The sequence below is a fragment of the Taklimakanibacter deserti genome (genome assembly GCA_003574785.1).
Window position 1 is genome coordinate 56630 of the sequence record QORU01000018.1, and the last position, 55590, is coordinate 112219.

Genomic DNA, 55590 nt, shown 5'->3' on the forward strand with positions numbered 1-55590 from the left:
CGCGGGCGGGCGCCGGTCGCGATGATGATGTGCTTGGCCTTGTAGGTGCCGGGCCCTGCCGTGCCGCGCGGCGGGGCATGCTGCGGTTGCATCGGCGCCTTCGCAGGTGCTGAGACGATCACCTCGCCCGCCTTGCCGAGCTTTGCCTCGCCCCAGATGACCTGGACCTTGTTCTTCTTGAGAAGCCCGCCGACGCCCATATTGAGGCGCCCGGAGACGGCGCGCGAACGCTGCACCACCGCCTTGGCGTCGAAACCTACTTTCTCGGCCGAGAGGCCATAGTCCTTGGCATGCTGCATGTAGTGATAGATCTCGGCGGTACGCAGCAGCGCCTTGGTCGGGATGCAGCCCCAGTTGAGACAGATTCCGCCCAGATGCTCGCGCTCGACGATCGCCGTCTTCAAGCCGAGCTGGGCCGCGCGGATGGCCGTCACATAGCCGCCGGGGCCAGAGCCGATGATGATGACGTCGAATTCCGTATCCGCCATGGACTACTCCTTCACAAACTCAGAATGCCCCTCACCACCGGGATCAGGGCCTTGCCGATGGCGCGCGTATTGGCGGCATCGAGATGAACGCCGTCCACAGGATCGGCCTTGGCGATGCTCGCGGCATCGAAAAAATGACACTGCGTTTCGCCGGCGAGCTTCGCATATTGATAGGCGAGGTTCTTCGACTCGGCGATCGCATGCTCGAAATAGAAGGCGAAGTCCTCATCCTCGGTCTTGGCGAGATGGGGCGGTGACATGAGCAAGAGCTCAGGGATCGCGCAGCCCGGCTTGTAGACATAGGTCCTCACGATCTCGACAAGCCGCGCCATGCCCAGACGCGCGTCGATGGCGCGTTGGCGGCCTTCCCATTTGAGATCGTTCGAGCCCAGCATGATGATCACGAGATCGAGCGGCTGATGGGTCGAGAGCGCGATCGGCAGCGCCACGGCGCCGCTGCGGTTCTCGAGCACATAAGGATCGTCATGGACCGTCATGCGGCCATTCTGGCCCTCCTCGATGACGCGAACCCTGCCGTCCAATCCTGCAGCCAGAACATTCGGCCAGCGATCCTCAAGCGCGTGGCGCGTCCATTTACCCGCCTGAAAGCCCCAGGTCAGCGAGTCGCCGAATGCCAGGATGTGCTTCATCCAGTGCTCACGCCATCATCAGCGCCGGCTCTTCGATAAACGCCTTGAAGGCCTGCAGGAGCTGGGCGCCCAAGGCGCCGTCGACGGCGCGGTGATCGACCGAAAGCGTGCAGGCCATCTGCGTCCTGATCTCGATCTTGTCGTCGACCACGACGGCTTTCTTCTCGCCCGCCCCTACCGCGAGGATGGTCGCGTGCGGCGGGTTGATGACGGCGGCGAAATTCTCGATGCCATACATACCGAGATTGGAGACCGCCGTCGTGCCGCCCTGATATTCCTGCGGCGCCAGCCGGCGTTTCCTGGCGCGGGTCGCGAGATCCTTCATCTCGAGCGAGATCGCAGACAGCGTCTTGGTCTCGGCCTTGCGGATGACGGGCGTGAACAGACCGCCTTCGACCGCCACGGCGACGCCGACATCGGAATGCTTGTGCTTCAGCATGCCGCCATCGGTCCAGGTCGCATTGGCGTCGGGCACGCGCTGCAGCGAGAGCGCCAGCGCCTTGATGATGAAGTCGTTGACCGAGAGCTTCCAGACGGGGTTCTTCTCCTTGTCGCGCGGCGCATGGGCATTGAGCCTCTCGCGCACGGCGAGCAAGTTTTCCAGATCGCAGCTGATCGAGAGATAGAAATGCGGGATCGTCTGCTTGGCCTGGAGCAGCCGCTGGGCGATGATCTTGCGCATGCCGTCATGCGGCACGACCTCATAGGAGCCGGGCTCATAGAGCTTGGCAATCGCATCGTCCGCCATGGGTGCCGCGACGCCCGGAGCGGCAGCCGGCGCCTTCGCGCCGGGCTTCGCCGTCTCGACATCTTTCAGCACGATGCGGCCATGCGGGCCTGAGCCCTGCAGGGCGCCGAGATCGATGCCTTTTTCCTTGGCGATGCGGCGCGCCAGAGGCGAGGCGAAGACGCGCCCGCCGCCATGGCCGTTCGCCTTGCCGGCTGGCGCCGTGGCCGGGGCCGCTTGCGGCTTCGGTGCTTCAGCCTTGGCCGGCGCCGGGGCTTCTGCCTTTGCCGGCTCGGCCTTGGGCGCGGGTGCCGCCGCGGGCTTTGGCGCAGCGGCGGCCGGGGCCTTGATGTCGGATGCACTCTCGCCTTCGCCCAGGAGCACGGCGATCGGCGTGTTCACCGCGACCTCATCGGTGCCTTCGGCGACAAGGATCTTGCCGACGGTGCCTTCATCGACGGCTTCGACTTCCATCGTCGCCTTGTCGGTCTCGATCTCGGCGAGGATGTCGCCCGACTTGACACTATCGCCTTCCTTCTTGAGCCATTTGGCGAGCTTGCCCTTCTCCATGGTGGGCGACAGCGCGGGCATCAGGATATTGGTGGGCATCAGCGCGCTCCCTTAAACATAGAGGACGGACTTGGCCGCCTGGACGACGTCATCGACGCTCGGCAGCGCCAGCTTCTCGAGATTGTGGGCATAGGGCATCGGCACGTCCTTGCCGTTGACCCGCGCCACCGGCGCATCGAGATAGTCGAAGGCATGGGTCATCACTTGCGCCGCGATCTCGGATGAGACCGAGCATTGCGGCCAGGCCTCCTCGACGGTCACGCAGCGATTGGTCTTCTTCACGCTCTCGAGGACGGTCTCGATGTCCATCGGGCGAATGGTCCGGAGATCGATGACCTCGGCCTCGATGCCCTCACCGGCAAGCTTGTCGGCAGCGCCCAGGGCATAGGTCATGCCGATGCCGAAGGAGACGATGGTCACATGCTTGCCGGGGCGCGCGACCTTCGCCTTGCCGATCGGCACGGTCCAGTCCTCGACCTTCGGCACCTCGAAGCTCTTGCCGTAGAGGATCTCGTTTTCGAGGAAGATCACCGGATTGGGGTCGCGAATGGCCGATTTGAGGAGGCCGAGGGCGTCCGACGCCGTATAGGGCATCACCACCTTGAGGCCCGGCACGGACGAATACCAGGCGGCATAGTCCTGGCTGTGCTGGGCGGCGACGCGGGCCGCGGCACCATTTGGCCCGCGGAAGACGATCGAGCAGCCCATCTGGCCGCCCGCCATATAGAGGGTCTTGGCCGCCGAATTGATGATCTGGTCCATCGCCTGCATGGCAAAGTTGAAGGTCATGAACTCGACGATCGGCTTCAGGCCGGCGAAGCCCGCGCCGACGGCGACGCCGGTGAAGCCATGCTCGGTGATCGGCGTGTCGATGACGCGCTCGGGCCCGAATTCGTCCAGCATGCCCTGGCTGATCTTGTAGGCGCCCTGATACTGGCCGACCTCCTCGCCCATGAGGAAGACCGACTTGTCGCGGCGCATCTCTTCCGTCATGGCCTGGCGCAACGCCTCGCGCACCGTCATCGCCACCATCTCGGTGCCTTCCGGCACTTCCGGATCCTTGAGGGCCGCGGACGCGACGGCCGGCGCCGGCGGCGCTTCCGTCTTGGCTTCCGCCTTGGGCGGAGCGGCTTCGGGCTTTGCTTCCGCCTTCGCCTCGGCCTTCGGTGGCGGCGCGGCAGCAGGCTCGGCCTCGCCTTCGCCCAGGACCACCGCGATCGGCGTGTTGACCTTCACATTCTCGGTGCCCTCGGGCACCAGGATCTGGGTGAGCTTGCCCTCGTCGACCGCCTCGACCTCCATCGTCGCCTTGTCGGTCTCGATCTCCGCGATGACATCGCCGGACTTGACGCTGTCACCTACTTTCTTGAGCCATTTGGCGAGCTTTCCTTCCTCCATGGTGGGAGAAAGCGCGGGCATCAGGATATTCGGCATGGGTGGCGTCTCCGAAGCAGCTCACATCAGGCGGTTTTGAGGAAGGGAATGGTGAAGGACAGCGCCAGGATGGCGACAATGACGGCGAAGAAAACGTAGAAGGCCCGCCTGTAGCGGACGAGATGCGGCTTGACCGCCGCCCCGAGCCTGGCCTCGAGGGCCGCGAAGCGCCACAGGCCGAGCTGGAAATAGGCCGAGAGCTTCTCGCCCCTGGGGGCGAGGTTCACCACATTGAACGCCGACAGAGCGGCAACAGCCCAAGCGATGAAGGCGATGAGCACGGCCCCGAACATCACCACGTGGATGAGGGTGCCCATCTTCACGCATTCACATAGATGTCCGTCCACAGTTCGGCAGGATCGGGCTCAGGATCGGACTGGGCGAATTCGGCGGCCTCGGTCACGACGGCGCGGATCTCGGCATCCATCTTCTTGAGCTCTTCCTCGCTCGCCGTCCCGCTTTCGATCAGGCGCTTCTTCACCTGCTCGATCGGGTCCGACTCCTCGCGCATCTTCTGCACTTCTTCTTTGGCCCGGTATTTGGCCGGGTCCGACATGGAATGGCCGCGATAGCGGTAGGTCATCATCTCGAGGATATAGGGGCCGTCACCGCTGCGGCAGTGCGACACCGCCTTGTCGCCCGCGGCCTTGACGGCCCTGACATCCATGCCGTCGACCTGCTCGCCCGGGATGCCATAGACGGAACCGCGGTTGAACAGTTCCTCGGACTTGGCGGCGGAGCGGGTGACCGCCGTGCCCATGGCATAGCGGTTGTTCTCGATGATGAAGATGATCGGCAGCTTCCACAGCGCCGCCATGTTGAAGGTCTCGTAGACCTGGCCCTGATTGGCCGCGCCCTCGCCGAAATAGGTCAAGCAGACATGGTCGTTGCCGCGATATTTATTGGCGAAGGCGAGCCCGGCGCCCAGCGGCACCTGGGCGCCGACGATGCCATGGCCGCCGAAGAACTGCTTCTCGCGGCTGAACATGTGCATCGACCCGCCTTTGCCCTTGGAATAGCCGCCCCGCCTGCCGGTGAGCTCGGCCATGACGCCCTTGGGATCCATCCCGGTCGCCAGCATATGGCCGTGGTCGCGATAGGAGGTGATCACCTGATCGCCGGGCTTCAGCGCCATCTGCATGCCGACGACCACCGCTTCCTGCCCGATATAGAGGTGGCAGAAGCCGCCGATGAAGCCCATGCCATAAAGCTGGCCGGCCTTCTCCTCGAAGCGGCGGATCAGCAGCATGTCGTGATAGGCGTGGAGCTCGGCGTCCTTGTCGAAGCCCTGTGGTTCGGATTCTGCGCCCTTGGGCTGAGTTTTCTGAAGTTTCTTCGCCATATAAGCCGATTTGACCGCCATAGCCGACCCCAATTTCCTGCCTTGGAGGCTAAGACTATAGCACTAAATCCTTGGCTCAACAGGGAAATTCAGAATTAACTGGAATTCGGTTTATCAGTCCGATTTCTCAGGAGATTAGTTGGGCAGCTTGACGATGAGATCGGTGGGCTTGCCGTAATCGAGCGTCGAACGGGCAAGCTCGTCCAGCATGTCGGGATCGATCGATTGCGGGCGCATCAAGGAGACCTTGCGCTCCAGCGCCAGGCGCTCGTCGCGGACCGTCGCCAGCTTGGCGTCGAGGCCTATGGCCTTGGCCTGCAGCGCGTCGCGGTGATCGAAGCTGCGCGGGCCATAATAGCCATGCCAGCCGAAATAGCCGAGCAGGCTCAGGCATACGGTCATGACGATCAGGTCGAATTTGCGCTTCACCATTGCTCTTCCCCGTTGAGCAAATTTGAAACTGATCCTTGAGGGTTAACATTACGTTGCTTGTCAAAGGCGCTCGCGGTGAATATGTAATGGGCGGAGTTGCAAAATGCTGTCGAGCAGCCGATTCATGGTCGCGGTTCACGCGCTGAGCGTCATCGCCCGCAGGGATGACGGCAGTCCCGTCTGCTCGACCATCGTCGCGGCCAGCGTCAACACCAACCCGGTCGTGATTCGCCGCCTGATGCGCGATCTCGAAAGGGCCTCTCTCGTCGCCTCGGTGACCGGGCGCGCCGGCGGCTTCAAGCTCGGCCGCCAGGCCGGGCGCATCACCCTTGCCGATATCTACAGGGCGGTGGAAGACGAGAGCATCTTCCGCATGCACAAGACCGATCCCAAGGGGAAGTGCCCGATCGGCGCTGCCCTGTTCAAGGTCGTCGCCGAGCCTTTGCGGTCGGCCGAGCAGGCCTTGGAAAAGGCACTCGCCACCACCACGCTCGACGACATAGCGAGTCAGATCAGCTAGCCTGGATCTTTCGTGAATCCCCGACAGACGGCGGCGAGCTTGTTGCCGTCGGGGTCGCGCACATAGGCGGCATAGAAATCCGGATTGTAATGCAGCCGCAGGCCCGGAGGGCCATCGCAGGTCCCGCCATGGGCGAGTGCGGCGGCATGGAAATCATCGACTTCCTTCCAGCGCTGTGCCCGGAAGGCGACCATGCTGCCATTGCCCACGCTCGCCGGCTGCTTGTCGAACGGCGTGCCGATCCAGAAGGCGAGCTCGCGCAGGCCGCCGTCTTCATAGGTGCCCCAGCCCGCCGACGTCTTGTCCCACTCCGGATCACCGGTGACACAGCGTTTCAATCCGAGCGGCGCCAGGACGGCGTTGTAGAAGGTGATGGCGCGCGCCAGATCGTTCGTGCCGAAATAGACATAGGTCAGCATGTACGCCTCTCAAGGTTTCCGGAGTTGGAATGTGCGCCGACTCCACCGCCAAGACCATGGTCAGCCCCTGGGCACCGGACGGCGCTGCTTCAGCAGAAACAGCAGGGCCAGCGCCAGGCAGGAGCAGACGAGCACTACGACGATCATCACCGTGCTGCCGAAATGCACGAGAAGCCCTGCAAAAATCGGCGGCGCCAGGGCCGATATCAGGTTGATCGGCAAGGCGATCCGCGCCGTCGTCCGGGCGAAGGCTGCCTTGTCGTAAAAGACCAAGGGTATGGTCGCACGGGCTACCGCCATGGCGCCGCTGCCGAGGCCGTAGATCAGGATGAAGCTCACGATCGACCAGTGGACGCCGCCGCCGGCGAGCAGCACCAGCATCGACATCGGCAGCAGTGATCCGGCAAAGAGGCCGGTGGTGATGCCGTCCCATCTGTCCCCGCCAATGAAGTCGATCGCCCGCGCGCCGACCTGGATCACGCCCAAGGAGGAGCCGAAGACGATCGCCTCACCGCCCGAGAGGCCGCGCGCCTTCAAAAGCTCGACAAAGACCGAGGAGAGTCCGAAGGTGATAAAGGCATAGAGCGCAGCAACGACGATCACCATGGCGAATATTCCCGGCTGCTCCGGCACCGGTGCGGACGGCGCGGACGAGGCTGCCGCCAGACCATCCCCTTGGGCCTCGCGGCGCGGCAAGCCGAAGACATAGAGCGGCGCGCAGACCGCCACCATCAGCAACGCATAGACGAGCGCCGTGTCGCGCCAGCCGATAGCGCCCGCCAGAAAAGCCCTCACCGGCCAGAACACGCTGCTCGATAAGCCCGTCGCCAGCATCATGGCGCCGATGGCGCTCTTGGCATTGGGGCCGGCGACCTCGCTCAGCAAGGCATAGGCCGAGGTCGTCAACGCAGCGCCCCCCGCAAGGCCAAGCATGGCCCAGGCGATGTAGTAGACGACGGGGCCTTGCGCGAAAGAGAGGAGGACGAAGCCCGGCGCCGAGAGGAAGGCGCCCGCCGCCATGACGGGTCGCGCCCCATGCCGGGGCAAGAGCCTCGCCAGGACCGGCGCGACCAGGCCCATCGCCACATAGAGAACGGAGGTGCCGGCAAAGGCACCGGCCACCGTCATGCCGAGGTCGCGCGCCATCTCGCGACCGACGATCGCCGGAAGGCCGACGGTTCCCCAGCCGATGACCTGGGTGACGGCAAGAACCAGCAGCGCGCCGACGATCTTCCTGTCGGCCAGGAGGGCATGCATTCGGTCTTCCGGAGAATGTCTATACGGGAGGTCAGATGCGACAGGGATGGCAGATCAAGGATGATCTGACCAGCCTGCTCCGGCGCCGGTCAGGCATGCGCCGATAGAAGCGATAGTTTTATTTTTGCACGACGCGGAAGGCGTTGCCGAGGTTCACTATGACGGCGCACTTGACCGCAGAGTTTCCATCGTCCACATTCATTTGATGGCCGCTTACCGCGTCACGCTCGTGAAATCGAAAAAATCTCCCATGACGGGGGACGACGATCGACATGCGCGCTAGCTAGAGCTGCCTAAGATCGCAATCAACCCCGCCGGTTCGGACGGGGTTTTTTATTGCCCGTCTCCCGGCTCTCAGGAGATGGAAAATGACACCAGAAGGACTGTGGATACCGCTGATCACACCGTTCCGTGACGGCGAGCTCGATGAGGCGTCGCTGCAGCGCATGGTCACTCACTATGCCGCCTTGCCCGTTGACGGGCTGATCCTCGCAGCCACCACCGGCGAGGGCTTGAGCCTCGACAACGAGGAGATCGACCGGCTGGTCCTGGCGACAAAGGCAGCGCTCGCCACCGCCAAGCGCCAGATGCCGCTCTATCTCGGCCTTTCGGGCGGCGCCACGGTCAAGGTCGTCAAGGCGCTGCACCGTACGCAAATGTTGCCGGTCGACGGCTATCTGATCGCCTGCCCTTACTACACGCGGCCCTCGCAAGCGGGGCTCTTCCAGCATTTCTCCACCCTCGCCGAGAACACCGCCCGGCCCATCCTGATCTACAACATCCCCTATCGCACCGGCGTCAATCTCGGCAACGAGACGATGCTGCGCTTGGCCGAGATCGAGAACATCGTCGGCGTGAAGGACTGCTCGGCCGATGCGGCCCAGTCCTTTGACCTCCTCCGCGACAGACCGGAGGGCTTCTCCGTGCTGACGGGAGAAGACGCACTCTTCTACACCGCTCTCACACAAGGCGCGAATGGCGGCATAACCGCTTCCGCACACGTCGAGACTCTTGCCTTCGCCAATATCCGCAACAGCCTGAACCACGGTGATCAACTGGGCGCGCTCGCGGCATGGCGGGCGCTCGCCGATGTGCCGCGGCTGTTGTTCCAGGAGCCCAATCCGGCGCCCATCAAGCATTGGCTATGGCGCACGGGCCTGATCGACAGCCCCGAACTGCGCCTGCCGATGGTGCCGGTCACGGAGGGCCTCGCGGCCCGCATCGACCAGCAGATCGAACGGGTGAAACTGCGCGCGGCGGCGTAAGCCGCTATTGCAGGATCTTGAACTCGCCGACGGCGATCTTTTCCACCTCGTCGGGTCCGCCGATCCTGAGCCAAAGGTATTTGCCGCGGGTCTGGCCCGGCAGCGAGAAGGTCTGGCGGCCGGCCTGGGTCTGCAGCGGGAAGCTGAACACCGGCCGGCCCGAGGCTTCGAGCGCGCCCTCGGGCAGCACCATCACGTCGAGGATGGTCGCGCGGGCAGCCCCTCGCGCATCGAGGGCGGGGGAATATTCGAGGGCCGTGACCTGGCGCTCCCCGCCGAGGTCGAGGAGCACATTGATCTCCTGGTCGGGGGCCGTGATCAGCAACGAGGTTTCGGACCGGCTGTCGAAAAGGTCCTGGAACCGGTAGCGCTGCTCGCTGCCGTCCTTCAGCGCCGCTGTCGCGACGTTGTGGCTGAGATCGAGCGCCGCCGTCTGGGTTGCCGGTGTGGGCAAGGTTGCGGCGGTAATATCGCCCTTGCCGCCGGCATTGACGGCACCCAACCCTGCGGTCTTGGTCACATCGATATTGGCGGCCGCCGTCTCACCGGCCTTGGCCGGATCGAGCGCCACCGTCACATTGATGGGCGTCGTGCCCGATGTCGGGCCGAAGGCCTGGATCCCTGCGAAAACAACGCCGGCCAGCGCGGCGAAGGCGCTGATGCCGAGATGCAGACTGGAAAGCCTGGAGGTCTTTGCCGTCCCTCCGCCCCCTCTATTTGAGGATCGAGCGTCCCGCATATTGTGCCTGTGTCCCCAGTTCTTCCTCTATGCGCAAAAGCTGATTGTACTTCGCCAGCCGGTCGGAGCGCGCCAGTGAGCCGGTTTTGATCTGGCCGCAATTTGTGGCGACAGCAAGATCGGCGATCGTCGAGTCCTCGGTTTCACCGGAGCGATGCGACATGACCGCCGTATAGGCCGCTTTGTGCGCCATTTCGACCGCTTCCAGCGTCTCGGTCAGGGAGCCGATCTGGTTGACCTTGACCAGGATGGAATTGGCCACACCCTTCTTGATGCCTTCACTGAGTCGCCTGGTATTGGTGACGAAGAGATCGTCGCCCACGAGCTGGCAGCTCTTGCCGATGAGATCGGTGAGCGCCTTCCAGCCCTCCCAATCGTCCTCGGCCATGCCGTCCTCGATCGAGATGATCGGATAGTCCCTGGCGAGCTTGGCGAGGTACTTCACCTGCTCGTCGACGGAGCGGGTCTTGCCCTCGCCCTCATATTCATATTTGCCGTTCTTGAAGAACTCGGTCGCGGCGCAGTCGAGCGCCAGATAGACATCCTTGCCGGGCTTGTAGCCCGCCTGCTCCGCCGCCTTCATGACGAAATCGAGGCCGGCCTCGGCCGAGGGCAGATTGGGCGCGAAACCGCCTTCATCGCCGACATTGGTGTTGTGACCGGCCTTCTTGAGAGCGCCCTTGAGCGTATGAAAGATCTCCGCACCCATGCGCAAGGCTTCGCGGAAGGTCGGAGCGCCGAGCGGCATCACCATGAATTCCTGGAAATCGATCGGATTGTCGGCATGGGCGCCACCATTGATGATGTTCATCATCGGAACGGGGAGGATGCGGGCCGCGGGGCCGCCGACATAGCGATAGAGCGGCAGGCCCGATGCGTCGGCCGCCGCCTTGGCGGCGGCGAGCGATACGCCAAGGATCGCATTGGCGCCGAGCCTCGCCTTGTTGGGGGTACCGTCGAGCTCGATCATGGTGCGATCGAGCGCGATCTGGTCCTCGGCGTCGAAGCCGGCAAGCGCATCGAAGATCTCGCCATTGACCCCGGCGACGGCCTTGCTGACGCCCTTGCCGAGATAGCGCTTCTTGTCGCCGTCCCGGAGCTCGACCGCCTCATGGGCGCCGGTCGAGGCGCCCGATGGGACGGCCGCCCGTCCCGATGAGCCGTCCTCGAGGACGACATCCACTTCGATAGTCGGATTGCCGCGGCTGTCGAGGATTTCGCGAGCGGTGATGTCGAGAATGGCGGTCATGGGTCGGTCTCCGAATCTGCGAGGCGGCGCCTCTATGCTGGCGCTGGATGACGATTGCAAGTCCGCTGATTAACGGGCTAGCGGGCTTTGGCGATACGGTCGAAAGCCTGAAGCTCGCGGAGCAAAGCCTCCATCCGGTCGAGCGGCACCATATTGGGGCCGTCGGAGGGCGCATTGTCGGGATCCTGATGGGTCTCGATGAAGACGCCGGCGACGCCGACCGCAACCGCGGCGCGCGCCAGGACCGGCACGAAACGGCGGTCACCGCCAGAGGACGTGCCCTGCCCACCCGGCTGCTGCACCGAATGGGTCGCATCGAACACCACCGGACAGCCGGTCTCGGCCATGATCGGCAGCGCCCGCATGTCGCTCACCAGCGTGTTGTAGCCGAAGGAGGCGCCGCGCTCGGTCAGGATGACATTGGGATTGCCGCTCTCGACGACCTTCACCGCGACATTCTTCATGTCCCAGGGCGCCAGGAACTGGCCCTTCTTCACATTGACGACGCGGCCGGTCTTGGCCGCGGCGATCAGGAGATCGGTCTGACGCGACAGGAAGGCCGGGATCTGCAGGACGTCGACCACCGGCGCAAGCTCAGCACACTGATGATTCTCGTGAACGTCGGTGAGGATGGGGAGGCTCAGCTCCTTGCGGATGTCGGCGAAGATCGGCAGCGCGCGCTCAAGGCCGAGGCCGCGCTTGCCGGAGAGGCTGGTGCGGTTCGCCTTGTCGAAGGAGGTCTTGTAGACGAGACCGATCCCGAGACGTTCGGTGATCTCCTTGAGCTTGCCCGCCATCATGAAAGCATGATCGCGGCTCTCGAGCTGGCAGGGACCGGCAATGAGGGTGAGCGGCAGCGCATTGCCGATCTTGAGCGTGCCGATCTCGACGGTGTTATTCGGTTTCATTCGGTATAGACCATGAACGTGCCGGACCCATGCGCATAGAGCTTGCCGGCCTCGTCCACGATGCGGGCTTCGGCGGTCTGGATGCGCCTGCCGAAATGAATGACTTTCCCGGTGCAGGTCAAGCGTCCCGTCTCGGCAAAAATGCCGCGCACGAAATTGACCTTGAGCTCGATGGTGCCGAAATTCGCGTTCTTGCCGAGCCTGGAAAAGATGGCGCAGCCCATGGCGCTGTCGAGGAGCGTCGCCGCATAGCCGCCATGGGTGCGCTGCTGTGGATTGTAGAATTTGCGGGACGGGATAGCCTCGAAGGTCGCCTCGCCGTCACCCAGAGCAATGAGGCGCATTTCGAGCAGCTCGTTCAGCGGCGAACCCATGCCCCGCCACCACTGCTCGATTTCCTCACGTTGCGTCAATGTACGGTTGTCATCGATCATCCTCAGCGTCTTGCCGGTTCAAAGCAAAAAACGCAATACCACTGCCGTTAACGTCAACTGATAAAATTGCGCGATGCGGACCATCTCGATGCAATTTCAGACCAGAATCGGCGATGGCCTCTTCCAATCGGGCCATCCGGCGCACGCCAATAGTGAAACCGCCGAAGCGCGGGCCGTCGCCGAGATGGGGCGCCGCCCGCGCAAAGCTTTCGGCGAAGCGCTCAGGCGTGACGCAGCTGATGTTGCCGCGCGCCGTCCTGATCGTGATCCCGCCTTTGGCCGGCTCGGCGCGGAAGCCGGAAAAGCCCTCGAGGAATGCGGCATGGTCTCCCGGCTTCTCCGCCACCAGGCTGACTTCGAGAACGGTCAGCGCGCGATTGGGATGACGTTGATACTGGGGCTTCCAGAAGTGCTCTGGCGCATGCTGCTGACAGGTGAAGAAGGCCGTGTTGGGCAGCTTCGGATCCGTGGCAAAGGCGAGCGAGAAGCCGACCGTCGCCTCGCGCCCATCGGGCAGCCGCGCTTTCCGCGAAAAATCGAAAGGCTGGTAAGTCCGCAGTCCCGCGGCGCGGAAGGCCGCCACATCGGCGCGGGCGTCGAGCGAATCGAGCACCAGCATCGACAGGCCCTCGCGCGCCTCCAGGAAGTCGCGATTGAAGGCGGCAAAGGAAAACCGCCCCTCCTCGGGTTCGGAAATTTTTTCGGGCTCGAACACGCTCAGCAATTCGAGGAAGCAGCCTTCGAGCTGGATGAGGCTGTTGCCGGTGCCGAAGGGGTGTCGTGCTTCCGGCGTCAAGGTGAAACCTAGGGCGGCATAGGCCGCGCGCATCGCCGGATGGTCGCGCCCGCACAGAACGAGATGGTCGATGCCCTTCATGCCTTCGGCCTGTTCTCCGGCTCGCTCACCGGCACGTCGCGCGCAACGGTCGGCAGCGCAATATCGTTCTCCTTGAAGGCGGCGAGCACCGCGAGCCTGATGTCGCTCGCGACCGCCGCACCGCTCATGATATCGCCGACAAAAGCCTTCAGATCGAAGATGAAGCCTTCCTTGCCGAAGTCGCGTAGCATGACGATCGGTTCGGGATGATAGAGCACGAGAGCATGATCCTTGGCCGCCTTCAGGATGATCTCCTTCACTTTCTGGGGATCGGCGCTGACGCCGGCAACGATCGTCACGACGAAACGGCCGATCGTGTCGTGATGCGTCCAGTTCTTCACCGGCTCGGTGATGAGCAGCGAATTCGGCACGATGATCGTGCAGTTGTCGAAGGTCTCGATCTCGGTCGAGCGCACATTGATCTGCTTGATGAGGCCTTCGGAGCCCTTGACGTCGACCCAGTCGCCGGCGCGCACCGGCCGCTCGGCAAGCAGGATGAGGCCGGACAGGAAGTTGTTGACGATCGATTGCAGGCCGAAACCGATACCGACGCCGAGGGCACCCGCGATGATGGCGAGATTGGAGAAATCGAGCCCGGCCGCCGAGAGCGCGAAGCCGGTGGCCGCGACATAGCCCGCATAATTGGCCCCCTTCACGATCGAATCGCGCACCCCTTTGTCGACCTGGGTCTGCGACAGGACCCGCGCATTGAGCCATTGCGTCACCAGCCGCGTGATCAGGAAGCCGATCACCAGTATGGCGATGATGAGCGCGATGCTCGACAGCGAGAAGCTGATGTCGCCGATCTTGAACGTATCGAATGCGCGATCGATCAGGCTCGAGAAGCTGATCCAGGTGACCGTCCAGCTCAGGAACAGAAGCGGCAGGCCGACAAAGACGAGCGCCAGGTCGATGAAGGTACGGAACAGCGTGCTGAGGCGCGAGATGCCACGGTCGCCGAGCCCGGTCAGACGGCGCAGGAACTGGCCGAAGCTCGAAGCTCTGTCGAGGCCCGAGACGACAAGCGCGTCGGACAAATGATGAATCAGAAGAAGGCCGACGACCAGGAAGGCGGTATCGACGATTTGCTCGGTGATGAAGCCGGCAAGCGAGGTAAAGCCGAGGCAAAGGGCGATCAGGGAGACGGCGAGCAGCAACCAGGTCAACGGGGCGAATTGCCTAGCCCAGCCGAAATAGACCGCTCCGCCATGGGCAGCGCTCGTCAGGCCCTCCTGATTGCGCGTGACGATGAGTATCGCGGCGATGACGACAATGAGCGCAATGGAGATCGAAGCGCCCTGCGAAGCAAGGAAGGCCGCGGGCAGGTAGAGTACGCCGGAAATCTCACTGAAGGAGTCCTTGATCTCTGAGAGTACGACCGAGAGCGTTGCCAGGAACGCAAAGCGACCAGCTGCCTTGTCGTCGAGATTGAGAACCCGGTAGGCCGGATTGATCGGCGCTGCCATCCGGTAGACGAGTGTGCCGCAGACGGCTGGGAACACAAGCAAATCGGAAAAGGCCGAGACGAATTGCGCGAATCGTGGCGTGAGGAGGCCGGCAGCTTCGAAGCTCAGGTAAAAGATGGTGAACAACGCGACGATCGTGACGCCGACCATGCCGGCGCCGCGTACGATACGCCACAGACGGTCGGTATCGTCTGGAGCCTTGCGGACAAAGAAGGTGGCGCCGAAACGGCGCATGAACCAGCGCCGGATCGCGCGGTAGACAAAGAAAAGGCCGCCAAGCAGGAGCGGCATGATGATAAGGACAATGAATTCGCCGCCGCGCGAGACCTCACCCCACCAATTGGCGAATAGCTGGCTGAGCCTGGTGAAGAAAACCCCACTGGCGACGAGCCCGTCATACCAGAAGGCGGGCGAGAGTATGGAGCCCGTCCGCTCGAACAGGCGCTGAAAAAACTGACTCCGTTGCAGTTGCGTGACGCGGTCGATCTGCTGGTCGGTCTCGACAGTGATGAGATCGAGTTGGGTCTGGGCCGCCTTTATGCGCTCGAGGCTCTTCTGAAGATCCGCACGACGATTGGCGATATCCTGCGGTTCGCTCGCGCCGTCCGACGGTGCCGGCCCCAGGCTCTTGAGCTGCTGATCGACTTCGGCGAAAGGCCCGGTCAGCGCCTCTGTCTCGCCGACAGCGCTGCCGCGGATACTGTCGAGCCGGCGGCGGAAATCGATGAGTTGGTCGGTCGTGAGCGCCGGCAGCGACAATTCATTCTCGATACGGGTGAGATCCTGCCGGAGCGACACCGCGGTGCGCTCGGCCTGGCCCAGAATGGCTTCATCGAAAGCTAGGGCCTGCAGCGCGAAGAAAAGAACGCCGCACAACACAGCCACAGCATGACGGAAACGGAGGTCGATCAGACTCATGGCGCGGTTGTACAGCCGCCAAGGGCGACGCGCCAGACGGCTCCGGAAGTTGTCGAACTCCGAACGGAAATACATATTGAAAACGTTTTTATTATGGATTATTCGGGATTCGGGAGCAATAAAAAGAGCAGAAAAGCGGACATGAATTCGAGAAAGGCACAGGCCCTCGACCGCCGCCCCACAGTGAAGACGCTGGCACAAGCGACCGGCTATTCCATCGCCACCATCTCCAAGGCGCTCCGGGATTCGCCCGTAGTCACGGCTGAAACCAAGGAACGCATCCGCGAAGCGGCCGCCAGGGCTGGTTACCAAGCCAATATGCGCGGCGTATCGCTGCGCGCTGGCAAGACTTTTCAAGCCGCAGTGCTCATGCCGGTAACCGTCGCTGAAGACTTCGAGTGGGACGGGGTCGAATATACCCAGATCCTCAGCGGCATCAGCCAGGCCCTCGAGGGCTCGGGCTACCGCATCGCCGTCCATGTCATTCGCGATGCCGACGATGGACGTCTCGTCGCACAGCGCATCGTCGAGACGGGCCTTGCCGACGGGCTCATTTTTTCCGGCATCCGGGCCAAGGATCCACGCATCGACTTTCTCATCGAGCGCCATTTCCCCTTCGTCGCTCTTGGCCGCTGCCGCTCGTCGCTGCCCTATGCCCATGTCGATGTCGACAATGACTGGGCGGCGCATACCGCGACCCGGCGCCTGGTCGAGGGCGGCCACCGGCGCATCGCCCTGATCAATCCCGATGGACGGCTGTCCTACGCCATGGACCGCATCGATGGCTTTCGCCGCGCGCTGGCCGAAAGCGGCCTCGCTCCGTGCGACGACCTGATCGCCGCGGGCGGTCTCACGACCCGCTTCGGCAAGGAAAGCGCCGCCCGCCTCAGCCACCTGCCTGAGCCGCCGACGGGCTTCATCTGCGTCAATGAAGCCACCACGCTCGGGGTCCTGGCAGGGCTTGCAGAAATGAGCCGCGTCGTCGGCCGCGACGTCGATGTCATCGCCTATGACGACATCAATGTCAGCGCCTATTTTTCTCCGCCCTTGACCACCTTCTATCTCCCGATCGAGCGGCTCGGCCGCAAGCTCGGGGAATTCTTCCTGCGCCGCGTCGCCGGTGAAGAACCGGCGCGCTTGCAGGAAATCTACCGGCCGGACCTCGTGGTCCGGCAGGTCAACAAGCTCGAACGGCCGCGAGCCGGCGGGCACAACAGCAACAGAGAGGAAACCTCATGAAGAAATATCTGCTTGCCGCTTTCACAGCCCTGCTGCTCACAGGCCCGGTCCTTGCCGCCGATCTCGGCGGCAAGACGCTCAAAGTGGGGTCCGACACGACCTCGCCGCCGATGGAATATGTCGATCAGGCGTCGGGCCAGATCGTCGGCTTCGACGTCGATGTCGTGAACGCCATTTGCGCCAAGCTCAACTGCCAGGTGGAATTCGTCACCACCGGGTGGGATGGCATTTTCGCCGCTCTCGATCAGGGCAATTTCGACCTCGTCGCCTCAGGAGTATCGATCACCGAAGAGCGCAAGAAGGCGATGGACTTCACCGATCCTTATATCGTCAATAGCCAGGCCATTCTCGTCCGGGTCGACGATCAGGCGCTGACCGTCGAGGATTTCAAGAGCGGCAAGAAGCTTTCTGCCCAGGCCAACACCACCGATGCGCAGCTCGCCGAGAGCCTGGTCGGTAAGGACAAGGTCGCCGCCTATGACACGTTCAGCGCTGCGATCCTGGCTCTGAAGAACAAGGATGTCGACGGCGTCGTCATCAACGGCGCCAATGGTGCGGCCTATGAAAAGGAATTCGCCGGCGAGCTCGTGGTCGGCATCAAGGATCTACAGTCCGATCCCCTGGGCCTCGTCTTTCGCAAGGGCGATGAGCATGTCGCCGCCTTCAATGAGGGCCTCAAAGCCATCAAGGATGACGGCACCCTCGCTCAGCTCATCGACAAATATTGGGGCGTGAAGAAGTAGTCCGCGCCTGAGCGCCAGGGAGAGCCGGCCGGCAGCGGCACCGTTGCCGGCCAAACCCGCGGGAGAACATCATGCGGTTCCTGAAACGGCTGCGACCGAGCAACCTCATCATTCTTTCGGCGCTGCCCTTCATCATCTACATCTTCGCCGCCTCCACCGATTATCGCCGCTCGCTCGCTGCCATCCTCGGCATCGAGCACGGTTCGAGTCTTCTGCTGCCGGGTTTCCTCCTTCTCCTCTTGGCTTTCTCGTCGGCGCTCGCCGCGCTTTTCTGGCATCGGTCGCGGCCGCAAGCGAGCCTCGTGCTGGCCGGTCTCGGTCTCGTGATCGCGGCCTGGCTCGCCGTCACCATGACGGCCTTGCCCTTCGTCGCCTCGCTCGTCGCCAACAGCGTTGATCCCTTCACTTCCGATCTCGTCGTCAAAGGCGAAACGCCGCGCCGGCTCACCGACGCGAGTCTCGCCGCTGTCGCCTCGATCGCGCAAACGAGCTTCCTCGCCTATGCCATCCTGTCGCTCGCCGGCTTTGCGCTCTTCTTCGGCCGCGCACCGGAATATTTACAGCGCGTCGCTACATGGGGACTGACCTTCGTCAACGGCGCGGGCCTGATCTATCTGCTTCTCTTCGCCTATCTGGGTTTCGCCGCGGGACTCGCGACCTCCATCCGCGCCGCCGTCCTCGCTTATATCCTGGCGATCCTGCTCGGCCTGGGCTGGGTCATGCTGCTCCAGCTCCGGTTGATACGCCGCAGCTTCGTCGTCTTCCCGGCGATCGCGGCGTTGTTCGCCGCCGGTGCCGCCTGGCACTTCCTGCAGCCCACAGTGTCCTATGTCCTCACGGGAACGCTTGCCGGCAAAGTGGCGGTCATACAGAACACACCGAAGAGCCTCATCGACCAGGTGCGTTTCGCCCAATTTCCCGGTGCGCCCGTTGTCGATGAATTGCCGCTTAAAACCTTCGCCAATGCCGAGGCAGCGCTGAAGGCGGTGGCGCAGGGTCAGGATGTCAGCGCCGCCCTCGTGCCGGCGGCGACGCTCGCGCCTGGCGCCGTCACTCTCTGGCGGACTGCTTCCCTTCCCGACCGCAACAAATCGGCCGGCACCGCATTCGCCATCGCCGCGGTCGTCACCGCCCTCCTCACCTTCGGCGGTTTTTTGCATCACCGCCATCCGCTCGCGATCGGCTCCGAGTTCATCATCGACACACTGCGCGGCATTCCCATGCTGGTCATCGTCCTCTATGTCGGCCTGCCGCTCAGCGGCGCCATCAAGGACGGGACCGGCGGCTTCGTCGATCCACCCAATCTCCTGCGCGGCATCGCCGCCATGGCGCTCGCTTATTCGGCCTATCTTGCGGAAATATTCCGGGCCGGGCTCAAGGCGGTGCCCGCGGGTCAGATCGAGGCGGCGCGCAGCTTGGGCTTGAGCCGCTGGACCACGGCGCGGCTGGTGGTCATCCCGCAGGCCTTCCGCATCATCATCCCGCCGCTCGGCAACGAGTTCATCGCCATCCTGAAGGACACCTCGCTGCTGTCGATCCTGTCGATCCGCGACATCACCCAGCGTATGCGCGAATTTCAGTCGGCGAGCTTCCTGCCCTTCGCTCCATACAACTCCGCGGCCGTCTTCTATGTGCTGCTAACCCTCGCCGCGGCCAGTCTGATCACGTCAATCGAGAGGAAATATGATGTCAAGCACCGCTGACGACATGGAACGGCTCATGGCCCGCGCGCAGGAATTGCGTGTGCCGCGGCCTTTCCTGTTCGGCGCCGCGACCGCGGCCTATCAGATCGAGGGCGCCCCCGAAGCGGACGGCAAGGGCGAAAGCATCTGGGACCGCTTCTCCCACATGCCGGGCGTGATCAGCGACGCCGGCACCGGCGACATCGCCTGCGATCATTATCACCGCTGGCCAGAGGATATCCGCCTCATGCGGGAGCTGGGCCTCGGCGCCTATCGCTTCTCGCTCTCCTGGTCGCGCATCCAGCCGTATGGCGCTGGCAAGGCCAATGAAGCCGGCCTCGATTTCTACAAGCGCCTGATCGACGGCCTCGCCGAGGCCGGCATCCTTCCCTTCGTCACCCTCTATCACTGGGATCTGCCGCAAGCTTTGCAAGACAAAGGCGGCTGGTACAGCCGCGAGACCTCACATCGCTTCGCCGACTATGCCGGCCTCGTCAGTCATGCCCTGGCAGACCGCGTCGCGCATTGGACGACGCTCAACGAGCCCTGGACCTTCTGCTGGAGCGGTCATGCGACCGGCGAGGACGCGCCAGGCTTGAAGGATGGAGCGTGCGGCGGTCTTGCCGCCAGCCATCACGCGCTTCTCGCCCACGGCCTTGCCGTGCCGGCCATTCGCGCCCATGGCGGCAGCGCCGAGATCGGCATCGTGCTCGATCTCAATACGGTGACGCCGGCCTCCGACAAGGCGGACGATATGGCAGCGGCCAAGCGTTTCGAGGACGCGCAGAATCGCTGGTTCCTCGATGCGGTGTTCAAGGGTCGTTATCCCAAGGCCATGCTCGAGCTATGCCGCGACCTCCTGCCGGAGATCCGTCCCGGTGACAACGAGATCATCGCCGCACCTCTCGATTATCTCGGCGTGAACATCTATCGCCGCTCGATCATGGCGCATGGTCGGGAAATGCCGCCCTTGAACTTCGAACGTGTCAACCCGCCCGGCCGATATTCCGCCGTAAACTACGAAGTCTGGCCGCAGTCGATCGAGGACGTGCTGCTTTATGTGCATGAGCAATATGCGCCCGAGGCGATCTATATCTCGGAGAACGGCTTCGCCACGCCGGCCGAGACCGTCACTTCCGACGGCACCATCCACGATGTCCGTCGCGCCGAATATCACGTCGACCATCTCGACCATATGGCGCGCGCTATGCGCCGCGGTGCGCCGGTGAAAGGCTATTTCGCTTGGACGTTGATGGACAATTTCGAGTGGGCGTATGGCTATTCGACGCCTTTCGGCCTCGTCCATGTGGATTTCGTCACCCAGGAGCGGCGCATCAAGTTCAGCGGTCACGTCTATGCCGCGATCGCGCGCAACAACTCGGACGATCGAGTCCGCAAATATGCATGAGGAGACGGTTCTTATCACCGGGGCCAATCGCGGCCTCGGCCGAGAGCTTGCCCGGCAATATGCGGCGTCGGGCAGCCGTGTCCTCGCCTGCTGCCGTGATCTGCACGCCGCGTCGCCCATCGCAGGTAATGTCCTGTGGCGGGCGCTCGACACCGGCAATGAGGAAAGCATCACGGCCCTGGCGCATGAGTTGCACGGCGAGGCGATCGATATCCTGGTCAACAACGCCGCCCAGCGCGGCGATAGGGGCGGCCTTGACGCCCTGAGGACGGATGACTTCCTCGCCACATTAAGGGTCAATACGCTTGGGCCCCTCCTCATGGTCAAAGCGTTCCTGCCGCATCTCGCGCGCGGCCGTCGCCGGATCGTCGCCAATGTCAGCAGCCGCGCCGGCTCGGTCGCGGAAGGCCTCGATGCGGACGGTGACTACGCCTATCGCTGCTCCAAGGCGGCCCTCAATATCGCCACCGCCAAGCTCGCTTTCGATCACGGGCTCATCTTCCTGGCGCTGCATCCGGGCTGGGTGAAAACCGATATGGGAGGTGCCGAGGCGCAGGTGCCGGTGACCGCCAGCGCCCAGGGCCTGCGCAGCGTGATCGACACGGCCGGACCCGAGATGAGCGGCAGCTTTCATGATTTCACCGGCACGCCGATTGCGTGGTGATCAGGATCCGCTGACCTCGACGCTGCCTATCCTGGAGACATCGAAGCGATAAGTGAAAGGTCCGGACGGGAACCTCGTGGTCACGATGCTGCCGGTCATGACGACATCGCCCTTGCGCAAGCTTCGGCCGGACGCCACAAGATGGTTCGCGAGCCACGCCAGCGGCACGAACGGGTGCCCGAGCACATCGGCGCCGCGGCCGCGCGAAAATTCCACGCCGTCCAGATAGGCGATGCCTTCCACCTCGCCCAGACGGGACGGCGGTGGCGTGAACGCGCCCAGCACGATCCCGGCATTCCAGGAATTGTCCGCCACCAGCGTATCGCAGTGCAGAACACTGTAGTCGGCATGACGGTCGTCGACCAATTCGATCGCCGCGGCCACGGCATCGACCGCCGCACCCGCACTTTCGGGCGTGAAGGGCTTTCCGTCCGGCACCAGATCGCGGCCGAGCCGGACGCAAATCTCGAATTCGAAACCAAGATGGTGATAGTCGCGCAGCCGCACATGGGCACCGGTGGTGAAGACGCGGCCGGAGAAGACCGTGCCCCTGACGGGCTGGTCGATGCCGCACATGTTCTGCATGCGAAGCGACGTCAGGCCTATCTTGTAGCCGGCGACGGCGTTGTCACCGATGGTCGCCGCGATATAGGCGTCCTGCACGCGATAGGCGTCGGTCAGGTTGTTGATCGCAGCCACCCGGTGGAATTTGGTGCCGTTGCGATGTTCGCTCACCAGGTCCTGTGCGATCCGATCGATGGTCTCTGTCAATTCCTCATCCTCCCTAGATCGCTTCCGGAACGCTGAATACATCGATCAGCGTCCTGCCGGAGGCCAATTCGGCGGCCCATTCTCCTTCGAGGCGAACACGCTTCAACGCCGGTGCGAGGAGGCTTTCGGCGTCTTCAGCGGGAATGATGGCCAGACCATCATTGTCACCCAGCACGATGTCGCCGGGCTTTGCCGGAATGCCGCCGAAAACGATCCGCCCGTTCACGGAGCCGCGTTCCTTCGACAGCGGGCCGCGCGCCGTGGTTCCCAGACAAAACACGGGGAAATCGGGCCAGCTCGCAATCGTGTCGATGTCACGGACGGCACCGTTGACGATCAGACCTGCGATCTTCTTTCTGCGCGCGACGCCGCACAGGATTTCACCGACATAGGCCGTCTCGACGCTGCCGCCGGCATCGATCACGATGATATCCCCTTTTTCAGCGATATCGATGGCATGCAGCGACGGTCCGAAATCGGCGCGCTCGCACCAAGCTGTGACCGCCTGCCCGACCATCCGCTGACCGAGGTCGAACGGCCGAAGTGGCCTTATCCGGGGATCCACCAGCAATCGGCCGCCGGTGATATCCGACAGGATGGTCACCGGGACCGAGGCCCAGCCGTGCAGGACGTCACGCGCGATGCGCTTCGGCCGGATGTTGTGGACTTTTGTCGGCATTGGGTTCGCTCCTTGATCAGCGGCCGCTAGGCGCCGCGCCGCGACGTCAGCAAGCGGCCGAGCGCGGTAATGCCCTGCACGATGGCTTCGTCCGTGTGGGTGGAGTAGCTTAATCGCGCGTGATTGACCTGCTGCTCGAGAGGGAAAAACGTCGCCCCGGGAACATAAGCCACCCGCGCTTCAGGCAGCGCATGGTCGGCCATGAAGCGTGTGGTGTCGAAGTTTTCCGGAAAGGTGAGCCAGGTGAACATCCCGCCGCTCGGCTCGGTGAACGCAACATCCTGCGGGAACGTGCGCCTGATGGTGTCGAGCATCAGCTCCTTCTTGCGGCGATAGGTCCGGCGGATCGTGGCGATGTGCGCGTCGATGTCGTATTTGTCGAGGAACAGCGAAGCGGCCGCCATGTTCAGCGTGCTGCACTGCGTATCGGCGGCGAGCTTCAAGAGGCCGAGACGTTGGATGAGGTCCTCTGAGCCCACGGCCCAGCCCAAACGCATGCCGGGTGTCAGGATCTTGGAGAAGCTGCCGAGATAGATGACGCGGCCTTCGGTGTCGAAGCTCTTGATGGTGGGGATTGTCTCGCCCTGATAGCGCAGCTCGCGATAGGGCGTATCCTCGAGGATGACAAAGTCGAACCGGTTGGCCAGCTCGACCAGCCTTTTGCGGCGCTCGCGGCTCAGCGTCACGCCGGTCGGATTCTGGAAATCAGGCACCGTGTAGAGAAGCTTGGCCGCCGGGTTTTCCTTCAGGGTCCGCTCGAGGTCGTCCATGTCCATCCCGTCATCGTCCATTTTGACGACGGCATAGCGCGGCTCGCATGGGTTGAAGGCAATGAGCGCGCCGAGAAAGGTGGGATTCTCCGTCACGATCACGTCGTCCTTGTCGATCAGCATCTTGGCCACGAGGTCGAGACCCTGCTGACCGCCTTGCAGCACCAGCACGTTGTCGGCGCCGCATTCGACGCCGTCCTTCCGCATGCGTGAGGCGATCTGCTCACGCAGTTTCAGAGGCCCGTTGGAGACGGTATATTGCAGCGCTTCCCGGCCATCGCCCGCGATCGAGGCGTGGTAGACAGCTTCCAGCTGCTCGAGCGGGAACAAGGAAGAGTCGGGGTAGCCTCCGCCAAAGGAAATGATCCTCGGATCTGCGCCATGGCGCAGAAGCTCACGGATCGCGGAAGGCTGCACTCGGGTCATGCGGTTGGCGAGCCGAATGTTCATCGTCGTAATCTCACTTCATCGACAGGACGGGGAACGGGTGGCGGCGCGGCGAGTCAAGGCGCCGCGCCGCCCGTGGCTTATTTCATCTCGGTGACGACTTCGTAGTCGTCGCCCGCGACCTTGAAGAGAGCGTAGCTCCCTGGCACATCGCCGTTTGCGTCGAAGTCCAGATTGCCGGATGCACCCTTGTAGTCAATGGCCTTGCCGGCCGCGATCAGCTCCTTGGCCTTCTTCCATTCGCCCGGCAGGATGGGCTCGCCCTCGCCGTTCGAGACGGCGCGCAGGGATTCCGATAGTTTAGCCTTGTCACCTCCGGCTTTCTCGACGGCGAGCGCCATCAAGAATACCGCGTCGTAGGACGGCCCCACATAGCTGCCGTTGATGTCGCCGCCCGCCGCCGCGAAAGCCTTGTTGAAGATGTCGAGCGAAGGCGACTTCGTGCTGACCGGTGCCGAGGCCATGAAGGTCGAGAGATTTTCGGCGCCGATCCCTTTGATCGGAGCTGATGTCTTCATGCCTTCGCCGCCGACGAAATTCTTGAAGAAGCCGTTTTCGATCGCTTCACGCAGAACGGTTAGGCCGGAGGTGTCACCATAGTCGAGGAGGACCAGCGTATCGGCACCACCGCCCGCAAGCTCCGCCAGGTCGGAACGATAGGACGACTTGTTCTCCTCATGCGCGGCATAGCCCGCAATCTCGCCGCCCTTGGCTTCATATTCCTTCTTGAACGCTTCGGCGATGCCTTTGCCGTAGTCGTTGTTGATGAAGGAAACGGCCACCTTTTTCGTGCCGCGGTCGAGAAGCGTCCGCGCCAACGCCTGGCCCTGATATTCGTCGGAAGGGATGGTCCGGAACACCAGGTCGTTGTCCTTGATCGTGGTGACGGCGGGCGAGGTCGACGCCGGAGAGATCACGAGGACACCGGCCGGTATGGCAACCGAGTTGGCGGCGGCGAGGAGCGCCCCGGAGCACCAGGGGCCGATTATGCCGACGACATGCGAGACGTTAACGACCTTGGTGACCGCATCCACCGCGACCTGTGGGCTGCAGCCATCGTCGGCGTCGATGCCGACGAGCTTCTCGCCGTTCAGGATACCGCCCTGATCGTTCACATCCTTGAGGGCGAATTGATAGGAGCGCGTGATTTCGGGTGCCATCGCGGCGGCACCCCCAGTGATGCCGGCCAGAAGGCCGATCTCGACGTCGGCCACCGCCGGTGTTGCCAGAGCGCTCGCCCCGAGCAGGAGCGAGGCAATTCCCAGATGCTTAGCTTTCATTCGATCCTCCATCATTGTTGGTCCGGCGATCCTCGCCGTGCCGGTTGAACTCAATTGATCTTGCTGTCGGCACTTTCGACCGCGCCTTCCTTGCGGGCAGACGGCTCCTCGCCGCGCGGCTCCTTGCGGAGTTTTTCCGGCAATAGTCCTTCCGGCCGGAAGCGGAGCACGAGCTGCAACAGCAGCCCGATCAGAAACATGCGGCCATACTTGGCTTTCAACGCATATTCCGCGGGGAATTGGTCGGTCACGATCTCTGATGCGGACCAGATGATCCAGACGATGACGGCTCCGATGAGGACGCCGCGGTTGTTTCCCGATCCGCCGAGGACGACCATGATCCAGACCAGGAAGGTCACCAGCATCGGATCGATGGCATCGGGCGTGATGGTACGGGCGAAATGAACATACAATGCGCCGGCAAGGCCCATCAGCGCCGAGCCCAGGATGAAGGCTTCCAGCCGGCGGTAAGGCACGTCCTTGCCCATGGCCAGGGCGGCGCTTTCGTTGTCACGAATGGCGCGCATCATTCTGCCCCAGGGCGAGACCGCCTGTCGTTCGATGAGGAGATAGACCGCGAGCAGGATGAGCGCGGTGATTCCGAGATAGGCCAATTGCGCCAGCCCATAGGTGAGATCGCCGAAGGGCCTGGGGATCCCGCTGATCCCGCGCGCCGAGTTGGTCAGCCAGTCTTCGGAGCGTGCGACCAGACGAATTCCCTCCGCCACGCCGATCGTCACGATCGCCAGATAATCCGACCGGAAGCGCAGGCATATCTTGCCGATCGGCCATGCCAAGAAGCCCGAGAGCGCCATCGCGCCGAGAAGACCTATGGGAAACGGCAATCCGTAGCCGCCAAGGTGACCTGCTTCCTCGGGCGAGGTCAGGATCGCCGATGCATAGGCGCCGACGGCGAAGAACCCGGCTATGCCGGCGTTGAAAAGGCCGGCATAGCCCCACTGAACGTTCAGCGCGATGGCAAGACAGCCATAGATGCAGATGAAGATCGCCAGATAGACCGGGTAGTTGAGGACGGTGAGCCATTCCATGCCGCGTCCCTCCTACAGAACCTTGCCGTGGAAGATGCCAGTCGGGCGGACCAGCAGCACGAGGAGCAGGATCGCAAACGCGCTCATGACCTTGTATTCGCTCGGGATGACCAGGACCGAGAGCTCCTCGGCGATGCCGACGATGAGCCCGCCTACGATCGCACCCTCGATACGGCCGACACCGCCGAGAATGGCTCCCGCGAAGGTCGGCAGCAGGATGTTCCAGCCCATCAGCGATTTGAGCTCGGTGTTGAGGCCGAGGAAGAAACCCGAAGCCGCGCACAGGCCACCGGCGATGATCCAGGTGAGCGCGATGACCTTGCCGTTGTCGACGCCTGACAGCAAAGCGAGGCTCGGGTTGTCCGACATGGCGCGCATGGCCTTGCCCCATTTGTTCCTGGTCAGGAACAGATGCAGTGCCACCACGAGGACGATGGCGACCGTGAGCGTCATGATCTCGTGGCTCTTCACCCGGATGCCGAACCAGTTCTCGGGCCGGGTGATTCCGCGCGTATAGCTCGTGGAGTTCACGCCCCAGACGACCTGGACGAACGAGCGGAGCATCAATGCCACACCGAAAGAAGCGATCGTCGTGATGATCTTCGGCAGGGCGCGCAGATGCGCGTAGAACAGCCAATCGATGCCGACCGCAAGGATGCCCGCCGTCACGATCGCGAAAGGAAGTGCAGCATAAGGCGACAGGCCAAAGGCTGTCGTGAAGAACAACGCCATGAAGGCGCCGAATGTGGCCAGATCGCCATGTGCAAAATGCCCGTAGCGCATGATGGCAAAGACGAGCGTGATGCCGATCGCGCCAAGGGCGTAGATCGAGCCCTGGACGATGCCCGGAAGGAGGAAGAAATTGATGAAGTTGAGCATGTCCATGCCGTTCGCCGCCTATCCGCCCAGAAACATCTCGGCGATGTGGCGATCCGCCAGCAGCGCCGAGCCCGGACCCTCATGGCGATTACGGCCGCCGGCCAGCACATAGCCGCGGTCGCTGAAGGCGAGAGCCTGCTTTGCATGCTGCTCGACGAGAAGAATCGCCACGCCGCTGTCGCGAACGTCGCGGCTGATCTGGAAGATCTGCTCCATGTATCTGGGGGAAAGGCCGGCGGTGGGCTCGTCCAGCAGCAGCACTTTTGGATCGAGCATCAGCGCGCGTCCCATGGCGACCATCTGGCGTTGTCCGCCCGACAGGCTTCCGGCCGTCGTCTTCTTCTTCGCCTTGAGATCGGGGAAGAGCTCGTAGACGCGATCGAGCGATGCGGAGTAGTCGCCCTTTCTCAGAAAGGCGCCCATCTCGAAATTCTCGTGAACCGTCATCTCGCCGAAGATGTTGCGCACCTGCGGCACGTAGCAGATGCCGGCCTGCACGATGCGATTGGGAGCCCAGCCGGTGATGTCGGTATCGGCCATCGAGATCGATCCGGCGCGGATATTGAGCAGACCGAAGATCGACTTCATCGCCGTCGACTTGCCGGCGCCATTCGGGCCGACGATGGCCACGATCTCGCTTCTCGCGACCTGGAGTGAAAGGTCGAAGAGGATATCCGCATCCCCGTATCCAGCCCTGAGGTCCTTGATGGTCAAAAGCGCGCTCATGCGGTTAGGTGCTGCCGCTCTCCGAGATAGGCTTCGAGAACGCGCGGGTCCGAGCGGACGGTTTCGAAATTTCCCTCGACGAGCACCCTGCCCTCCGCCATGCAGATAACCGGCGCGCAAAGCCGTTCGATCATTTCCATGTCATGCTCGATGAGGACGAAGGTGTAACCGCGCTCACGATGCAGAAAGGCGATCTTCTCCTCCAGCTTGCGCAGCAAGGTGCGATTCACGCCGGCGGCGGGCTCATCGAGCAAAACCAGCTCGGCATCCGTCATCATGGTCCGCCCAAGCTCCAGGAGCTTCTTCTGGCCGCCCGATATCCGGCCCGCCCGCTGGTGGGCGATCTGGGTCAACTCGAGGAACTCCAGCACTTCCCAGGCCCTCCGCGAAGTCTTCGCCTCCACGTCCTTCACTCTCGCCGGGGCGATCCAATTGTTGATGAGCGATTCCCCAGGCTGCCCGGGAGCGACCATCATGAGATTCTCGATAACGGAGAGATGATCGAATTCATGCGGGATTTGGAACGTCCGCACGAGCCCCTTCTGAAACCGGCGGTCCGGGGTCAGGGTCGTTATGTCCTCGCCGAGATAGATGATCTGGCCGGAGTCCGGATAGAGGGCGCCGGCGATCATGTTGAACACCGTAGTCTTGCCGGCTCCATTAGGTCCGACGAGCCCCGTGATTGAACCCCTCGCCACGGAGATCGAACAGTCGTCGACGGCCCGAAACGACCCGAAGCTCATCGTCAGACGCTCGCAAGAGAGGATCGGCGGCACGCTCGTCACGGGTCTCAGTCGATCCCGAGCAACGGGCAGCGCACCGCCGATCGGCGCCGACCCCCGGTCGCCATTGTTCGGCACAGCCATGACTGCAGCCCGAGGCACCGCCTCAGCGCGTGCCGTATCGTCATCGACCTACATCCCACCGCATATCCGCCCTATCGGCCGGGCGGCGCGAGCGACGCCGTCCGTGCCCTGCAAAAACACTACCAGCTTGCGCAGCGGGAATTGCATGTCGGAGGGCCAAAAATGTCACGAAAGGGCCATCCCGACCGCAGTGACGGTCCAACGCGTGTCAGTCCCTTCGGACTATTGCCCGGTGGGGCCATTGCGCCTATCAATTGGGCCAGCTGGTCAACTTGCGCACGATCATGCGGCACCGTTCCCGTCGGCGAGGCAATTTCAGCAAATAGAAGTTTCGTCTGGGTGGCACTCAATGTCTGATGTTGTGTGGCAGAATTACTCCGAGTTCTATCAGAAGTCCGGTTATGGCAGTTTTCCGCAGGAGCACCGCAGTTCGAAGGGGCGACTCGAATTCCGCATGATCCTTGTCGAGCAAGGGCCGCATGATTTCGTCGACCCGGCGCTTCCCGAGACGCTCCTCGCCCTCCCGCTGACCGTCGAGCGCGATTGCAACTGGGGCTGGACGATCGGTGAGTACCGCCATCGCCAGAAGGCGGAAGTGGGCCGAATGCTTGTCATCCCGTCCGAGACCGAGAGCACCTGGGACGTGGACGGGTGCCGGAAGATCCTGGTTCTTTCCATTCCCAACGATACAGTCCGCGCCGTTTTCGGCAGCGCGTGTCCGCGGCGCATCGGCAAAGCGTTCTGGAAGCTCTGCGAGCAGACCTGGGCCGATCCCCTCGTCGAAGTCCTCCTCGGTCGGCTATGGGAGAGTGTCGCGGGCAACAAGGCGGCGGACAAATATCTGGCCGACGGATTGTTGATGTCGGTCCTATCGCAATTGCTCATCAGGGCCGGAACCGATCTTCAGCCCAATGCGGCTGTAGCTCTGCCGCAATGGCGGCTGAACCGCGTCAAGCAGTTCGTTGCGAGCCATCTCGGGGAAGAAATCAGCCTGGACCAGCTCGCCGCCGCCGCAGGGCTAAGTCGGAGACATTTTGCCCGCAGCTTTCACCAGGAGCTGGGCGAGACCCCGCATCGCTGGCTCATGCAGACGCGCCTGGAAAAAGCCAAGCATCTGCTGCGCAGCGGCGAGACTTCCGTCGGCGAGATTGCCGAAACCTGCGGCTTCTCCAGCCAGAGCCACCTCACCGCGGCGCTGAAGCAATCCGACGGCATGACGCCGCATCGCTGGCGCCAGCAATTTCGCCACTGACCACTGGGCAAAAACCGGGAGCGTGTCCGGTTCGAAGTTGCGGGTGGAAACTATCGCCTGGTGGTCGCCTTCGATTTCCGCCGACAGGTAGCTTTCGTAAAGTTCATCGGCACCCATGCCGAGTACGACCGAATCGATGCTTTGACCATATCGCAATTCTGAAGGAAATTCTCGATGGAGTTTCGTCCGATCCGCACAGACAAAGATCACCGAGCCGCGCTCGCCGAGATCGACGCTGGCTGGGGAGCACCGGAGGGCACCGAGGCAGGCGACAGGCGTGCTCCTTGCCCTTGTCGAAATATACGAAGCCAAACGATGGCCGATCGACGTCGACACGGGCTTTGATCCGATCGATGTGCTCAACTATGCCATCGAGGAGCTCGGGCATACCCAAGCGGAATTAGCCGATCTTCTCGGCTCGCGCCCGCGCGCGTCGGAAGTCCTCTCGCGCCGACGCGCGCTCACGGTCGACATGATCTACAAGATTAGCGAGACATGGAAAATTCCAGCGGAGCTTCTGATCCGTCCCTACAAGATCAAACGTGCCGCCTGATGATTGCGGATTGAAGCAACTCTATTCCGTTCAAGACGCTGGTTTCAGACGAGCCGGCTCTGGTCGACGGCGGCGGCGATGAAGGAGGCGAAGAGCGGATGCGGCTCGAACGGCCGTGACTTGAGCTCGGGGTGATACTGCACGCCGATGAACCAGGGATGATCGGGATATTCGATGGTCTCCGGCAGGAGACCATCGGGCGACATGCCGGCGAACAGCATGCCCGCCTTCTCCAGCCTCTCGCGATAATGCGTATTCACCTCATAGCGGTGGCGGTGGCGCTCCGAGATGCGCGTGTCGCCATAGATCTCGGCGATCTTGCTGCCGGACTTCAAGGTCGCGTCATAGGCGCCGAGCCGCATCGTGCCGCCGAGATCGCCGCCCGCCTTGCGGATCTCGAGCTCGTTGCCTTTCATCCACTCGGTCATGGTGCCGACGACCGGCTCCGGGGTTTCGCCGAATTCGGTCGAGCTTGCACTGGTGATGCCGCAGAGGCTCCGCGCCGCCTCGATGCAGGCCATCTGCATGCCGAAGCAGATGCCGAAAAAGGGCACCTTGCGGGTGCGCGCGAAGGTCGCCGCCTTGATCTTGCCTTCGGAGCCGCGCTCGCCGAAGCCGCCCGGCACCAATATGCCGTGGACGCCTTCGAGATAGGGGGCGGGATCCTCCTTCTCGAAGATCTCGGACTCGATCCATTCGAGCTTGACCTTGACCTTGTTGGCCACACCGCCATGGACCAGCGCCTCATTGAGCGACTTATAGGCGTCGAGCAGCCCGGTATATTTGCCGACGACGGCGATCTTCACCTCGCCTTCCGGATGGGTGATGCGCTCCATCACCGTCTTCCAGCGCGAGAGATCGGGCTCGGGCGCGGTGGTGATGCCGAAAGCGTCGAGCACCTCCTTGTCGAGCCCTTCGGCATGATACGCGCGGGGAACATCATAGATGCTCTTCACGTCGAGCGCCTGAATGACAGCGGAGGGCCGCACATTGCAGAACAGCGCGATCTTGCGGCGCTCGTTCACCGGGATCTCGCGATCGGCGCGACACAGGAGGATGTCCGGCTGGATGCCGATCGAGCGCAGCTCCTTCACCGAATGCTGCGTCGGCTTGGTCTTGAGCTCGCCCGCCGTCGGGATATAGGGCAAGAGCGTCAAATGGATGAAGATCGTCTGGCCGCGCGGCAATTCGTTGCTGAGCTGGCGGATGGCCTCGAAGAACGGCAGGCCTTCGATGTCGCCGACCGTGCCGCCGATCTCGACCAGGACGAAGTCATAGCCCTCATTGCCGGTGGTCACGAATTCCTTGATCGCGTCCGTCACATGCGGAATGACCTGGACGGTGGCGCCGAGATAATCGCCGCGCCGTTCCTTGGCGATGATGTCCTGATAGAGGCGCCCGGTGGTGATGTTGTCCTGGCGGTTGGCCGAGCGCCCGGTGAAGCGCTCATAATGGCCGAGATCGAGATCGGTCTCCGCCCCGTCGTCGGTGACGAAGACCTCGCCGTGCTGATAGGGGCTCATGGTCCCCGGATCGACATTGAGATAGGGATCGAGCTTGCGCAGGCGCACGGAAAAACCGCGCGCCTGGAGGAGCGCGCCGAGCGCTGCTGAAGCGAGACCCTTGCCGAGGGAGGAGACCACGCCGCCGGTGATGAAGATGTACCGCGCCATGGGCCCCTAATCTAACCTCTCATCCATACGATTCGAAGCCCGGATTTTGAGGTCCGGGCTTCTGTGGAAAGCTGTGAAACAAATTACTGTGAAACAGGGACTTGTGGTTGTCCCGGTTTCGCGGAACCGCCGCCTTGGCCCTGCCCTTGCTCGCCGCTCGACGGCAATTGCGGCAGCACGCCGCTGCCCTCGCTGCCTGCCGGCGGTGCCGTCTGGCTTTGATTCTGCTGTGTCTGCGTCGCCGGACGGTCGAAAAGCGATCCGCCACCGGTGTGCCTGGAAAGCAAGGTCAGGCCGATCGAGGTCAGGAAGAAGATGACGGCCAGAATGGCCGTCGTCCGCGTCAGCGTATTGCCGACCCCCCTTGCCGAGAACAGCGACCCGCCACCGCCACCACCGCCAATGCCCAAAGCGCCGCCCTCGGAGCGCTGCAGCAGCACGACGCCAATGAGCGCGATGGCGATGATCAAATGGATGACGAGCAGGACGGTTTGCATCTTCTGGGGGTCCGGTTCCGAAATTCGGTGGCAGCGTCTAGCGCGGATATGGGGTGGAGGCAACCCTCAGGCAAGCCGGCCTGCCGTTCGGTCAGGCATAGGCCTTGATGATGCCGATGAAATCGGCGGCCTTGAGGCTGGCCCCCCCGACCAGGGCGCCGTTCACATTGGCGACGGCCATGAGCTCCGCCGCATTGGCAGGCTTCACCGACCCGCCATAGAGGATGCGCATCAAGGGATCGGTCTCTCGGCGGATGGATTGATGCACCTCGCCCACTTCCGCCGTTGTCGGGGTAAGGCCGGTGCCAATGGCCCAGACCGGCTCATAGGCGATGACCGTGTTGGCCGCCGTGGAACCCGCCGGGACCGAGCCCTTGAGCTGGCGTGAGATCACGGCCAGCGTCTGGCCGGATTTGCGCTGCTCCAGCGTCTCGCCGATGCAGACGATGGCGATGAGCCCGGCCGCGTGGGCGGCCTCCGCCTTGCGGCGGACGATCTCGTCGGTCTCGCCGTGATCGGTGCGCCTTTCGGAATGGCCGACGATGACGGCGCTGCAGCCGGCATCCTTGAGCATCTCGGCTGAAATGTCGCCCGTATGGGCGCCATTGGCGTTCCAGTGGCAGTCCTGGCCGCCCAGCCTGATCCTGGCGCCCTTGACCACCGTTCTGACGGCGCTGATGAGGGTGGCCGGCGGACAGAGCATGACCTCACATTTGAGCCGGACATCCTTGAGCATGCCGGCGAGGAGCCGCGCCTCCTTCAGCGCTGCCGTGGTGCCGTTCATCTTCCAGTTTCCCGCCACCAGCGGTCTTGGCGATTTCTGAGCCATTTCAATCCCCTGCACGATAGTGTCGTTTCCTCCTAGCAGAGCCAGGCAAGGCTTGCGAGGCCTGATCCTCGTCCCTATGATGCGCGCCGCGTTCGTGCCGGACGCTCGAAAAGAAGGTGCTTGATGCTCGACAAGTTGCGTGATTCCGCGAAAAGCTGGGTGGCCAAGGTGCTCTTGGGCCTCTTGGCCGCGAGCTTTGTCGTCTGGGGCGTCGCCGACGTCTTCACCTTCCGGCCGGGCTCGGCGCTGGCGACGGTCGGCGACCAGGAGATTTCCGCCCAGAATTTCACTGACAGCTACCGCAACTGGCTGCAAAACTATCAGCGCCAGGTCGGCCAGACGATCACGCCGGAACAAGCCCGCCTCCTGGGCCTCGATCGTATCTTCCTCAACGGGATGATCCGCGATGCCGCCCTCGACGGGGAAGCGGACAAGATGAAGCTCGCGATCTCAGACCAGCAGATCGCCGACATCATCCAGACCAACAGGGCTTTTCACAATTCGCAAGGCCAGTTCGATCCGACACTGTTCCGCGAGGTGCTGCGGCAAAACGGCTTGAGCGAGGCGGGCTATGTCGCCGGCGAGCGCCAGCGCTTTCTGCGCGGTGCCCTGGCCGACACCGTCGAGTGGAACTTCACGCCTCCCAATACGCTGAAGGAGGCCGTCTATCGCCATCGCAACGAGGAGCGCGATGCGCGCTACTTCGTCCTCAGGCCCGCGGAGCAGGATGTCCCCTCGCCCAGCGAGCAGGATCTCAAGACCTATTGGGAGAAGAACAGCGCGCGCTATACCGCGCCTGAATATCGCGTCATTGCCGTCCTCAAGGCCGACCCGCAGGATATCGCCCCTAAGATCCAGATCAGCGATGCCGATCTCGCCGCCGCTTACGACAAGTTCAAACGCGACTACTTCAAGCCCGAGACCCGCGCCATCTTGCAGATTCCCTTCCCCAATGTCGATGAAGCCAAGAAGGCGAAGGAGCGGATCGCCGCGGGCACGGATTTCATGGCGCTGGCCAAGGAGCGCGGGCTGACCGACGCCGATGCCTCGCTGGGCGAGGTCAGCAAGGACAAGATCTTCGACACGATCATCGCCGATGCCGCCTTCGGCCTGGCGCAGGACCAGGTCAGCGACCCCGTGCAAGGCAAGCTGTCCGTGGTCCTGCTCAAGGTCACGAAGATCAATCCTGAGAAGCAGTCGACGCTCGATGAGGTGAAGAACGAGCTCACCTCGCGCCTGCAGCTCGAAAAGGCGAAAGGCGAGGTGCAGAACACCTATGATGCGGTCGAGGATGCCCGCGCCCAGCAGAAATCCTTCGACGACATCGCCAAAGAAGTGAAGCTCGATCTCGTCGTCACCCCGCCGGTCGATCCGCAAGGCCTCGGCAAGGACGGCAAGGAAGTGAACGTGCCGTTCAAGGAAGGCGTCCTCAAGCAGGCTTTCGAAAGCGACACCGGGGTCGAGAACGACGCGCTCACGACGCCGTCGAGCGGCTATGTCTGGTACGAGGTCCGCGAAGTGACACCGTCCGCGGTCAAGCCCTTCGACACGGTCAAGGCGCAAGTGGAAAGCGACTGGAAAGCCCAGAAGTTGCGCGAGGTGGCGCTCGAAAAGGCCAAGCAGCTGGTGGAGCGCGCGCAGAACGGCATCGCGTTCGAGACGCTGGCCGGCGAAGCCAAGGCCGAGATCAAGAAGGTCGAGGGCCTCAAGCGCAACGAGACGACGAACGAATTCGGTCCCGAAGCGGTCGCGGCCCTGTTCTCGGTGCCCGAGAACGGCTTTGCCTTCGCCCCCGAAGGCGACGGCAAGGGTGCGAAGATCATGCAGTCGCAGGCGGTGCTCATTCCGACCTTCGATCCCAATTCGGAAGAAGCCAAAACCATCACCAAGGCGCTCACCGACGGCGCCGGCAGCAATCTGGCGGCGAGCTATGTCGCCGACGTGCAGAATGAGCTCGATGTCTATGTAGACGAGAATATGTGGCGACAGGTCACGGGCGCGAACGCGAACTGAACCTCAACCCTGAAAGCACATTCATCTTGGTCTACTCACATGCAAGTCTTACCCGAATTCGACGCGTTCCGTCGCGTCTATGATTTAGGCGAAGCGCAGATCCTTTCCACCCGGCTCGTCGCCGATCTCGAGACGCCCGTCTCGGCCATGCTCAAGCTCGCGCGCAATGCGCGCTATTCCTTCCTCCTCGAATCGGTGGAAGGCGGCGCGGTGCGCGGGCGCTATTCCATCATCGGCATGCGGCCCGACGTCATCTGGAAGGTCGAGGGCCGCAAGGCCTCGATCAACCGGCGCGCGCTGTTCAATCCGGACGGCCCCTTCGAAACGGTCGATCTCGAGCCGCTCCCCGCCTTGCGGGCGCTGCTCAAGGAAAGCCGCATCGCGCTTCCGCCCGACGCGCCCCCGATGGCCGCCGGCGTCTTCGGCTATATGGGCTATGACATGGTGCGGCTGATGGAGGACCTGCCTCAGCCCAACCAGGACGTCATCGGCCTGCCCGACGGCATGCTCATCCGCCCGACGATCATGGCGATCTTCGATTCGGTGAAGGACGACGTCACGGTGGTGACGCCGGTCTATCCGGAAGGCGATGTCAGCGCCAAGGCGGCCTATGCGCGCGCCATGGAGCGGCTCGCTTACGTGGTCGAGGCGCTCGACCGGCCGCTCGATCACGGGATGATGGGCCGCGCCGACGTGCCCGCTATCGGCGAGCCCAGCTCCAACACGTCACCGCAAGACTATATGGGCATGGTGGAGAAGGCCAAGGAGTACATCGCCTCGGGCGACATCTTCCAGGTGGTGCTGTCGCAGCGCTTCGAGGCGCCCTTCACGCTGCCGCCCTTCGCGCTCTACCGCTCGCTCCGGCGCGTCAATCCTTCGCCCTTCCTCTATTATCTCGACTTCGACCGTTTCGCGATCATCGGCTCATCGCCCGAGATCCTGGTCAGGGTCAGGGACGGCAAGGTGACGATCCGCCCGATCGCCGGCACGCGGCGGCGCGGCGAGACGCCGAGCGAGGACCGCGCTTTGGCCGAGGAGCTGCTCGCCGATCCCAAGGAGCGCGCCGAGCATCTGATGCTGCTCGATCTCGGCCGCAACGATGTCGGCCGCGTCGCCAAGATCGGCTCGATCAAGGTGACGGACCAGTTCATCCTCGAATATTACAGCCATGTTATGCATATCGTGTCCAATGTCGAAGGCGAGCTCGCGCCCAGATATGACGCGATCGACGCCCTCGTCGCCGGCTTCCCGGCAGGCACGGTGTCGGGTGCACCCAAAGTGCGGGCCATGCAGATCATCGACGAGCTGGAGCACGAGAAGCGCGGTGCCTACGCAGGCTGCGCCGGCTATTTCTCGGCCGACGGCGACATGGACACCTGCATCATGCTGCGCACGGCCATCGTCAAGGACGGCAAGATGTATGTGCAGGCGGGTGCCGGCCTCGTCGCCGACAGCGTGCCCAAGTCCGAGCACATGGAATGCGTCAATAAGGCCAAGGCCCTGTTCCGCGCCGCCGACGACGCGGTGCGCTTCGCCGGACGCGCCGGGAGGGGACAATGATCATCCTCATCGACAACTACGACAGCTTTACCTGGAACCTCTATCACTTCCTGGGCGATCTCGGCGCCGAGACGGTCGTGCATCGCAACGACAAGATCAGCGTCGGCCAGGTCCTGTCGGCCAGGCCCCAGGCGATCGTGCTGTCGCCCGGCCCCTGCACGCCCAATGAGGCCGGCATCTGTCTCGATCTCATCGCGAAGGCGCAGGACCAGGTGCCGATCCTCGGCGTCTGCCTCGGCCACCAGGCGATCGGCCAGGCCTTTGGCGGCAAGGTCATCCGGGCGCCGCATCTGATGCATGGCAAACTGTCCGAAGTCCGCCACAGGGCGAAGGGCATTTTCGCCGAGGTGCCGGACGGCTTCTCGGCGACCCGCTATCATTCGCTCATCGTCGAGCGCGATAGCCTGCCCGAAAGCCTCGAAATCACCGCCGAGACGGAGGACGGCATCATCATGGGCCTGCAGCACAAGACCAAGCCCATCCATGGCGTGCAATTCCATCCCGAAAGCATTGCTTCCGAGCATGGCCACGCTCTATTGAAGAACTTCCTCCAACAGGCGGGGGCATTCACATGACGGACCTCAAACCCCTCATAGCCAAGGCGGCGGGCGGCGAGCCCTTGACGCGCGACGAGGCCCGCGCGGCCTTCGACGTGCTGATGTCGGGCGAAGCCACGCCGTCGCAGATCGGCGGCTTCCTGATGGCGCTCCGCGTGCGTGGCGAAACGGTCGATGAGATCACCGGCGCCGTCGAGATCATGCGCGAGAAGATGACGACGGTGAAGGCGCCGGCCGATGCCATCGACATCGTCGGGACCGGCGGCGATGCCTCGGGCTCCTACAATATCTCGACCTGTGCTGCTTTCGTCACCGCAGGCACCGGTCTCAAGATCGCCAAGCACGGCAACCGGGCCCTGTCGTCGAAATCGGGATCGGCCGATGTGCTGACGGCGCTGGGCGTCAAGATCGATCTCAACCCGGAGCAAATCAGCCGCTGCATCGATGATGCGGGCTGCGGCTTCATGTTCGCGCCGGCCCATCATGCCTCGATGAAGCATGTGGGGCCGACACGGGTCGAGCTCGGAACGCGCACGATCTTCAATCTGCTCGGTCCCCTCTCCAATCCGGCGGGCGTCAAGCGCCAGGTCACCGGCGTCTTCGCCAAGGCCTGGGTCGAGCCCCTGGCCCATGTGCTCAACAATCTGGGCTGTGAACGCGCCTGGATCTGCCATGGCGAAGGCGGCTTCGACGAGATCGTGCCTTCGGGCACGACCTGGATCGCCGAATTGAAGAACCACAAGGTAACGCTCGCCGAGGTGACCCCGGAAGATGTGGGCCTTGCCCGCTCATCCGCCGCCGATCTCAAGGGCGCCGATGCGGCGCATAATGCCGAGGCGCTGCGCCAAGTGCTCGAAGGCAAGAAGAATGCTTTCCGCGACGCCGCGGTGATGACTTCGGCTGCCGCCCTTCTCGTCGCCGGCAAGGCGAAGGATCTCAAGGAAGGTGTCGCCGAGGCGCAGAAATCGATCGACGGCGGCGGCGCGCGGGCCGTGCTCGAGAAACTGGTGAAAGTGTCGAACGGACAAAAAGCCTGATGACCACCATCCTCGACAAGATCGCCGCCTATAAGCGCGAGGAAGTCGCCAAGGCGAAAACCGAGATCGCCGAGCGCGAGCTCGACGTCATGGCGCTCGATGCCCCGCCGGTGAGGAGTTTCGCGCGCGCGCTCGAGGCGAAGATCGCGCAAGGCCAATGGGCGCTCATCGCCGAGATCAAGAAGGCGAGCCCCTCCAAGGGGCTGATCCGGCCGGACTTCAATCCGCCGCAGCTCGCCATGGCCTATGAGGACGGAGGTGCGGCCTGCCTCTCCGTCCTCACCGACACGCCCTCCTTCCAGGGCGCGCCCGAATATCTGGGCGCGGCGCGGGCGGTGACGGCGCTTCCGGCGCTCCGCAAGGACTTCATGCTCGATCCCTATCAGGTGGCGGAAACGCGCGCCTGGGGCGGCGACTGCATCCTCCTCATCATGGCGATGATCGACGATACGCTCGCCTGCGAGCTCGAAGCGGCGGCGCTCGACTGGGGCATGGATGTGCTGGCCGAGGTTCATGATGAGAAGGAGCTCGAGCGGGCCTTAAAACTCTCGACCCGCCTCATCGGCATCAACAACCGCGACCTGCGCAGCTTCGAGACGAAACTCGAGACCACCGAACGTCTTGCTCCCCTGGTTCCGGCCGACCGGCTGATCGTCGGCGAGAGCGGGCTCTTCACCGCGGCCGACCTGGCGCGGCTTTCCAAGGTCGGCGTCGACGCCTTCCTCATCGGCGAAAGCCTGATGCGGCAGGCCGATGTCGCGGCCGCGACCCGTGCTATCCTGGCCAAGCCATGAGCAAGCTCACCCATCTCGACGATCAGGGCCGTGCCCGCATGGTCGATGTTTCGGCCAAGGACGTGACCCTGCGCCAGGCGACAGCGCGTGGACGTGTCACCATGAGGTCCGAGACGCTCGCGATGATCGCCGAAGGCCGCGCCAAGAAAGGCGATGTGATGGCGGCGGCGCGCATTGCGGGCATCATGGCGGCGAAGAAGACGCATGAGCTCATCCCCCTCTGCCATCCCCTGGCCATCTCCGGCGTCACGGTCGATTTCACCACCGACACAGGGGCGAATGCGATCGAGGTTTCGGCGACGGTCAAGGTCGAGGGCAAAACCGGTGTCGAGATGGAAGCCTTGACCGCCGTCGCGGTCGCCTGCCTCACCATCTATGACATGTGCAAGTCGGCCGATCGCGCCATGCGCATCGGCGACATCAGGCTCAGCGAGAAATCCGGCGGCAAGTCCGGTCATTATTCCGGGGACTGAGCGATGGCGCTGATGCCGGTCGAAGAGGCGAAGGCGCGCGTCCTCAAGGGCGCCAGGGCGCTGCCGCGCGAGAGCGTGCCGTTGCATCACTGCGCCGCGCGCGTGCTCGCCGCCGACGTCAAGGCCAGGCGCGACCAGCCGCCTTTCCCGGCATCCGCCATGGACGGCTATGCGGTGCGCTTTGCCGATGTCGAGAAGGCTCCGGCGAGGCTCAGGATCATCGGCACGGCCCCCGCCGGGCACGGTTTTAAGGGAACGGTCGGCCCTGGCCAGGCGGTGCGCATCTTCACGGGCGCCCCCGTTCCCAAAGGCGCCGATACGGTCGTCATCCAGGAAAACGCCGAGGCCTCCGACGGCCAGGTGAGCGTCACCGTGCCGGCGCAGCGTCTGGGCCAGCATATCCGGCGCCAGGCACTGGACTTCGCCAGGGGCCAGAGCCTTCTGCGCCAGGGGACCTTGCTCGGCGCCCGGGAGATCGGTCTTGCCGCGGCGATGAACTGGCCGGCCCTTCCGGTCACCCGGCGCCCCAGGGTCGCTATTTTCACCACGGGCGACGAGCTGGTCGCCCCTGGCCGCACACCCAAGGCCGACCAGATCGTTTCCTCGAACAGTTTCGCGCTCGCGGCCTTTGTGCGCCGCTATGGCGGCGAGCCGGTCGACCTCGGCATCATCCCGGACAAGCTTAACGCCATTTCCCGGGCCATCCGGAAGGCTTCCGGGGCGGATATCCTTCTAACGACCGGTGGCGCCTCGGTCGGCGATCACGACTTTGTCCAGGCTGCCCTCAAGGTAGCCGGTATCAAGCTCGATTTTTGGAAAATCGCGCTCCGGCCTGGAAAACCCCTCATGTTCGCCCGCAACGGCCAGAGGCGGATTCTCGGCCTTCCGGGAAATCCCGTCTCCGCGCTCGTCTGTGCGCGGATTTTCCTCAAACCTCTGATTTTCGCGTTGCTCGGTCGTCCGGCCCCTGACGATGTCATCAAGGCCCGGCTCGGCTCGCCCTTGCCGGCGAACGACCTAAGACAGGATTATCTTCGGGCAGAGGTGAGCCGCGGCGCCGATGGCAGCTATTGGGCCGCCCCCTTCCGGGTCCAGGATTCTTCGATGCAGCGCGCTTTGACCGAAGCCCAGGGCCTCATCGTCCGTCCGCCGCATGCGCCGGAAGCCCGCGAGGGCGACCTGGTCGACCTCATTTTGATGGATTTTTGAACGTCCGCCCAATTTAGGCTTGCTGAACCAAACGGGAACGGTTATTTTCGTTTTGTATTTGTTCCGATTCTCGCTCAACGACTTCCCCGGAACGTTCTTTGAACAGGTCACGCCATGCTGACGCGCAAACAACTCGAACTGCTTCTCTTCATCAATGAACGCCTCAAGGAAGACGGAGTCTCCCCCTCTTTCGAGGAGATGAAGGACGCGCTCAATCTCCAGTCCAAGTCCGGCATCCACCGCCTGATCCTGGCTCTCGAAGAGCGCGGCTTCCTCAGGCGCATGCCCAACCGGGCGCGCGCGCTCGAAGTCATGAAGCTGCCCGATGCGCACAGTCCGAGCCTCTCGACCTCCAAGCGCTCGGGCTTCAGCCCGAATGTCATCGAAGGCAATCTCGGCAAGGTGAAGCCCATTCCGCATGCGGGCTCGGGCACGCCCAGGGCCGCGGTCGTGCCGGTCATGGGACGGATCGCCGCCGGCGTGCCGATCTCGGCCATCCAGGACCATTCGCACAATATCACGGTGCCGCCTGAGATGCTGGGCGCGGGCGAGCATTTCGCCCTCGAGGTCAAAGGCGATTCGATGATCAATGCCGGCATCTTCGACGGCGACACGGTGCTCATCCGCAAGGGCGACACCGCCACCAATGGCGATATCGTCGTGGCCCTCGTCGACAATGAGGAAGCGACGCTCAAGCGCATCCGCAAGAAGGGCGACTCGATCGCCCTCGAAGCCGCCAACCCCGCCTACGAGACCCGCATCTTCGGACCCGACCGGGTCAATGTGCAGGGCCGCCTCGTCGGGCTGATCCGGAAATATTGAGATATCCTCCGCTGACGCGGATGAAATGAGAGAGCCGGGCTTGCGTATCAAGCCCGGCTCTTTTTGTTTGGTCGCCCTTCTTCGCCGGTATTACATTGCGTCAGGCCGAATTATCGAGATGGCCGAAGCCGAGGGTCCGATTCCATGAAAATGGCCTTTACGCTTGACGACTTGCCGCTCTGGCCGATGTCCTATCCGCCTGCAGGCTATACCGTTGCTGGGATGGTGGACGCCATCATCATGGCGCTCGATCGCCACAAGATCCGAGGTGTCTATGCTTTCGCGAATTCCTGGTCGCTCCTCAAGCATCCGGAGTTCAAGACGATCATCGAAAGCTGGACCGCCGCGGGCCATCACGTGGCAAATCACACCCACAGCCATATCGAGTTGAACGACGTCTCCGTGGAGGCCTACATAAAGGATATAGAACTGGGAGAGAGCCATCTTTCTCGGTGGCTTGCAAAGGCGCCCCAACTCTATTTCAGGCACCCCTTGTGCTATTGGGGCGACACGCGAGAGAAGCGCGATGCCGTGCGCTCCCATCTTTCGGATCGCGGATACCGAACCGTCGACGTCACAAGCTGGCTTTATGAGTGGCGATGGAATCGCGCTTATAGAAATTGCCTCGAGCGCAACGATGACGAAGGCCGGACTTCTCTCGGACAGAGCTTTCTCAAATTTTCGCTGGCGCAGCTAGCCTACGATGACCTCTGCGCGCGCAACTGGTTTGGCCACGACGTCGTCGGCATTACCGTGGGCCATCCAGTGCCCTTCTTTGCCGACATCGCCGATGAATTCTTCAGCACCCTGATACATGCCGGAGTCGATTTCGTCTCACTGGGCGAGGCCATGAACGATGCTACCTACGCCCAGGTGGCGAGCGTGCCAACGGGGAAGTTTCTCGTCCTTCAGCAGAAGCTCGCGGAAGTCGCCGGAAAGCCTTTTGCGATGATAGAGCCTCACTCACAGGGCTTGTTCGACGAAATTACCGAATTGGGAGTCGGTCAGACCGGATAACTCTTCACCACCATTTCGGCGCTTCGAACTTGCCCGCGGCTTCCTCGATGGCGTGACCCACCTGGAAGAGCGTCGCCTCGTCGAAAGGCTTGCCGATGAGCTGAAGGCCGAGCGGCAGACCCTCTTCCGACAGGCCGCCGGGTACCGAAATCCCAGGCAGGCCCGCCATGTTGACCGTCACGGTGAACACATCGTTCAAATACATCTGCACCGGATCGGTGATCTCGCCCGGGGCGAAAGCCGGGTTCGGCGTCGCCGGCGTGAGCACGACGTCGACCTTGTCCCATGCCTTGTCGAAATCCTGCTTGATCAGGGTACGGACCTTCTGGGCACGGACATAATAGGCGTCGTAATAGCCGGCCGAGAGCACATAAGTGCCGATCATCACGCGCCGCTGCACCTCGCGGCCGAAACCCGCCGCGCGCGTATTCTCATACATCGACACGATGTCGTCGCCCGGCACCCGCAGGCCGTAGCGCACGCCGTCGTAGCGCGCCAGATTGGAGGAAGCCTCGGCCGGCGCCACGATGTAATAAGCCGGCAGCGCGTATTTGGTGTGCGGCAGCGAGATCTCGACGATGTCGGCCCCCTGCTCCTTCAGCCACCTGGCGCCCTTGCCCCACAAGGCATCGATCTCGGGCGGGGTGCCGTCGACACGATATTCCTTCGGGATTCCGACCCTGAGGCCCTTGATCGGCTTGCCGATGACGGCTTCGTAATCGGGCACCGCATGATCGACCGAGGTCGTGTCCTTGGGATCGACGCTCGCCATGGATTTGAGCAGGATCGCCGCATCGCGCACGTCGCGCGCGATGGGTCCCGCCTGGTCGAGCGATGAAGCGAAGGCGACGATGCCCCAGCGCGAGCAGCGGCCATAGGTCGGCTTGATGCCGACGGTGCCGGTGAAGGCGGCGGGCTGGCGGATCGATCCGCCGGTGTCGGTCGCGGTCGCCGCGGCACAGATATGAGCGGCGACGGCCGTCGCCGAGCCGCCCGACGAGCCGCCCGGCACCAGCGCCGCATTGGAATTGCGGCGGCGCCAGGGATTGATGACATTGCCGTAATAGCTCGTCTCGTTGGACGAGCCCATGGCGAACTCGTCCATGTTGAGCTTGCCCAGCATGACGGCACCATCGCGCCACAGATTGCCGGTGACGGTCGATTCATAGGTCGGCTTGAAACCGTCCAGAATGTGGCTCGCCGCCTGGGTGTGGACTCCCTTGGTGGCGAAGAGATCCTTGATGCCGAGCGGTATGCCCTCAAGCGCGCCCGCTTCGCCCTTGGCGAGCCGGGCATCGGAGGCTTCCGCCATCGCCCGCGCCTTGTCCGGCGTCTCGACCACATAGGCATTGAGGATGCGCGCCTTCTCCATGGCAGCGAGATAGGCATCGGTCAGCTCGCGCGCCGAGAAGGATTTCTTCTTCAGCCCGTCGCGCGCGGCGGAAATCGTAAGCGAGGTCAGCGAGGTCATTGCGTTATTCAACCACCTTCGGGACCATGAAGAACTCGTCCTCGGCCGCGGGGGCGTTCCTGGTTACATCCTGGGGATAGTTGCCGTCGGTCACCACGTCCTGGCGCTTCTTCATCTTCATGGCGACGACCGAGGTCAAAGGCTCGACGCCCGCGACGTCGACCTCGTTCAATTGCTCGATCCAGTGCAGGATGGAATTGAGCTCGCCTTCGAGGCGGGGCACATCCTCCTCGGCAACCTTGATGCGCGCCAAATGCGCGATACGCCGCACGGTTTTCTGATCGACCGACATTTTTCACTTCTTTCCGGAAACAGGGGCGCTCAATAACACCGGCTCAACGGGGGAGCAACGGGCTCTTCTGCCGCCCCTCGCCGTCGAAATTCTCGTCCCGGAGCCAGGCCTGGAACCTCGCCGCCATGGAAGGCCATTCCTTGTCGATCATCGCATACCAGGCGGTGTCCCGGTTCCGGCCCTTGACGATCAGATGCTGGCGGAAGATGCCCTCATAAATGAAGCCGAAGCGCTCGGCCGCCTTGCGGGACGGGGCATTGAGCGCATGGCATTTCCATTCGAGCCGGCGCACCCCCAGATCGTCGAAGCAGTGGCGCATCATCAGATAGATCGCTTCCGTCGCTTCGCGCGTCTTCTGCAGGCCGGGCGACATCCAGATATGGCCGATCTCGATCACGCCATTGGCCTTGTCGAGGCGCATGAAGGCGCCCATGCCGGCGGGCTTCTCGGTGTCGCGGCGGATGAAGGCATAGAACCACGGATCGCGGCTCTCCTCCTGCTTGGCGAGCCAGGCCTGGAAGGTCTCGACATCGGCGAAGGGCCCATAGCCCATATAGGTCCATACCGCGCCTTCGGGGTCGCTCGCGGCGAAAGAAGCGTAAAGATCGCGGCCATGATGCGCCGCCGACACCGGCTCGAGCCTGACCCAGCGGCCGAAAAGCGGGCGCAGATCGGGTGCGAGTCCCGGGGGCAAGGGATCGACAAGGGGGCCGACGGGTCGCTTTCGGTCTGACATGGGAGGAGCTTATGTCCGGCTTTGCGCAGAAGCGCAATTCCCGCATGAACTCTCATTTAACGCCCTATTCACCCGCCTCCGCCACGGCAGGCTTGCGCGACCGCGCCGTGGCGAGCAGCACCACGAGCGCCACCAGCGGGAACGCCGCGGCGATGATGCCGAGATCCGTGGCCGGCACCGCCGCCAGCGCCCGCCCACCGGCAAAGGAGCCGGCGGCGACGCCGAAATACATGGCCGACATGTTGAGCGGCAGCGTCAGATAGGTGACTTCCGGCGACAGCGCCACGATGCGGCTCGCCTGCGCCGGCGGGAACGTCCAGCCGATGATGCCCCACGGGACCATGATGACGATCAGCAACGGCCCGGCGATCCCGGAGGGCAGGAGCCGCAGCATCAGCGTGATGATGATGCAGACGATCACGCTGGCGATCAGCGAGAAGATGACGACACGCGTCGCCCCGAGCCGGTCGGTAAGTCGCCCGCTGGCATAGTTGCCGATCACCGCGCCAATGCCGAAGGCGAGCAGCAATGCCGGAATCACGGTCAGGGAGAGGCCGGCACCGTCGGTCGCAAGCGGCGCCAGGTAGCACAGCACCACGAAGCCGCCGGTGAGATAGAGGAAGGTCACGATCAGCGCCGGCAGGACGCCCGGTCGCGTGATCGTCAGCACGCGCTCGGCAAGCGTCAGCTTCACTCCGGGCAGGCCGCGCGGCAGCCGCAGCGAGAGCATGGTGGCGCATAGGAGCGCGACAAGGCCTACGAACAGGAAGGTGGCGCGCCAGCCGGCGAGATTGCCGATCAGCGAGCCGATCGGCGCGCCGAGCGCCACGGCCAATGTCGTGCCACCGATGACGGTGGCGACCGCCCTCGCCCGATGCTCGACGCCCGCGAGCATGACGGCCGTGGCCTGCGCCGTCGACGCGTAAAGGCCCGCCGCGGCGCCCATGACGATCTGCGCGGCGGTGAGCAAAGCAAAGGAATTGCTCGCCGCCGCCGTGATATTGCCGGCAAGGAACAGGATGAGCGCGCCGATAACCACGCGCTTGCGGTCGGCGGCGCCGCTGAGCGTGGCGAGGATCGGCGTGCCGATCGCATAGGCAAGCGAATAGGCGGTTACCAGGTAACCGGCCTCGGGGATGGAGATGCCGGCGGAGGCGGAAATCAGCGGCAGCAGTCCCGCGAACACGAAGGCCATGAGGCTCGTCGAGAAAGCTCCGGTCGCCAGCCACAGGAGACGTCCGTCCATGGCATGAATCCTTTGTTCAAAAGTTCTTGAACTATTGGACGATTGAGGGCATCTGTCAATAAGGATGGTCCGCGTCTCCTGCCACCCTTGTGTCAGGAGGCCCGCCCGCGATTGCACGCCTACGGGAATTGGGTAGACTTTTGGGAATGTCTCTATTTCATCCGGCGACCGATCAGATCGATCTTGCGACCGTGCTTTCGGTGCTTGGCGATCCGACTCGGCTGGCGATCATCGGCTATCTCGCGCGCAACGAGGGCCTCGAGGTCAACTGCAGCCGCTTCCTCGACCTCGGCTCCAAAACCAATGTGAGCTATCACCTCGCAAGGCTCAGGGAAGCCGGCGTGACGCGCACGGAGACACGCGGAACCAACCGGTTGATCTCGCTGCGCCGCGCCGACCTCAATGCGCGCTTCCCGGGGCTGCTCGATTCGATCATTGCCAGTGCGATCAACATTCCCTTCGACATGCGCGAGGTCGCCAAAAGCGAGTTGCGTGAGCTGGAACGGCAGGGCACCGCCAAGAAGGGACCGGTCGGGTAGCCATGTGCCTTCGGGTTTGCGGTTGAGCGCAGTTCCCGCATAAAGTCCCGTTCAATGACAAGAAAACGCATGGATCCCGTCGATGTCGTGATCATCGGGGCTGGCTGCGGCGGGGCGGCCTTCGCCTGGCAGATCAAGCGCCAGGCCCCTCATCTCAAGATCGTTTGCCTCGAACGCGGCGGCTGGCCCGATCCGACGCGCATGCCGGCCAAGACCATGCGCTGGCAGCGCGCCATCCTGGAGGACTGGGCGTCCAATCCCAATCTCCGGCTCAAATCGGGCGCCTATCGCGGCTCCAACGACTACCCGATCGATGACGGCAATTCGGTGTTCAAGCCGCTGATGTGGAACGGTGTCGGCGGCTCGACGGTCGCCTGGGCGGCGCATTTCCCACGCCTGCATCCATCCGACTTCCGCACCCGCACTCTCGACGGGGTCGGCGACGACTGGCCCTTCGATTATTTCGAGCTTGAACCGTGGTACGATCTCAATGATGAGATCATGGGTGTCGCGGGCCTCGATGGCGATCCGGCCTATCCGCCCAAAACTCCGCGCGCCATGCCGCCTCTGCCCTTCGGCACAGTGGCCAATCGCGCGGCCCGCGCGTTCAGCGATCTCGGCTGGCACTGGTGGCCGGTCGATGCCGCCATCAACTCTGTCCCCCATGACGGGCGCGATGCCTGCAACAATTGCGGGCCCTGTCTCATCGGCTGCATTCCCAAGGCCAAGGCTTCGGTCGATCTCACCTATTGGCCCAGGGCCATCGCCCTGGGCGTCGAATTGCGCACCATCGCCATCGCCCGCCATATCCATATCGAGGCCGGCCGCGCCACCGGCGTCACCTATGCCGATCGTCATGGTACGGAATATCTCCAGCCGGCCCAGGCCGTCGTCGTCGCCGGCAACGGCGTCGGCACTGCGCGCCTGCTGCTCGCCTCAGGCATCGACAGCCCGGCGCTCGGCCGCCATCTCATGTATCACCCGGCGGCCTATGTGCGCGGCCTGTTCAAGGACAGGCTCGATGGCCCGGTCGGTCCGGTCGGCTGCTCGATCTATTCGCATGAATTCTACGAGACGGATCGCGCGCGCGGCTTCGAGCGCGGCGTGCATCTGCAACTGTCGCGCGAGAATGCGCTTGCCGTCCAGGCCTCGCGGCTCCAGCCCTTGTGGGGTGCCGCGGCGCAAGCGCAATTGCGCGAGGAATTCCTGCACACCATGCCCATCCTCGTCCTTGCCGAGGACCTGCCCGAGGCGCATAATCGCGTCACCCTCACGCGCGATGAAGAACCTGACGGCCTCCCCGGCGTGAAGATCGACTACAGGATGGCGGAACGCGCACAGAAAAGCCTCGATTACGGCCTCGCCCGGGCCGAAGAGGTTCTGTTGGCCGCGGGCGCCTATCGCATGATCCGTGTGTCCCCTGCCCCCTTGACCGGCTGGCATCTGCTCGGCACGGCGCGCATGGGCGATGATCCCCAAACCTCGGTCACCGACCGCAAAGGCCGCTGCCATCGCGTGCCCAATGTGATCGTTGCCGATGGCAGCCTGTTCCCGACGGTCGGCGCCGCCAATCCCGCCTCGACCATCGGCGCCGTGGCGCTCAAGCTCGCGGCCGAGCTCGCGGAGGACATGGCATGACGCCTTCGCATCTCAGGCTTCTGGCCGATCTGATCCTGCCTGGCGACGAGACCGGCCTGCCGCCCGGCTCGCTCATTCCCGATGTCATGGCGGTCCTCGCGCAATCGGCCTCGCCGATCAAGGCGCTGGCCGTTGACCATCCGGATTTCGCCGAGGCGGGCAAGCGCCATGGCATACTCTCGAACCTCGAAGCCGATCATGCGCAGGAATTCCGCGATCTCGTGCTGGCGCTGATCAAGGCCTATTACGAATCGGGCCAGGTGCTCGAAGCCATGGGCTGGCGCAGCGCGCCACCGCAGCCGCAAGGCCACTCGATAGCGCCCATGGATGATGCGCTGATGCCGGCCCTCGCCCGGGTCGCCGAGCGCAAGCGCCTGTGGCGATAGTGCGCGATCAGGAAAGTCAGACCGTTATCGCCTCGCCCGGCTTCATGACCGCGACGGTCTTGCCCTTCGGTCCCATGGCTTTGACGAAAGGCTTGGCGTCGGGAATGAGGAAGCCCTCGAAAGTGGCGAAGTGGCAGGGAATGACCTTCTTGAACTTGAAGAAGGTCTTGCAGGCATGGGCCGCCTGGTCCGGCCCCATGGTAAAGCGGTCGCCGATGCACATGATCCCGAATGCCGGCTTGTAGAGGTCGTGGACGAGCTTCATGTCCTGGGTGATGCCGGTATCGCCCGAGATATAGAGGCTGCGCCCTTTCTCCCTCTTGGGCAGGATAACGAAGCCAGCTGGATTGCCGAGATAGATCGGCGTGCCATTCTCGACATGCGAGGAGGAATGCCAGGCATTGGTGAAGACGCAGTCGAAATCCGCAAAAGAGATGCGCCCGCCATGGTTGCCGGGCGAATAATTGGCGACACCCTTGGCGGCCAGATACATGGCGATCTCGAAATTGGCGACCAGCGTCGCATTGTTGTCCCGGCAGATCTCGACCGTGTCGCCCAGGTGATCGTCATGCCCATGCGTCAGGAGCACATGGGTGGCGCCGCGCGCGACCTCCTTGGCATCGTCTTTGAACAAGGGATTTCCCGACAAAAACGGATCCAGCATGATGACGGCGCTGCCGGTTTCGATGCGGAAGGCCGAATGGCCGAAATAGGTGATTTTCATTGGCTTTTCTCCTCTCCGTCGCTTCTACCACCCTTTTGCGCGGTTGAGCAGTCGCGTAAGAGGGCGTCATGGATTCTCCATCCTTTGCCGAGGCGATCGCCGACCTGCCGCTTAATGTGCCCGTGATCGGCCTCGATCTCGGCAGCAAGACGATCGGCATCGCCATCAGCGACATTACGCGCCGGATCGCCTCGCCCATCGAAACGATTTTGCGAAAAAAATTCACCGAGGATGCCAAGCGCCTTCTTGCCATTGCCGCGGAACGGCAAGCGGGCCTCTTTGTCCTGGGCCTTCCCCTCAATATGGACGGGAGTGAGGGGCCCCGGGCGCAATCGACCCGTGCCTTCGCCCGCAATCTCGGCAAGCTCACGCCTCTGCCCATCGTCTTCTGGGATGAAAGGCTTTCCACCGCCGCCGTCGAGCGCATGCTGATCGATGCCGATACGAGCCGCGGCCGGCGCGCCGAAATCGTCGACAAGCTTGCCGCCGCCTATATCCTGCAATCCGCCCTCGACTCGCTCAAGCGATGACCCAGATCTTCCTCGCTCTTCTGCCCGTCTTCATCGTGATCATGATCGGGGCCCTTCTCAGACGGACCAGGCTAGTCGGCGATGCCCATTGGCCGGGCGTCGACCAGATTTGCTATTTCGTGCTTTTCCCCGCGATCATCTTCAAGGAGATCGCCGCGGCGGATTTCTCATCCGTCCCGGTATGGCGCATGGCCGGCGCCATGATCGTGGCGCTCAGCGTCATGTTCGCCCTGCTTCTCATCCTGCGCGTGCCGCTCTCTTCGGCCCTCAGGATCAATGGCGCCCAATTCACCAGCCTGTTCCAGGGCGCCACGCGCTGGCACACTTTCATCGCCTTCGCCATCGTGCCCTTGTTCTTCGGCAATGACGCGCTGGCACTCGCCGCGATCAGTGCCGCCACCATGACGCCCTTTCTCAATGTCGTCTGCATCATCATCATGTCGCTCTATGCCGGCGGCCACAACGAGGCGCCATCGGCGAAACTCTTGGTGCACGGGGTGCTGCGCAACCCGTTCTTCCTTTCCTCCATGGGTGGCGTCCTGTTCCAGCTCTCGGGACTGTCGCTACCGGGCATGGCGGCGCAAGTCCTCGACATGATCGGACGCGGCGCCTTGGGGCTTGCGCTCCTCACGGTCGGCGCCGGACTTCATTTCGGCGAGGCGGCCGCCGCCAAACTGACGGTGGGTCTTGCAACCGTGCTGAAGCTGCTCCTCCTGCCGCTGCTCATGTATCTGACGCTCAGCCTCTTCGGGGTCGGCGGCACGCCCGCCGCCGTCGCCATACTCTGCGCCGCCGTGCCGACGGGCTCCGGCGCCTATGTCCTTGCCCGGCAAATGGGTGGCGACGCGCCGCTCGTTGCCAATATACTCACATTGCAGGTGATCTGCGCCGCGCTGACCATTCCACTGATCCTCATTCTCTTGGCCTGAAGGAGGCGTCATGAAGCAAACATTCGCCGCTCCGCAATTCGCTCACTATCCGAATGACTGGCATTTCTCGCCGGTCGTGCTCGATGGCGATTTCGCCTTCTTCTCCGGTCAGACCGGCACACATCCCGACGGCAGCGTGTCATCCGATCCGGAACAGCAGTTCCGCGACGTCTTCAGCCATCTCGCGGCCAATCTCTCAGCCACCGAGCTCGGTTTTGAGGATATCGTCGAGATGACCACCTATCACGTCGATCTGCGCACGCATCTGGCTGCCTTCATCAAGGTGAAGGACGAGCATATCCACGCGCCTTACCCGGCCTGGACGGCGATCGGCGTCAGCGAGCTCATCACGCCCGGGACCCTGATCGAGATCCGCATCATTGCGCGCCGCCAGGGATAGCACTCAAGTCTGGGGCGTGGACTCATAAACCCGCAGCCAGATGCGGATCGACGCCAATCCGCACTCGCGTTTCTCGACCAGCCGTAATAGCATGTTTAGGGGTTTTGGCTTGCAGGGATCATGGAGCGAAGACTCGCAGCAATCTTGGCTGCCGATTTGGTCGGCTACAGCCGGCTCATGGGGCAAGATGAAGCTGGTACTGTGGCGGCACTCAAGGCTGTCCGCGCGGAGTTGATCGACCCCAAGATTGCCGAACACAGGGGGCGAGTATTCAAGGCTACCGGCGACGGAGTGTTGGCCGAGTTTCCAAGCGTCGTAAATGCTGTCGCATGTGCTGTCGAAATTCAATCGTCGATGGCGACGAGTAATGCGGAAAGGCCTGAGGAGCGGCATATTCAATTTCGAATTGGGGTAAACCTTGGAGACGTAATTGCCGAGGGCGACGACATTTTCGGCGACGGAGTGAATGTAGCCGCGCGGCTTGAAAGCACGGCACCACCGGGAGGTATCGCAGTATCTTCAGTGGTCCGTGACCAGATCGGTAACCGGCTCGACGTCCAGTTCGAAGATATCGGAAAGCAAGAACTCAAGAACATCGCTCAGTCAGTACACGTCTACCAACTAGTAAATGGCGGGACCAACAGGCCGATGAAAGAAACGTTGGTACTGCCAGACAGACCATCAATCGCGGTGTTGCCCTTTCAGAATATGAGCGGTGATCCGGAGCAGGAGTACTTCGGCGACGGAATAGCAGAAGATATTATCACTGCACTATCGAAACTCCGGGGCTTCTTCGTCATCGCCCGCAACTCGAGCTTCGCATACAAGGGCAAATCCCCGGACATCCGTCAAATAGCACGGGAACTGGGGGTGCGCTATGTGCTCGAAGGCAGCGTACGCAAAGGAGGCGATCGGCTGCGGGTGACCGGTCAGTTGATCGATGCTGAGAGCGGTGCCCACATCTGGGCTGAGCGCTACGACCGCCCGACCGCGGAAATCTTTGCCCTGCAAGATGAAATCACGGCCAGCGTCGTCGTGGCCATCGAACCGCAGATTTATACTGCCGAAAGCCTTCGTCTGCGGAGCAAGTCGCCGGAAAGCCTCGATGCATGGGGCTGTGTGGTGCGGGCAATGCCCTATATCTGGACCTGGGTCATCCAGGACGAGGATACCGGCATCAACCTCCTGAGGCGGGCCATCGAGCTCGATCCCGACTATGCACGCGCGCGCAGCCTTCTGGCATGGGCATTCGCAAGCCGCGTCGTATCGGGACGACTGGACTTTGAGCAAGGCCTATCTGAAGCCCTCGCTCTTGCACAACGGGCGATTGACCTCGATCCCGATGACCCTTGGGCTCACTTTGCGGCCGGATATGTCTATGCGTTTTCGAGGCGACTGGCGCCTGCGGTTGAAGAGCTGAATGAGGCGTTGCAACGCAACCCCAATTTTGCGTTTGCCCGGACGATTCTGGGGTGTGCGTATGGTTACGCAGGGCTTGCGGAAGATGGCATCAGTCAACTCGAGCTTGCACGACGACTGAGTCCCCGGGACTACACGCAAGCCGGGAGTCTCTCGATCGAGGGCCTTTGCCATTTTGTTGCCGGGCGTTACGCAGACGCGGTGACGGCAGAACGTCGGGCGGTACAGATTCGACCTGATTTTTGCACAGCTTGGCGCACTTTCACTGCGGCAGCCGGTCTCGCGGATGACTTGGAACAGGCGCGCATGGGCCTAGTGCAATGCAAGCGACTACAGCCGAATTTAAGTATTGACTGGGTGGAAAAGTATCACCCGTTGATCAGACCTGAGGACCGGGCCAAGTACATCGAAGGTCTGCGCCGAGCAGGTCTCGAATAGTTGATGCCCGCTGGCAGGAAGTTCTCGGCGGGCCTTCTCTGAGGCCAGCGCCGCACTCGAAATCCTAGCTACTAGTTGACCGGGCCGGGCCCGCCGGATGTTTCCATCGTCGGCTCGGCCGGCTTCCGGCCTATGGCGCGGTTGATCAGGTAATTCACGACCCATAGCAGGATGCCGATGCCGATGAGGACGCCGGCGACCTTGTATTGCACCGGGTCGCGGCCGGTCCATGGGCCGACCAGGAAAGCGCAGCAGATCGCGCCGATCACCGGCAGAAACGTGGGCGTGCGGAAATGGCTGTGCCCCACCGTGTCGCGGCGCAGCACCAGCACCGCGATATTGACGATGGTGAAGACGCAGAGCAGCAGCAAGGCCGTGGTCCCGCCAAGCGCCGGCACGGTGCCGACGAAGGTGATGAGGGCGAAGGCGAGCAGCGTCGTGAAGATGATGGCGATATAGGGCGTGCGCCGGCCGGCATGGACCTTGCCGAGCACCGGCGGCAGCACATGCTCGCGGCTCATGCCATAGACCAGGCGGCTCGCCATCAACATGTTGATCAAGGCGGTGTTGGCCACCGCGAACATGGTGATGAAGCCGAAGATCCAGACAGGGAAACTGGGTGCGCCCGCCGCCACCACCTTGAGCAGCGGTGTCTCGCCTTCGCCCAGCTGCTCGGCGGGAACCAGCGTGATCGCCGAGATCGACACCAGCATGTAGATCGCGCAGGTGATGAGCAGGCCCGTGAGCAGCACTTTCGGAAAGATGCCGCTGGGGTTCTTGCATTCCTCGGCCATGTTGACCGAGTCCTCGAAGCCCACCATGGCGAAGAAGGCGAGCGTCGTCGCGGCGATGACCGACCAGAAGACGGTGCGGTCGGGCGCAATGGCGAATTGGGTGATGCGCGAGACGTCGCCATTGCCGAGGCCGATAGCCCACAGGCCGATCACGATGATGATCAGGAGGCCGGTGAGCTCGACGCAGGTCAGCAGCACATTGACCTTCACGCTCTCGCCGACGCCGCGGAAATTGACCAGCGCTACGATGGCCATGAAGAGAAGACCGATCAGGGTCACGCCATAGGTGCCGGCAAGCCCTAGATCGAAGGCGGTGGAGAGATTGGCGGCAAAGGCGCGCGAAGCGGTCGAGGCCGAGGTGATGCCGGAGCACATGACCGCAAAAGCCACGATGAAGGTGATGAAATGGATGCCGAAGGCCTTGTGCGTATAGAGTGCGGCACCGGCGGCGCGTGGATATTTGGTGACGAGCTCGAGATAGCTGAAGGCGGTGATGAGCGCCACGACGAAGGCCACCAGGAAGGGCAGCCAGACGACGCCGCCCACCTGCTTGGCGACCTGGCCGGTCAGCGCATAGATGCCGGTGCCCAGGATGTCGCCGATGATGAACAGCAGCAGAAGCCACGGCCCCATCACGCGATGCAGGCTCGGCTCGACGGCTTCGGTCTTGGGAGTGCTGACGTTTGCGGTGAGATCGGTCATCGCCATCTCCATCACATCGTTAGGCTTGGATAGAGACTATGTGCAACTACCGATATGTCAAACAGCGCGATGGCGATATCAACCGCTCAGCCCGCAACGCGCGCGAATTTCCGTCTCAATATGGGAAAGCGGACAGCACAGCCGGGAGCGGTTTGCCGCTCC

Annotated in this window: 58 protein-coding genes (1 of these 58 running past the window's edge); 26 read left to right on the top strand and 32 right to left on the bottom strand. The window is 63.0% G+C overall.

The annotated features are described in order from the left end of the window. The 7 genes from lpdA to DS839_RS30185 form a co-directional block, all read right to left on the bottom strand. Positions 1–488, bottom strand: partial view of a dihydrolipoyl dehydrogenase gene (gene lpdA, locus DS839_RS30155; RefSeq protein ID WP_119274246.1) — the 5' end (the start) only. It extends 952 nt beyond the left edge of the window; the window shows 488 of its 1440 coding nt (coding positions 1–488); it begins with the start codon at positions 486–488; the stop codon falls past the left edge of the window. Positions 489–499: 11 nt separating this feature from the next. Further along, positions 500–1138 (bottom strand): SGNH/GDSL hydrolase family protein, encoded by a 639-nt coding sequence (locus tag DS839_RS30160; RefSeq protein ID WP_119274247.1) that lies wholly within the window; start codon positions 1136–1138, stop codon positions 500–502. A gap of 7 nt (positions 1139–1145) precedes the next feature. Next, positions 1146–2474 (bottom strand): pyruvate dehydrogenase complex dihydrolipoamide acetyltransferase, encoded by a 1329-nt coding sequence (locus DS839_RS30165; protein WP_119274248.1) that lies wholly within the window; start codon positions 2472–2474, stop codon positions 1146–1148. 12 nt (positions 2475–2486) lie between these two features. Further along, complete coding sequence (locus tag DS839_RS30170; protein ID WP_119274249.1) at positions 2487–3869, bottom strand: pyruvate dehydrogenase complex E1 component subunit beta; 1383 nt, start codon at positions 3867–3869, stop codon at positions 2487–2489. Between the two features lie 26 nt (positions 3870–3895). Next, the gene (locus DS839_RS30175; protein ID WP_119274250.1) at positions 3896–4186 is read right to left on the bottom strand and encodes a hypothetical protein; all 291 of its coding nucleotides are present in this window, start codon (positions 4184–4186) and stop codon (positions 3896–3898) included. A gap of 2 nt (positions 4187–4188) precedes the next feature. Further along, positions 4189–5232, bottom strand: a complete 1044-nt coding sequence (gene pdhA / locus DS839_RS30180) for a pyruvate dehydrogenase (acetyl-transferring) E1 component subunit alpha (protein ID WP_119274251.1) — start codon at positions 5230–5232, stop codon at positions 4189–4191. Positions 5233–5346: 114 nt separating this feature from the next. Continuing rightward, positions 5347–5643: an FtsB family cell division protein gene (locus DS839_RS30185; protein WP_119274252.1), complete on the bottom strand. Its 297-nt coding sequence runs from the start codon at positions 5641–5643 to the stop codon at positions 5347–5349. A gap of 103 nt (positions 5644–5746) precedes the next feature. Here DS839_RS30185 and DS839_RS30190 point away from each other — a divergent pair, with 103 nt between their 5' ends. Next, on the top strand, positions 5747–6163 hold the full coding sequence (locus tag DS839_RS30190; RefSeq protein WP_119274253.1) for an Rrf2 family transcriptional regulator: 417 nt from the start codon (positions 5747–5749) through the stop codon (positions 6161–6163). Here the strand turns inward: DS839_RS30190 and DS839_RS30195 are convergent. Together DS839_RS30195 and DS839_RS30200 are read right to left on the bottom strand one after the other, a co-directional pair. Next, positions 6160–6582, bottom strand: a complete 423-nt coding sequence (locus DS839_RS30195) for a VOC family protein (protein ID WP_119274254.1) — start codon at positions 6580–6582, stop codon at positions 6160–6162. The genes DS839_RS30190 and DS839_RS30195 overlap by 4 nt on opposite strands. Before the next feature lie 60 nt (positions 6583–6642). After that, entirely contained in the window at positions 6643–7839 is a 1197-nt protein-coding gene (locus DS839_RS30200; protein WP_119274255.1) for an MFS transporter, read from the bottom strand. Between the two features lie 368 nt (positions 7840–8207). Here DS839_RS30200 and dapA point away from each other — a divergent pair, with 368 nt between their 5' ends. After that, on the top strand, positions 8208–9104 hold the full coding sequence (dapA, locus tag DS839_RS30205) for a 4-hydroxy-tetrahydrodipicolinate synthase (RefSeq protein ID WP_119274256.1): 897 nt from the start codon (positions 8208–8210) through the stop codon (positions 9102–9104). A 4-nt stretch (positions 9105–9108) separates the two neighbouring features. On the opposite strand, the gene DS839_RS30210 is transcribed toward dapA, so the two are convergent. The 6 genes from DS839_RS30210 to DS839_RS30235 all read right to left on the bottom strand — a co-directional run bounded on the left by DS839_RS30210 (position 9109) and on the right by DS839_RS30235 (position 15695). Next, positions 9109–9843, bottom strand: coding sequence for a hypothetical protein (locus DS839_RS30210; RefSeq protein WP_119274257.1), 735 nt, complete (start codon positions 9841–9843; stop codon positions 9109–9111). Further along, positions 9818–11092 carry a phosphopyruvate hydratase gene (gene eno, locus DS839_RS30215; protein ID WP_119274258.1) on the bottom strand — a complete coding sequence of 425 codons (1275 nt, stop codon included), beginning with the start codon at positions 11090–11092 and terminating at the stop codon, positions 9818–9820. Before eno ends, DS839_RS30210 begins: the two co-directional genes overlap by 26 nt. A 77-nt stretch (positions 11093–11169) precedes the next feature. Next, positions 11170–12000, bottom strand: coding sequence for a 3-deoxy-8-phosphooctulonate synthase (kdsA, locus tag DS839_RS30220; RefSeq protein ID WP_119274259.1), 831 nt, complete (start codon positions 11998–12000; stop codon positions 11170–11172). Continuing rightward, positions 11997–12434 (bottom strand): PaaI family thioesterase, encoded by a 438-nt coding sequence (locus DS839_RS30225; RefSeq protein WP_119274260.1) that lies wholly within the window; start codon positions 12432–12434, stop codon positions 11997–11999. Before DS839_RS30225 ends, kdsA begins: the two co-directional genes overlap by 4 nt. Then, positions 12424–13311: a VOC family protein gene (locus tag DS839_RS30230; protein WP_119274261.1), complete on the bottom strand. Its 888-nt coding sequence runs from the start codon at positions 13309–13311 to the stop codon at positions 12424–12426. The genes DS839_RS30225 and DS839_RS30230 overlap by 11 nt, the downstream gene beginning before the upstream one ends. Further along, positions 13308–15695, bottom strand: a complete 2388-nt coding sequence (locus tag DS839_RS30235; protein ID WP_162918902.1) for a DUF3772 domain-containing protein — start codon at positions 15693–15695, stop codon at positions 13308–13310. The genes DS839_RS30230 and DS839_RS30235 overlap by 4 nt, the downstream gene beginning before the upstream one ends. A gap of 141 nt (positions 15696–15836) precedes the next feature. Between DS839_RS30235 and DS839_RS30240 the strand changes: the two genes are divergently transcribed. The 5 genes from DS839_RS30240 to DS839_RS30260 all read left to right on the top strand — a co-directional run bounded on the left by DS839_RS30240 (position 15837) and on the right by DS839_RS30260 (position 21431). Then, on the top strand, positions 15837–16934 hold the full coding sequence (locus DS839_RS30240; RefSeq protein WP_119274331.1) for a LacI family DNA-binding transcriptional regulator: 1098 nt from the start codon (positions 15837–15839) through the stop codon (positions 16932–16934). After that, entirely contained in the window at positions 16931–17677 is a 747-nt protein-coding gene (locus tag DS839_RS30245) for a basic amino acid ABC transporter substrate-binding protein (protein ID WP_119274263.1), read from the top strand. The genes DS839_RS30240 and DS839_RS30245 overlap by 4 nt, the downstream gene beginning before the upstream one ends. A gap of 71 nt (positions 17678–17748) precedes the next feature. Next, complete coding sequence (locus tag DS839_RS30250) at positions 17749–19380, top strand: amino acid ABC transporter permease (RefSeq protein ID WP_119274264.1); 1632 nt, start codon at positions 17749–17751, stop codon at positions 19378–19380. Continuing rightward, complete coding sequence (locus tag DS839_RS30255) at positions 19364–20767, top strand: GH1 family beta-glucosidase (protein WP_368912004.1); 1404 nt, start codon at positions 19364–19366, stop codon at positions 20765–20767. Before DS839_RS30250 ends, DS839_RS30255 begins: the two co-directional genes overlap by 17 nt. Next, the gene (locus DS839_RS30260) at positions 20760–21431 is read left to right on the top strand and encodes an SDR family oxidoreductase (protein WP_119274266.1); all 672 of its coding nucleotides are present in this window, start codon (positions 20760–20762) and stop codon (positions 21429–21431) included. The genes DS839_RS30255 and DS839_RS30260 overlap by 8 nt, the downstream gene beginning before the upstream one ends. On the opposite strand, the gene DS839_RS30265 is transcribed toward DS839_RS30260, so the two are convergent. The 8 genes from DS839_RS30265 to DS839_RS30300 form a co-directional block, all read right to left on the bottom strand. After that, positions 21432–22202: a 2-keto-4-pentenoate hydratase gene (locus tag DS839_RS30265; protein ID WP_162918903.1), complete on the bottom strand. Its 771-nt coding sequence runs from the start codon at positions 22200–22202 to the stop codon at positions 21432–21434. Between the two features lie 13 nt (positions 22203–22215). Further along, on the bottom strand, positions 22216–22806 hold the full coding sequence (locus DS839_RS30270) for an RraA family protein (RefSeq protein ID WP_162918904.1): 591 nt from the start codon (positions 22804–22806) through the stop codon (positions 22216–22218). Between the two features lie 101 nt (positions 22807–22907). After that, the gene (locus DS839_RS30275; protein WP_162918905.1) at positions 22908–24101 is read right to left on the bottom strand and encodes an aminotransferase-like domain-containing protein; all 1194 of its coding nucleotides are present in this window, start codon (positions 24099–24101) and stop codon (positions 22908–22910) included. A gap of 77 nt (positions 24102–24178) precedes the next feature. Then, the gene (locus tag DS839_RS30280) at positions 24179–25378 is read right to left on the bottom strand and encodes an ABC transporter substrate-binding protein (protein WP_119274269.1); all 1200 of its coding nucleotides are present in this window, start codon (positions 25376–25378) and stop codon (positions 24179–24181) included. A gap of 50 nt (positions 25379–25428) precedes the next feature. After that, entirely contained in the window at positions 25429–26427 is a 999-nt protein-coding gene (locus DS839_RS30285; protein WP_119274270.1) for a branched-chain amino acid ABC transporter permease, read from the bottom strand. Between the two features lie 12 nt (positions 26428–26439). Continuing rightward, positions 26440–27312, bottom strand: a complete 873-nt coding sequence (locus DS839_RS30290; protein ID WP_119274271.1) for a branched-chain amino acid ABC transporter permease — start codon at positions 27310–27312, stop codon at positions 26440–26442. Between the two features lie 12 nt (positions 27313–27324). Then, the gene (locus DS839_RS30295; protein WP_119274272.1) at positions 27325–28032 is read right to left on the bottom strand and encodes an ABC transporter ATP-binding protein; all 708 of its coding nucleotides are present in this window, start codon (positions 28030–28032) and stop codon (positions 27325–27327) included. Beyond that, positions 28029–28799 (bottom strand): ABC transporter ATP-binding protein, encoded by a 771-nt coding sequence (locus tag DS839_RS30300; RefSeq protein WP_119274333.1) that lies wholly within the window; start codon positions 28797–28799, stop codon positions 28029–28031. The genes DS839_RS30295 and DS839_RS30300 overlap by 4 nt, the downstream gene beginning before the upstream one ends. A 448-nt stretch (positions 28800–29247) precedes the next feature. Between DS839_RS30300 and DS839_RS30305 the strand changes: the two genes are divergently transcribed. The 3 genes from DS839_RS30305 (at position 29248) to DS839_RS30315 (ending at position 30703) form a co-directional block, all read left to right on the top strand. Next, positions 29248–30150 carry a helix-turn-helix domain-containing protein gene (locus DS839_RS30305; protein WP_162918906.1) on the top strand — a complete coding sequence of 301 codons (903 nt, stop codon included), beginning with the start codon at positions 29248–29250 and terminating at the stop codon, positions 30148–30150. Between the two features lie 3 nt (positions 30151–30153). Beyond that, positions 30154–30312: a type II toxin-antitoxin system HigB family toxin gene (locus DS839_RS30310; RefSeq protein WP_119274274.1), complete on the top strand. Its 159-nt coding sequence runs from the start codon at positions 30154–30156 to the stop codon at positions 30310–30312. 115 nt (positions 30313–30427) lie between these two features. Continuing rightward, positions 30428–30703 (top strand): helix-turn-helix domain-containing protein, encoded by a 276-nt coding sequence (locus DS839_RS30315; RefSeq protein ID WP_368912005.1) that lies wholly within the window; start codon positions 30428–30430, stop codon positions 30701–30703. A 44-nt stretch (positions 30704–30747) separates the two neighbouring features. Here the strand turns inward: DS839_RS30315 and pyrG are convergent, their stop codons facing one another. The 3 genes from pyrG to tpiA form a co-directional block, all read right to left on the bottom strand. After that, a complete protein-coding gene (gene pyrG / locus DS839_RS30320) occupies positions 30748–32376 on the bottom strand; it encodes a CTP synthase (RefSeq protein WP_119274275.1) in 1629 nt (542 codons plus the stop codon). An 83-nt stretch (positions 32377–32459) separates the two neighbouring features. Further along, the gene (secG, locus tag DS839_RS30325) at positions 32460–32873 is read right to left on the bottom strand and encodes a preprotein translocase subunit SecG (RefSeq protein WP_119274276.1); all 414 of its coding nucleotides are present in this window, start codon (positions 32871–32873) and stop codon (positions 32460–32462) included. Between the two features lie 91 nt (positions 32874–32964). After that, positions 32965–33702, bottom strand: coding sequence for a triose-phosphate isomerase (gene tpiA, locus DS839_RS30330; RefSeq protein WP_119274277.1), 738 nt, complete (start codon positions 33700–33702; stop codon positions 32965–32967). Between the two features lie 123 nt (positions 33703–33825). Here tpiA and DS839_RS30335 point away from each other — a divergent pair, with 123 nt between their 5' ends. The 9 genes from DS839_RS30335 to DS839_RS30375 all read left to right on the top strand — a co-directional run bounded on the left by DS839_RS30335 (position 33826) and on the right by DS839_RS30375 (position 43184). Further along, positions 33826–35715, top strand: a complete 1890-nt coding sequence (locus tag DS839_RS30335; RefSeq protein WP_119274278.1) for a peptidylprolyl isomerase — start codon at positions 33826–33828, stop codon at positions 35713–35715. A 39-nt stretch (positions 35716–35754) separates the two neighbouring features. Beyond that, positions 35755–37275, top strand: a complete 1521-nt coding sequence (gene trpE / locus DS839_RS30340; protein WP_119274279.1) for an anthranilate synthase component I — start codon at positions 35755–35757, stop codon at positions 37273–37275. After that, positions 37272–37850, top strand: a complete 579-nt coding sequence (locus DS839_RS30345) for an anthranilate synthase component II (RefSeq protein WP_119274280.1) — start codon at positions 37272–37274, stop codon at positions 37848–37850. The genes trpE and DS839_RS30345 overlap by 4 nt, the downstream gene beginning before the upstream one ends. Continuing rightward, complete coding sequence (trpD, locus tag DS839_RS30350) at positions 37847–38869, top strand: anthranilate phosphoribosyltransferase (RefSeq protein ID WP_119274281.1); 1023 nt, start codon at positions 37847–37849, stop codon at positions 38867–38869. The genes DS839_RS30345 and trpD overlap by 4 nt, the downstream gene beginning before the upstream one ends. After that, on the top strand, positions 38866–39663 hold the full coding sequence (gene trpC, locus DS839_RS30355; RefSeq protein ID WP_368912015.1) for an indole-3-glycerol phosphate synthase TrpC: 798 nt from the start codon (positions 38866–38868) through the stop codon (positions 39661–39663). The genes trpD and trpC overlap by 4 nt, the downstream gene beginning before the upstream one ends. After that, positions 39660–40136: a cyclic pyranopterin monophosphate synthase MoaC gene (gene moaC / locus DS839_RS30360; protein ID WP_119274283.1), complete on the top strand. Its 477-nt coding sequence runs from the start codon at positions 39660–39662 to the stop codon at positions 40134–40136. Before trpC ends, moaC begins: the two co-directional genes overlap by 4 nt. A gap of 3 nt (positions 40137–40139) precedes the next feature. Continuing rightward, complete coding sequence (locus DS839_RS30365; protein WP_119274284.1) at positions 40140–41345, top strand: molybdopterin molybdotransferase MoeA; 1206 nt, start codon at positions 40140–40142, stop codon at positions 41343–41345. Between the two features lie 114 nt (positions 41346–41459). Next, the gene (gene lexA / locus DS839_RS30370; RefSeq protein ID WP_119274285.1) at positions 41460–42167 is read left to right on the top strand and encodes a transcriptional repressor LexA; all 708 of its coding nucleotides are present in this window, start codon (positions 41460–41462) and stop codon (positions 42165–42167) included. A gap of 144 nt (positions 42168–42311) precedes the next feature. Further along, a complete protein-coding gene (locus tag DS839_RS30375; protein ID WP_119274286.1) occupies positions 42312–43184 on the top strand; it encodes a polysaccharide deacetylase family protein in 873 nt (290 codons plus the stop codon). Between the two features lie 4 nt (positions 43185–43188). Here the strand turns inward: DS839_RS30375 and gatA are convergent, their stop codons facing one another. From gatA to DS839_RS30395, 4 genes are all read right to left on the bottom strand, one after another. Next, a complete protein-coding gene (gene gatA / locus DS839_RS30380) occupies positions 43189–44655 on the bottom strand; it encodes an Asp-tRNA(Asn)/Glu-tRNA(Gln) amidotransferase subunit GatA (protein WP_119274287.1) in 1467 nt (488 codons plus the stop codon). A gap of 4 nt (positions 44656–44659) precedes the next feature. Then, complete coding sequence (gene gatC / locus DS839_RS30385) at positions 44660–44947, bottom strand: Asp-tRNA(Asn)/Glu-tRNA(Gln) amidotransferase subunit GatC (protein ID WP_119274288.1); 288 nt, start codon at positions 44945–44947, stop codon at positions 44660–44662. A 43-nt stretch (positions 44948–44990) separates the two neighbouring features. Next, the gene (locus DS839_RS30390; protein ID WP_119274289.1) at positions 44991–45683 is read right to left on the bottom strand and encodes a GNAT family N-acetyltransferase; all 693 of its coding nucleotides are present in this window, start codon (positions 45681–45683) and stop codon (positions 44991–44993) included. A gap of 64 nt (positions 45684–45747) precedes the next feature. Next, the gene (locus tag DS839_RS30395) at positions 45748–46929 is read right to left on the bottom strand and encodes an MFS transporter (protein WP_119274290.1); all 1182 of its coding nucleotides are present in this window, start codon (positions 46927–46929) and stop codon (positions 45748–45750) included. 146 nt (positions 46930–47075) lie between these two features. Between DS839_RS30395 and DS839_RS30400 the strand changes: the two genes are divergently transcribed. From DS839_RS30400 to DS839_RS30410, 3 genes are all read left to right on the top strand, one after another. Beyond that, complete coding sequence (locus tag DS839_RS30400) at positions 47076–47468, top strand: ArsR/SmtB family transcription factor (protein ID WP_119274291.1); 393 nt, start codon at positions 47076–47078, stop codon at positions 47466–47468. 69 nt (positions 47469–47537) lie between these two features. After that, positions 47538–49106, top strand: coding sequence for a GMC family oxidoreductase (locus tag DS839_RS30405; RefSeq protein WP_162918907.1), 1569 nt, complete (start codon positions 47538–47540; stop codon positions 49104–49106). Next, the gene (locus tag DS839_RS30410; RefSeq protein WP_119274293.1) at positions 49103–49492 is read left to right on the top strand and encodes a hypothetical protein; all 390 of its coding nucleotides are present in this window, start codon (positions 49103–49105) and stop codon (positions 49490–49492) included. Before DS839_RS30405 ends, DS839_RS30410 begins: the two co-directional genes overlap by 4 nt. Before the next feature lie 16 nt (positions 49493–49508). On the opposite strand, the gene DS839_RS30415 is transcribed toward DS839_RS30410, so the two are convergent. Then, positions 49509–50216, bottom strand: a complete 708-nt coding sequence (locus tag DS839_RS30415) for a metal-dependent hydrolase (protein ID WP_119274294.1) — start codon at positions 50214–50216, stop codon at positions 49509–49511. A gap of 68 nt (positions 50217–50284) precedes the next feature. On the opposite strand from DS839_RS30415, the gene ruvX reads away from it, so the two are divergent. The 4 genes from ruvX (at position 50285) to DS839_RS30435 (ending at position 53932) form a co-directional block, all read left to right on the top strand. Continuing rightward, complete coding sequence (ruvX, locus tag DS839_RS30420; protein ID WP_119274295.1) at positions 50285–50746, top strand: Holliday junction resolvase RuvX; 462 nt, start codon at positions 50285–50287, stop codon at positions 50744–50746. Continuing rightward, a complete protein-coding gene (locus DS839_RS30425; RefSeq protein WP_119274296.1) occupies positions 50743–51675 on the top strand; it encodes an AEC family transporter in 933 nt (310 codons plus the stop codon). Before ruvX ends, DS839_RS30425 begins: the two co-directional genes overlap by 4 nt. Positions 51676–51685: 10 nt before the next feature. After that, positions 51686–52075, top strand: a complete 390-nt coding sequence (locus tag DS839_RS30430; protein ID WP_119274297.1) for a RidA family protein — start codon at positions 51686–51688, stop codon at positions 52073–52075. Positions 52076–52195: 120 nt separating this feature from the next. Further along, a complete protein-coding gene (locus tag DS839_RS30435; RefSeq protein ID WP_119274298.1) occupies positions 52196–53932 on the top strand; it encodes an adenylate/guanylate cyclase domain-containing protein in 1737 nt (578 codons plus the stop codon). Positions 53933–54003: 71 nt separating this feature from the next. On the opposite strand, the gene DS839_RS30440 is transcribed toward DS839_RS30435, so the two are convergent. After that, positions 54004–55428 (bottom strand): APC family permease, encoded by a 1425-nt coding sequence (locus DS839_RS30440; protein WP_368912006.1) that lies wholly within the window; start codon positions 55426–55428, stop codon positions 54004–54006. Positions 55429–55590 lie beyond the last annotated feature (162 nt).

Excerpts from the sequence above, each read along its gene's own strand:
- DS839_RS30410 (WP_119274293.1), top strand. The coding sequence starts at position 49,103 with ATGACGCCTTCGCATCTCAGGCTTCTGGCCGATCTGATCCTGCCTGGC.
- kdsA (WP_119274259.1), bottom strand. The coding sequence starts at position 12,000 with ATGAAACCGAATAACACCGTCGAGATCGGCACGCTCAAGATCGGCAAT.
- DS839_RS30395 (WP_119274290.1), bottom strand. The coding sequence starts at position 46,929 with ATGGACGGACGTCTCCTGTGGCTGGCGACCGGAGCTTTCTCGACGAGC.
- pyrG (WP_119274275.1), bottom strand. The coding sequence starts at position 32,376 with ATGGCGCGGTACATCTTCATCACCGGCGGCGTGGTCTCCTCCCTCGGC.
- DS839_RS30280 (WP_119274269.1), bottom strand. The coding sequence starts at position 25,378 with ATGAAAGCTAAGCATCTGGGAATTGCCTCGCTCCTGCTCGGGGCGAGC.
- DS839_RS30225 (WP_119274260.1), bottom strand. The coding sequence starts at position 12,434 with ATGATCGATGACAACCGTACATTGACGCAACGTGAGGAAATCGAGCAG.
- DS839_RS30430 (WP_119274297.1), top strand. The coding sequence starts at position 51,686 with ATGAAGCAAACATTCGCCGCTCCGCAATTCGCTCACTATCCGAATGAC.
- moaC (WP_119274283.1), top strand. The coding sequence starts at position 39,660 with ATGAGCAAGCTCACCCATCTCGACGATCAGGGCCGTGCCCGCATGGTC.
- DS839_RS30165 (WP_119274248.1), bottom strand. The coding sequence starts at position 2,474 with ATGCCCACCAATATCCTGATGCCCGCGCTGTCGCCCACCATGGAGAAG.
- DS839_RS30170 (WP_119274249.1), bottom strand. The coding sequence starts at position 3,869 with ATGCCGAATATCCTGATGCCCGCGCTTTCTCCCACCATGGAGGAAGGA.
- DS839_RS30290 (WP_119274271.1), bottom strand. The coding sequence starts at position 27,312 with ATGGACATGCTCAACTTCATCAATTTCTTCCTCCTTCCGGGCATCGTC.
- lexA (WP_119274285.1), top strand. The coding sequence starts at position 41,460 with ATGCTGACGCGCAAACAACTCGAACTGCTTCTCTTCATCAATGAACGC.
- DS839_RS30250 (WP_119274264.1), top strand. The coding sequence starts at position 17,749 with ATGCGGTTCCTGAAACGGCTGCGACCGAGCAACCTCATCATTCTTTCG.
- DS839_RS30435 (WP_119274298.1), top strand. The coding sequence starts at position 52,196 with ATGGAGCGAAGACTCGCAGCAATCTTGGCTGCCGATTTGGTCGGCTAC.
- DS839_RS30415 (WP_119274294.1), bottom strand. The coding sequence starts at position 50,216 with ATGAAAATCACCTATTTCGGCCATTCGGCCTTCCGCATCGAAACCGGC.
- DS839_RS30295 (WP_119274272.1), bottom strand. The coding sequence starts at position 28,032 with ATGAGCGCGCTTTTGACCATCAAGGACCTCAGGGCTGGATACGGGGAT.
- gatC (WP_119274288.1), bottom strand. The coding sequence starts at position 44,947 with ATGTCGGTCGATCAGAAAACCGTGCGGCGTATCGCGCATTTGGCGCGC.
- DS839_RS30400 (WP_119274291.1), top strand. The coding sequence starts at position 47,076 with ATGTCTCTATTTCATCCGGCGACCGATCAGATCGATCTTGCGACCGTG.
- secG (WP_119274276.1), bottom strand. The coding sequence starts at position 32,873 with ATGCAAACCGTCCTGCTCGTCATCCATTTGATCATCGCCATCGCGCTC.
- DS839_RS30335 (WP_119274278.1), top strand. The coding sequence starts at position 33,826 with ATGCTCGACAAGTTGCGTGATTCCGCGAAAAGCTGGGTGGCCAAGGTG.
- ruvX (WP_119274295.1), top strand. The coding sequence starts at position 50,285 with ATGGATTCTCCATCCTTTGCCGAGGCGATCGCCGACCTGCCGCTTAAT.
- gatA (WP_119274287.1), bottom strand. The coding sequence starts at position 44,655 with ATGACCTCGCTGACCTCGCTTACGATTTCCGCCGCGCGCGACGGGCTG.
- DS839_RS30440 (WP_368912006.1), bottom strand. The coding sequence starts at position 55,428 with ATGACCGATCTCACCGCAAACGTCAGCACTCCCAAGACCGAAGCCGTC.
- DS839_RS30195 (WP_119274254.1), bottom strand. The coding sequence starts at position 6,582 with ATGCTGACCTATGTCTATTTCGGCACGAACGATCTGGCGCGCGCCATC.
- DS839_RS30405 (WP_162918907.1), top strand. The coding sequence starts at position 47,538 with ATGGATCCCGTCGATGTCGTGATCATCGGGGCTGGCTGCGGCGGGGCG.
- DS839_RS30275 (WP_162918905.1), bottom strand. The coding sequence starts at position 24,101 with ATGAACATTCGGCTCGCCAACCGCATGACCCGAGTGCAGCCTTCCGCG.
- dapA (WP_119274256.1), top strand. The coding sequence starts at position 8,208 with ATGACACCAGAAGGACTGTGGATACCGCTGATCACACCGTTCCGTGAC.
- DS839_RS30160 (WP_119274247.1), bottom strand. The coding sequence starts at position 1,138 with ATGAAGCACATCCTGGCATTCGGCGACTCGCTGACCTGGGGCTTTCAG.
- DS839_RS30245 (WP_119274263.1), top strand. The coding sequence starts at position 16,931 with ATGAAGAAATATCTGCTTGCCGCTTTCACAGCCCTGCTGCTCACAGGC.
- DS839_RS30185 (WP_119274252.1), bottom strand. The coding sequence starts at position 5,643 with ATGGTGAAGCGCAAATTCGACCTGATCGTCATGACCGTATGCCTGAGC.
- DS839_RS30190 (WP_119274253.1), top strand. The coding sequence starts at position 5,747 with ATGCTGTCGAGCAGCCGATTCATGGTCGCGGTTCACGCGCTGAGCGTC.
- tpiA (WP_119274277.1), bottom strand. The coding sequence starts at position 33,702 with ATGGCTCAGAAATCGCCAAGACCGCTGGTGGCGGGAAACTGGAAGATG.
- DS839_RS30210 (WP_119274257.1), bottom strand. The coding sequence starts at position 9,843 with ATGCGGGACGCTCGATCCTCAAATAGAGGGGGCGGAGGGACGGCAAAG.
- DS839_RS30230 (WP_119274261.1), bottom strand. The coding sequence starts at position 13,311 with ATGAAGGGCATCGACCATCTCGTTCTGTGCGGGCGCGACCATCCGGCG.
- DS839_RS30305 (WP_162918906.1), top strand. The coding sequence starts at position 29,248 with ATGTCTGATGTTGTGTGGCAGAATTACTCCGAGTTCTATCAGAAGTCC.
- pdhA (WP_119274251.1), bottom strand. The coding sequence starts at position 5,232 with ATGGCGGTCAAATCGGCTTATATGGCGAAGAAACTTCAGAAAACTCAG.
- DS839_RS30175 (WP_119274250.1), bottom strand. The coding sequence starts at position 4,186 with ATGGGCACCCTCATCCACGTGGTGATGTTCGGGGCCGTGCTCATCGCC.
- eno (WP_119274258.1), bottom strand. The coding sequence starts at position 11,092 with ATGACCGCCATTCTCGACATCACCGCTCGCGAAATCCTCGACAGCCGC.
- trpE (WP_119274279.1), top strand. The coding sequence starts at position 35,755 with ATGCAAGTCTTACCCGAATTCGACGCGTTCCGTCGCGTCTATGATTTA.
- DS839_RS30255 (WP_368912004.1), top strand. The coding sequence starts at position 19,364 with ATGTCAAGCACCGCTGACGACATGGAACGGCTCATGGCCCGCGCGCAG.
- DS839_RS30375 (WP_119274286.1), top strand. The coding sequence starts at position 42,312 with ATGAAAATGGCCTTTACGCTTGACGACTTGCCGCTCTGGCCGATGTCC.
- DS839_RS30345 (WP_119274280.1), top strand. The coding sequence starts at position 37,272 with ATGATCATCCTCATCGACAACTACGACAGCTTTACCTGGAACCTCTAT.
- DS839_RS30200 (WP_119274255.1), bottom strand. The coding sequence starts at position 7,839 with ATGCATGCCCTCCTGGCCGACAGGAAGATCGTCGGCGCGCTGCTGGTT.
- DS839_RS30365 (WP_119274284.1), top strand. The coding sequence starts at position 40,140 with ATGGCGCTGATGCCGGTCGAAGAGGCGAAGGCGCGCGTCCTCAAGGGC.
- DS839_RS30425 (WP_119274296.1), top strand. The coding sequence starts at position 50,743 with ATGACCCAGATCTTCCTCGCTCTTCTGCCCGTCTTCATCGTGATCATG.
- DS839_RS30240 (WP_119274331.1), top strand. The coding sequence starts at position 15,837 with ATGAATTCGAGAAAGGCACAGGCCCTCGACCGCCGCCCCACAGTGAAG.
- DS839_RS30235 (WP_162918902.1), bottom strand. The coding sequence starts at position 15,695 with ATGAGTCTGATCGACCTCCGTTTCCGTCATGCTGTGGCTGTGTTGTGC.
- trpD (WP_119274281.1), top strand. The coding sequence starts at position 37,847 with ATGACGGACCTCAAACCCCTCATAGCCAAGGCGGCGGGCGGCGAGCCC.
- DS839_RS30390 (WP_119274289.1), bottom strand. The coding sequence starts at position 45,683 with ATGTCAGACCGAAAGCGACCCGTCGGCCCCCTTGTCGATCCCTTGCCC.
- DS839_RS30285 (WP_119274270.1), bottom strand. The coding sequence starts at position 26,427 with ATGGAATGGCTCACCGTCCTCAACTACCCGGTCTATCTGGCGATCTTC.
- DS839_RS30260 (WP_119274266.1), top strand. The coding sequence starts at position 20,760 with ATGCATGAGGAGACGGTTCTTATCACCGGGGCCAATCGCGGCCTCGGC.